The sequence below is a fragment of the Sorangium sp. So ce1335 genome, assembly GCF_051521615.1.
In the GTDB taxonomy this organism is placed as follows: domain Bacteria; phylum Myxococcota_A; class Polyangia; order Polyangiales; family Polyangiaceae; genus Sorangium.
In genome coordinates this window covers 575813-633483 of the sequence record NZ_CP150363.1, presented here as the reverse complement: position 1 = coordinate 633483, position 57671 = coordinate 575813, and the positions used below count along the sequence as shown (strand labels likewise).

The window sequence follows — 57671 nt, the reverse complement described above, 5'->3', positions numbered from 1 at the left end:
TTTCCACGGTCATGAGGGCTGCACCATCCCGCCGCAGCGGCGCGCGGCGACGTGCAATTACTACGTCTGCGACGACGCGTTCGCGCATGGCGGCGAGCCCGGCGGCGACCCTGAAGCGCTGGCGGGCCGCAGGGCCCAGGACGCGCTCGTGGACCTCTACGGGCGCTGGGACCTCGAGCTCGCCGCCCGCGTCCGTGAGGGCTGGCCTGACGGCCCTCCGTGGGATCAGGATTTCCTTGACTGGCTTGGTCGAGAATACGAGCGCCTCGCCTCCAGGGCGGCGTCGATCGCTCCGGCGCTCAAGGCGCGATAGCCCCGCTCAGGGTGCACGAGGCGCCGAAAAGGGCGGCGCGCAGCGGCCTACACTTTTCGAGCGTAATCGGATTCGCACCGCCGGCGCGACGCTGCGGGTGTGTTTTTTGTTGCGGAGCTGTTTGGATACACGCCGTGTTGGGACATACTCGCGCGCTCGATGACCTGGCTGCGTCCAGCGGGCAAATGCGTGCCCGCTCGGGTCGCGCCGAGGAAAGGAGACTCATGTCACGATGGTTGAAACTCTCGCTGATCGCCGTTGGCGCCAGCGCCCTCCTGGCGGCGTGCGGAGATGACGGCGATTCGTCGGCTGGATCCGGCAGCGCCAGCACCTCGTCCGCGAGCGGCACGGGGAGCGGCGGCGGCGATGCCTCCACGAGCACGTCGGCGTCGGGGACCGGCGGCGGCGACGGCGGCAACGGCGGCAACGGCGGCGGCGACGGCGGTGGCGCCTCCGCGCGCGCCGAGGCGGCTATCGAGGGGACGAGCTCGAGCGAGCTGTCCGGGACTGCCGTCTTCACGCAGAGCGGAGACGAGGTGACGCTCACCATCACGGTGTCCGGCTGCCCTGAAGGCGAGCACTCCGCTCATTTGCACGAGAACAAGAGCTGCGAGGACGACGCGAACGCCGCGGGCGGCCACTGGATCCCGAACGGAGAAGGGCTCGGCGGCTTCACCTGCGATGAGAGCGGCGCGGGCACGCAGACGGTCACGCGCGGCACCGACGTCTGGACCGTCGGCGACGGCGCCAGCACCGACGTGACGAAGTACTCGATCGTCATTCACGCCGCGGCCGATCCGGAAGCGGGTGGCCGCATCGGCTGCGGCCTCATCGAGCTGGAGTAGCCCTCCGCGACGCGACCTCCGCGCCCCTCGGAGCCTCCGCGGGGCGTGGACGCGCGCGCCGGCGCCGAGCCGCCGGAGCGGTCCCCGACCCGCGGTCGCGCGACGCCTCGCTGTCGGACGGCGACCCTAGCGGGACGCTCCGCCCGTCGCCGGCGTGATCTCCTGGCGCCGGAGCGTGACCGTGCGCTCGACGACGTCGGACGCGGCGAGCTGCAGGAACAGCGACTCGTCGAAGGATCCGGCGCGCGACACGACGACGACCTGCATCCCGACCGGGAGCTCGATGCTGAGCGGCGTCTTGCCGAGCTCCGTGCCGTTCCACGTCACCTTGGCGTCGGACGGCTCGCTCTTGATCGTGACCTTGGCCTTCAGGCCAGTGCTCTCCGGAGGGACCGGGGTCGTCTCCGTCGGCGCCGTCGTCGTCACCGGCTCCAACGCGTGCGCGGAGCCGTCCGGCTGCGCGCCACCCCGTTGCACCATCGCGACGACCCCCGCGGCCAGCAGCGCCGCCGCGCCGAGCGCCGTGAAGAGGTAGCCGCGCTGCCGCCAGGGCGAGGGCCGCCCCACCGTCGCGCCCAGGCTGTCGGGATCGGCCGCCGGCGGCTCGTGCTGGGGCTGGCCAGGGGAGCTGTGCTCGGTGAGGACCGGCAGCCCGCTCGCGGAGGGCCACATCGAGCGGTTCATCCCCATGACCATCGAGGCGCGGGGGAAGTCGCTGATCATCGAGGCGCGCTGGATGTCGCCGGTGACGTCGAGCGAGCTCAGGTACTCGAACTGCGCGGTGACCTGCTGGCGCACGAGCGCCCGGCTCTCCGCGAACATCTCGAGCACGTACGCGCCGAGCTGCTCCGTCCGGACGTCCTCACCCGAGACCAGGAGGTAGCCCTCCAGCGCGTCGCCCATCTCCTGCGCGGTGGCGTACCGCCGCGCCGGGTCGCGCTGGAGCGCCTTCGCCACGATCTCGTCGAGCGCCGGGTCGATGTCCGGCACCACGGTGGAGAGCCGGGGGATGTCCCGCGTGAGGAGCTGGTGCATCACGGCGACGTGATCGCCGTCGAACAGCCGGCGCATCGCCAGCAGCTCCCAGAGCACGATGCCGATCGCGAAGATGTCGGCCCGCCGGTCGACGTCCCCGCTCGCCATCGCCTGCTCGGGCGCGGCATACGCCATCTTGCCCTTGAAGGTGCCGTTCTCCGTGTGCGCCGCGTTGAGCGAGGCCTTCGCGACGCCGAAATCGACGATCTTCACGGCGCCGTCGTACGTGACGAAGATGTTGTGCGGCGAGACGTCGCGGTGGACGATGCCGAGGAGCTGCCCGTCGAAATCCGTGAGCTCGTGCGCGTAATGCAGGCCGCGGAGCGCCTCGGCGATGATCCTGATCCACGCCGTGCGCGTGAAGCTGGCGGCGCCATGACAGCCGCTCACGACCGCCCGCACGATGTCCTTCAGCGGCTGGCCTTCCAGGTACTCCATGACGATGAAGTACCCGCCGCTCTCGCCGCCGATCTCGTAGGTCTGGATGACGTTCGGGTGGTTGAGCCGAGCCGAGAGCTTGGCCTCGTCCAGGAACATCAAGACGTAGCGTGGGTCCTCCGCCATCCCGACGCGGAGGCACTTCACGACAACGAGCTTGTTGAACGACCCGGGCCCGCGCGAGACGGCGAGGAACACATCCGCCATCCCGCCGCGACCTAATTTTGCAACTAGGCGGTATCGACCAAGCAAGCTGTTACTCGCTTGCTTGTTCGTCGAGATGATTTGACCGCCTGCATTCACGACATCCCCCGCTATAAGAGCTTAACTACTCCGTTGACCTGAAGTTTGCAAAGACTTTTACGTTCGGAAACATGCGCGCACACCGGACGCGTGTGGCGCGCTGCACCATCGCCCTGCCGTCGCGGCGCGGCATCCTGGCGCGGCGCTTCATGGCCGCCAGGAGAGCCACCGCGTCGAAGAGAAAAATCGTAGGGCTGCTGACATCGTGGTCCGCGTCGAACCTCGTGGTAGGTGACCGAGCACAGATCGTATTCGGGACCACATATCCATCGAGTTCGGCAGCGTGATTGTACACCGGCGGCTCCGAGCACGGTGGCCGCAACGGGCCAGCGCTGGCCGAGCTCATGTCGGTGATGGCGCCTGTTGGTGATGGTGCCAACACGCTGCTGAACGGCGTCCCGTGGAGGTCAGCGCCAGGAGCGATGTCCGCCCTGCGCGGAGCCGCCGCCGGCGTGGCTCCGCGCAGGGCGGTCAGGGGACTACCAAGGGTCCTGCGTCCAGAACCTGCGCACGACCTCGAGCGTGGCGTCGAGCTGCTCGAAGTGGGGGAGCCCCCGCGTCGGCGCGACGCGCGCGATCTCGACGCGCGGGTTCTGCTGCGCGAGCTCGTCGAGGCGGTCGAAGTGCGCGTGCGGGTCGCGATCGTGCAGGACCAGCGTGGGGACGGGCAGACGCGCGTAGAGGCGCTGGAAGGCATCCTCGGTGAACAGGTCGCCGGCGATGAACGCGAGCGGGGCGCGGTGGGCGCCAGGCTCCTTCGATGTGTGGATGGCGTAGTCGACAAGGCCGGGATCCGGCTCGCCGACGAAGCTCTTCTTCAGGAACCAGCGGATGCTCGGCGGCGTGACGAGCGCGCGGAAGAGCGCCTCGGACAGGCGGGGTACGTGCGAGATAGCCCGGAGCAGGAATCCCGCGCCGGGCGCCTCGCGGCCGAGCCCCGTGGGGGACACGAGCACGAGGCTGTGGACGAGGCTCATCTCCTCGCAGGCGACGGCGGCGGCGAACTCCGAGGACAGGGACAGCGCGATGACGTCGGCGCCGCCCGGCTCGCGCACCACGTCCGTGAGGAACCGGCGCACGGCGGCGCGATAGAGCTCGCGGTCGTAATCGCGATCGTCGCGCTCCGAGAGGCCGAACCCCGGGAGATCGAGCGCATAGACGGGCCGCTCCGCGCGGAGCGCGTCGAACAGGGGAGCCACCTCCTTCGAGGAAGCGGCCGCGTCGATCGCGTGCAGGAGCACCACCGGGCGCCCGGCGGCGCGCGTGTCCACGTAATAGGCGAGGCGGCCCGCGCTCCACGTGTCCACGTGCCGGACCTCCGCGTCGAGCGCAGGGGCGAGGGGGGCGCGCTCCGCCTTGCGGAGCACGCGCGGCGCGAGCCGTCCAACGACCGCATCGAGGCTCATCGCGCGCGCCGCCATCACGTCTCCTCCGGCGAGAGCATGCCCTCGTCGTCCGCGCGCTCGATGTCCGCCATGCTGGCGGTCCTCGGCGCCGGTCGCTCGTCGACGCGGCCGCCGTCGGCCGGTCGGTCCTCGTCGGCCTCGCGGCGCCTGCCGCGCGCAGCTTGATCCGAGACCTCCTGCGCGGCGCGCACAAGCCTCTCCAGGCGCTCCTCCTCCAGGTGATGGCGCGCCCCGTCCAGACCTCCGTGCCGATCCTCGTAGGGGTGGTGCACGGGATGCGGCGGGCCCTGGGGCACCGTGCGATCAGGTCGAACCGTCATGCTCAGCTCCTTTCGCAGGAACCGAAGAGCACGGACCATGCCCCCGCAGATCGCGGCTCCAGAGACTCTCGTGCAGCGAATACCGGGCTGAACAGGCGCAAACGCGCCCCAGGCGTGACGTTTCGCCTCAGGGGACGTTCGTGGCGCGAGATGTGTACTTCACGCCCATCCGCCGTGTCGCGGACGAACGAACGTGAGGTCCCCGCGCCGCCCCGGGCGCCGGAGCTCAGCCGGCGACTTCGAGCTTGCGGCCAGAGGGCTTGTTGATGTCCGCGAAGAAGTCGTTGCCCTTGTCGTCCACAACGATGAAGGCGGGGAAGTCCTCGACCTCGATCTTCCAGACCGCCTCCATGCCGAGCTCGGGGTACTCGAGGACCTCGACCTTCTTGATGCAGTCCTTGGCGAGACGCGCGGCCGGGCCGCCGATCGAGCCGAGATAGAAGCCGCCGTGCTTCTTGCACGCCGCGGTGACCGCGGGGGAACGGTTGCCCTTGGCGAGCATGACGAAGCTGCCGCCGTTCGCCTGGAAGAGATCGACGTACGCGTCCATGCGGCCGGCCGTGGTCGGCCCGAACGAGCCGGAGGCGTAGCCCGCCGGCGTCTTCGCGGGGCCGGCGTAGTAGACCATGAACTCCTGCATGTAGCTCGGCATGCCGTCGCCGCGATCGAGGCGCTCCTTGATCTTGGCGTGCGCGATGTCGCGCGCGACGATCATCGGCCCGGTCAACGAGAGCCGCGTCCGGATCGGGTACTTCGAGAGCTCCGCCCGGATCTCGCGCATGGGGCGGCGGAGATCGAGCTTCACGACCTCGCCCCCGAGATCCGCCTCGGTGGGGTCGGGCAGGTACTTCGCGGGATCGGCCTCGAGCTGCTCGAGGAAGATGCCCTCGCGCGTGATCTTGCCGAGCGCCTGGCGGTCGGCGGAGCAGGAGACGGCGATGCCCACCGGGCAGGAGGCGCCGTGGCGCGGCAGGCGGATGACCCGCACGTCGTGGCAGAAGTACTTGCCCCCGAACTGGGCGCCGATCCCGGTGCGCTGCGCGAGCTCGAGGACCTTCTGCTCGAGGTCGCGGTCGCGGAAGCCGCGGCCGCGCGCGTTGCCCTCGGCCGGGAGCGTGTCGAGGTAGCGCGCCGAGGCGAGCTTCGCGACCTTGAGCGTGTGCTCGGCCGAGGTGCCGCCGACGACGATCGCGAGGTGGTACGGCGGGCACGCCGCCGTGCCGAGCGCGCGGATCTTCGCCTCGAGGAACGAGAGGAGGCTCTCCGGGTTCAGGAGCGCCTTGGTCTCCTGGTAAAGATAGCTCTTGTTCGCCGAGCCGCCGCCCTTCGCCATGAAGAGGAACTTGTAGGCGTCGCCGTCCGTCGCGAAGATCTCGATCTGCGCAGGGAGGTTGTCGTTCGTGTTGACCTCCTTGTACATGTCGAGCGGCGCGAGCTGCGAGTAGCGGAGGTTCTGCGCGCGGTAGGTGTCGAAGACGCCGCGCGCGATCGCGGCCTCGTCGCCGCCGCCGGTGAAGACGAGCTGGCCCTTCTTGCCCATGACGATGGCCGTGCCGGTGTCCTGGCACGACGGGAGCACGCCCCCCGCGGCGATGCTCGCGTTCTTGAGGAGCTCGAGGGCGACGAAGCGGTCGTTCGAGGAGGCCTCGGGATCGGCGAGGATGCGCGCGAGCTGCGCGAGGTGACCGGGCCGGAGGAGGTGCGCGATGTCGCGCATGGCCTCGCGCGCGAGCAGGGTGAGCCCCTCCGGCTCGACCTTGAGGAAGGTCGAGCCGGCGGCGTCGAAGGTGGAGACATGGTCGCGGCTGACGAGGCGGTAAGGCGTCTCGTCATGGCCGAGGGGCAGCATGTCCTGGTACTGAAAATCGGTCATCGTTCGGGTCTCCGGGGGCAGGAGGCAGCGGTCCCCCTTCTTTGCACGGCGGAGGCCCCGGGCTCAACACTTGCCCGGCGCCGTCCCGTCACGCGCTGAGCGCGCGCTCGATGCCGTCGAGGGTGGCTGAAATCGACCGCAGGAGCGGCTCGCGGGCGGTCCGCAGGAAGAAGTGCCCGCCGGGGAACACCTCGACCCGGAAGGGCCCGCGCGTGTGCTGGCCCCAGGCCTCGAGATCGGCGGCGGCCGCGCGCTCATCGTCCACGCCGCCGAAGGCCGAGATCGGGCAGTCGAGCGGGGCCCCGGCGACGAACGGCTCGGCCTCGTTGACCGCCAGGTCGGCGCGGAGGACGGGCATGAAGAGCGCGAGGAGCTCCGGATCGCTCAGGACCTCCTCGGGCGTGCCGCCGATGCGGCGGAGCCACGCCAGGAACTCGTCGTCCGGCAGGTCGTGGAGCGGCGCGGAGGCGGGCAGGTGGGGCGCGCGTCTGGCCGCGACGAACAGGTGGCGCGGGGACGGAGCGCCCCGGCGGCGCAGCTCGCGCGCGAGCTCGAAGCTCACCAGCGCGCCCATGCTGTGGCCGTAGAAGGCGAACGGCTTCGCGAGCCAGCCGTCGAGCGCGCTCGCGAGGGCCTGCACGAGCGGCGTGAGGCGCTCGATCGGCGGCTCGCCGAGCCGCGCCTCCCGGCCGGGGAGCTTGATCGCGCAGAGCTCCGTGTGCGCGGGGAGCTCGCGCCACCAGGCGCTGTAGATGGACGCGCCGCCGCCCGCGTACGGAAAGCAGAAGAGGCGGAGCCGGGAAGCGGGGTTCGGTCGGGGGCAGCCGACCCACGCGCTGGACGTCGAGGGCGTGGTCATTGGTGGCGCTCAGGGTAGCTCGCCGCGCCCGCTCGCTACCACTTGCTGCCGAGCGCCACGCGGATGGTCGCGACCTTGCCCTGATCGAGCCCGAAGCCGAGATCGTCGTCCAGCGCGACGAGCGCGCCGACGCGGGTGAACGAGCCCTTCACGAGCGGCTCCCAGTCGATGAACGGCTCGGCCGCGAGCTGGGCTGAGTTGCTGGACGAGAGGGGGAACGCCGCCTGGAGGCGCATGCCGATGCCGAAGCTACCGAACGGGCGAAACGCGATCTCGTTGCCCTGCTCGATCACGGACTTCGTCATGTCGCCGTCCCGGGTCGGGACGAAGAACTGAGCCGCGACGTCGTGCGTGAGGAACAGCATCTTGCCGAAATGGATCTCGGTCCCGACGCGCGCGCGGAAGGCCCAGTGCCCGAGCAGCACGCGCTGCGCGTCGAAGTAGGCCCGCGCGGGGAAGTTCGCCACCGACGCGACCTCGAGCCTCCGCCCGGGGTGCGGATGGAGCGGGATCGTCATGCCCATGCCGCCGAAGAGCGCCAGGTTGGGCAGCAGGTTGCCCGCGTAGTGGAGGCCGAACGTGGGATTGCCGAGGAAGAACCTGCTGTAGCGCGCGTCGCTCTCGAACTGCCTGCCGAACAGATCCGTGGACTGCGGGCCCACGACATCGCCGTAGGCGAACGGCATCTCCGCGTCGAGGTGGAGACCGGCGAAGAGCTTGTACTGCGCGGCGGCGGTGATGGCGATGCCGAGCCGCTCGGAGTCCGTGACCTCGACCTCGCCCGGATCGCCGCCGACCTCCGCGGCGTACGTCTGATACGACGAGCTGAGGACGTCGATCTCGAATCCGAACCGGCCTCCCTGGCTCTTCGCCCAGCGCTCCTTCGTCTTGTCCGTGATGGGCTGACGCGGCGCCGCCTCCTGCGCGAGCGCTGGCGCGGCCAAGGAGAGCATGAGGAACAGGGTACCAAGAGACGCTTTGGTCGTGCTCACCTGGTGTCTCCCATCTCGTTCTGGACTCGAGGGGTGCGCGGGCGATTGACCACCTTGTCGCACTGCCGCCGCCGCGCCGCCGCGCCGCACGGGCGAGGCCCCATGAACCGCGGCGCTCGCCCGGATCAATGCAGCCCGAGCGCGCTGGATGCAAGCTTTTTGACCGCTGAGGCCCTGCGACGCCCCGCGTCGGGACAGGGTCAGAAGGAGGAAAGCACTCGCCTGGAAGGAGCCAACGAGCTGGAGCGACGACGGCGTCCACGCGATCCTGACCGCGGGGGATGGCGCGCGCGCTCCGTCGCGGCGCTCCGGGCCTCCACCGGCGAGAGCGTGCCGGTCGCGATCCACGGGACACGGGAGCACGGGCACGCTCCGCGCCGCGCGAGGGGCGCGCTCCGCCGGGGCGCCGGGCGGCGCCGATGATGGGGCCACCGGGCTGCCCGCGCCCTCGGCCCGCAGGGCGCGGCGCCGAGCGGCTGGGTGCTTGAGGCCGCCGGCGCCAGCGGGCATGCCAGATGCCTTCGATGGGCACGGCCATGGAGCGATCCCTCCTGTGCCAGTCCGGGGAGCCGTGGATCGACGTGAGCGTGCCGATCCGTGACGGCACGTGCGCTGTCCTGGGGGATCGACGACGCTCCGGCGCGGATCGCCTCACGCTGGCGGCGATGGGGGACCGATCCGGAGTGAGCCGAGGAGGCTGGACATGGAGCACGTGAACATTCGTGATGTGCCGATCCCGGCGAGCCGGATCGGCCTCGGGACGTGGGCCATCGGCGGGTATCAATGGGGTGGCGCCGACGATGATGTGTCGGTTCGAACGATTCACGCGGCGCTCGACCACGGGATCAACCTGATCGACACCGCGCCTGCCTATGGGTTCGGGCACTCCGAAGAGGTCGTCGGCCGGGCGATCGCCGAGCGGGGCCAGCGCGACCGGGTCGTCCTCGCGACAAAGGTTGGCCTCGAGCGGCGCGGAGACGCGCTCTTCAGGAACGGGACGCGAGCGCAGATCCTGGAGGAGATCGAGCTCTCGCTCAGCCGGCTGCGCACCGACTACATCGACCTGTACCAGGTCCATTGGCCGGATCCACAAACACCCTACGAAGAGACGGCCGAGGCCCTCCTCGATCTACAGCGGGAGGGCAAGATCCGCGCGATCGGCGTCTCCAACTATCCGATCGACGCGATGCTGCGGTTCCGCGCCGTCGCGCCGATCGCCTCGGCCCAGCCGCCGCTGAACCTCTTCGAGAGGCAGGCGGAGGCCGACATCCTGCCCTGGTGCCGCGACAACGGGGTCGCAACGCTCACGTACGGCGCGCTCTGCCGCGGGCTCTTGAGCGGCGCGATCGACGAGAAGACCGAGTTCCTTGGTGACGACCTCAGGAGGGTCGACCCGAAGTTCCAGCCGCCGCGCTTCGCGCAGTACCTCGACGCGGTGAGGCGCCTCGAGCGGTTCGCGCGCGACCGCTACGGCCGGAGCGTGCTCGCGCTCGCGGTACGCTGGGTGCTCGATCAACCCGGCGTCTCGGTGGCTCTCTGGGGAGCCCGGCGGCCGGAGGAGCTCGCGCCGATGAGGGATGTCATGGGCTTTGGCCTCGACGACGAGGCCTGCGCCCATATCGACGCTGTGCTCGCCCAGACGGTGAACGACCCGGTGGGTCCCGAGTTCATGGCGCCGCCGGAGCGGCCCGCCGAGGAGGGGGAGCGCTCGGCAGCTTGACGGCGCGGAGGATCTGCCATCTGGCCCGGGGGTCGCGGGCCAGACCTCCCAGAGCGGGCTTGCCGCGATTGTACAGGCGACCCATGGAACGCATCGCGCGGCGGCGCGCGAGCCAATGCGCGCAGGAGGGGAACGCGTGAGATCGGTTGCTGCCTTCATGTCCGACGGGGTGGTGCGCCTCGTGGAGGAAGACGGACCGGATGCCCTGCCGCTGGCGCGCGGGCACGTGCTGCTTCGCCCACTCGAAGTCGGCGTGTGCGGAACGGACCGCGAGATCGCGGCGTTCGCTTATGGATCCGCGCCTCCAGGGAAGGATCGGCTCGTGCTTGGACACGAGGCTGTCGCGGAGGTCGCGCGGACCGGCGAGGGTGTGGAGCGCGTTCGTCCCGGAGATATCGTGGTGCCGATGGTGCGCCGGCCCTGCGACCGCGTCGAGTGCCCGGCCTGCCGCGCGGGGCGCCAGGACTTCTGCACGACGGGCGAGTTCATCGAGCGCGGGATCTGCAGGGCGGACGGCTTCATGACCGAGCTGGTCGTCGACGAGGAACGCTACCTCGTTCACCTCCCAGCGGCGGCCAGCGAGCTCGGCGCCCTCGTCGAGCCGCTGAGCATCACGGCCAAAGCGCTCGCCCAGCTCGACGCCATCCGGACGCGCCTGCCATGGGATCATGACGGGACGCGCGGCCTGGTCCTCGGCGCTGGGCCGATCGGCGTGCTCACGGCGATGGGCCTGGTCGCGAAGGGAGCTCGGACGGTCGTCTACTCGAGAGAGCCCGAAGACGACGACCGGGCGCAGCTCGTGCGCGGCATCGGCGCCGACTACGTTTCGAGCGGGTCCACGGACGTCCATGGGCTCGTGCGCCGCGCCGGGCGGTTCGACGTGATCATCGAAGCGGTCGGCGTGCCCGAGTTCGCGTTCCGGACCGTTCCTGCGCTGGCGCCCAACGGCGCGTTCATCGTCACGGGCGTCCCCGCGCCGAGGCCCGCGATCGACTTCGACGCAGCCGGCTTGATGCGCGATCTCGTCCTGCAGAATCAGGTGATCTTCGGGACCGTCAACGCCGGTCACGATTCCTACGAGGAAGCCGTTCGCATGCTCGAACGGTTCCTGATCCTCTTTCCCGACGCGGTGCGACGGGTGATCCAGCGGCGCGTCGCGCTCGACGAGGCGCCAGCCTTGCTGCGACAGCCAGGGGGCGGCGTGAAGACGGTGATCCACATCGCCGAGGCCGGAGCGGCGACGCGCGACCAGCGGATCCCGACGCCCGGGCGGGCCGCGGCGCGATCGGATCGCGGAGGGTGAGCGCGCGATGAGCCAGACGCGAAAGCTGCGGAGCCAGGCCTGGTGGGACGATGAGACCGCTCCGGACATGACGGCGCTGTACGTCGAGCGTTACCTGAACTTCGGGCTGACGCTGAAAGAGCTGCAGTCCGGCCGCCCCATCATCGGGATCGCCCAGACGGGGAGCGATCTCGTGCCATGCAATCGACACCTGGTGAGCCTGGCCGCGCGGATCAAGGAGGGCGTGCGCGACGCAGGCGGGATCCCGCTGGAATTTCCGGCTCACCCCCTCCAGGAGACGGGCAAGAGGCCCACCGCAGCCCTCGACAGGAACCTCGCGTACCTCGGGTTGGTGGAGGTGCTCTTCGGATATCCGCTCGACGGCGTGGTGCTCACGACGGGCTGCGACAAGACGACGCCGTCCTGCCTGATGGCGGCGGCGACGGTCGATCTGCCCGCGATCGTGCTCTCGGGCGGGCCGATGTTGAACGGGTATTACCAGGGAAGGCGCGCCGGCTCGGGGCTCGTGCTGTGGGAGGCGCGCAGGCTGCTGGCGGCCGGCGAGATCGGCTACGCGGAGTTCATGGACATGGTCGCCGCGGCCGCGCCCAGCGCAGGACACTGCAACAGCATGGGAACGGCGCTGTCGATGAACGTCCTCGCCGAGGCCCTCGGGATGTCGTTGCCCGGATGCGCCGCGATCCCGGCGCCGTACCGGGAGCGGGCGCAGATGGCGTACGCGACCGGACGCCGGATCGTGGAGATGGTCCACGAGGACCTGAGGCCGAGCGCGATCATGACCAAGGCGGCGTTCGAGAACGCCATCGCCGTCGCAGATGCGATCGGCGCGTCGACCAACTGTCCGATCCACGTGAACGCCATCGCGCGCCACATCGGGGTCGAATTGACCAACGACGATTGGCAGAGGGTGGGGAAAAGCGTGCCCTTGCTCGTCGACTGCCAGCCCGCCGGGCGCTTCCTGGGAGAGGACTTCCATCGCGCGGGAGGGGCGCCCGCCGTCATGAACGAGCTGCTCCGCGCCGGCCGCCTCCACGCGGATGCCCGCACGGTGTCCGGACGCACCGTGGGGGAGAACGTGGCGAACGCCGCCGCCACCGACCGCGACGTGATCCGACGGTACGAGGAGCCCCTGCGCCCCACGGCAGGCTTGCTCATCCTGAGCGGGAACCTCTTCGACTCGGCCGTCATGAAGACGAGCGTCATCGGAGAGGCCTTTCGCGACCGCTACCTGTCGGACCCCGAGCACCCCGACGCCTTCACGGCGCGGGCCGTCGTCTTCGAGGGGCCGGAGGATTACCACGCGCGCATCAACGACCCATCGCTCGAGATCGACGAGAGCTGTATCCTCGTCATGCGCAACACGGGGCCGGTCGGCTATCCGGGCTCCGCGGAGGTCGTGAACATGCAGCCGCCCGACGCGCTGATCCGGCGCGGGGTGATGTCGCTGCCGACGCTCGGCGACGGTCGCCAGAGCGGTACGTCGGACAGCCCCTCGATCCTGAACGCGTCGCCCGAGTCCGCGATGGGAGGGGGCCTCGCGCTGCTCCGGACCGGGGATCGCATCCAGGTCGACCTGCGCCGGCGCCGCGTGGACGTGCTGCTCTCCGACGAGGAGATCGAGCAGCGCCGCAAGTCCATCACGACGCCCCACCGCGAGAGCCAGACTCCATGGCAGGAGCTCTACCGGAGCTCGGTCGGTCCGCTGTCCACCGGCGCGTGCTTCGAGCCGGCGATCCGGTACCAGCGCCTCGTTCAGCTCCGCGGGCTGCCTCGCCACTCGCACTGAACGGATCGGGAAGCATGAGGTGAGAGCCATGAGCATGCACAAGGCGGGGCCGGTCGTCGTGCTGGACCGCGATTTCGGCGACATCGATATCGAGCGCTCCATCATGGAACCGGCCGGCCTGGAGGTGGTCGCCGCGCAATGCAAGACCGAAGAGGACGTCGTTGCCGTCGCGCGCGACGCCGCCGGCGTGCTCACGCAGTACGCAGAGGTCAAGGAGCGAGCCATCGCTGGGCTCCGGCGCTGCCGGGTGATCGCTCGGTACGGCACCGGCGTCGACACCGTCGACGTCGCGGCGGCGACGCGGCGTGGGATCCGCGTGACCAACGCGCCGAACGAGTGGTGCGCCGACGAGGTCGCCGACCACGCCGTGGCGCTCCTGCTCACGCTCGCCCGCAAGCTCCCCGCGTACGATCGCGCCACGCGCCGCGGCTCCTGGTCGTGGCAGGACGGCCGGCCCATCCACCGCATGCGGGGGGCGATCCTGGGCCTGCTGTCGTTCGGGGCGATCGCGCGGGGCATCGGCGCGCGGATGGCGAGCTTCGGCGTGCGCGTGACGGCGCACGACCCGTTCCTCGATCCGGACGAGATCCGCGCCGCCGGCGCTGCCCCCGTGTCCTTCGACGCGCTCCTGGAGCGCTCCGACTACGTCGTCGTCCAGGCGCCGCTCACGGCCGAGACGCGTGGTCTCATCGGGGAGCGCGAGCTCCGGCGCATGAAGCCGACAGCGATCCTCGTGAACACGGCCCGCGGGCCCATCATCGACGACCACGCCCTGTACCGGGCGCTCCGGGAGGGATGGATCGCAGGAGCCGGGCTCGACGACATCGCCGAGGAGCCGGCGAAGCGGCGCGGCTGGACGCCGGCGAGCCCGCTCTTCTCGCTCGATAATGTCGTCGTGACGCCTCACGCGGCCTACTACTCGGAAGAGTCGCTCGAGTTCGTCCGCCGGTTCGCGGCGAACGAGGTCGTTCGCGTCCTCTCCGGGCAAGAGCCGATGTCGCCCGTGAACCTGAAGGCCGCGTGAGGTCGCCTGCGCCGGCGCCGGCGGGCACGGCGGCGGTCAGGTTCGAACATGGGCGCCTGGCTCCGGACGCGCGCGGCCGAAGGCGTCGCTCCTGCCCCAGCGCCCAGGGATGTCGAGGAGCCGGATCTCCCCGAGCTCGGCAGGGACCGCCGGATCGACGACCAGGCGGTTACCCACCGGATCGAGCCCGAGCAAGGCGCGGAGAAAGAGCAGAGGAGCCCCGGCGGCCCACGCCTGCGGGCTGCACGCGGTAGGATACTCGACCGGAAACTTCGTGAGCTCTCGCGGATAACCGGCGAACGCCTCCGGCAAGCGGTGATGGAAAAAGGGAGCCGCGGCCAGGTTGCTCGTCGCCACACGCCCGGCCTCCACGCTGAAGCCATAGCGCCGGAGCCCCAGCGCGATCAGCGAATTTTCGTGCGGCCACACCGTCCCCACGTGATATCCGATGGGGTTGTACGCGCCTTCGTCGTCGGCCATCGTACGCACCCCCCAACCGCTGAACAGGCGGGGGCCGAGGAGGTGCTCGACCACGCGTTCGGCCCTGGATTCCTCGACGATGCCGCTCCAGAGCAGGTGGCCGATGTTCGAGGTCAGGGAATCGACCCTGCGCTTCTGGCCATCCAGGGCGAGCGCGAAGAACCCACGATCGTCGAGCCAGAAGTCCCGGTTGAAGCGACGCTTCAGCTCCTCCGCCTCTCGCTCCAGACGCGCCGCGAGCTCGGGGTCCCGCCAGAGCTCGCGCGCGAGCCGGGCGCTCCGCACCTTCGCGTCGTAGACATAGCCCTGGATCTCACAACACGCGATGGGCCGCGGCGCGAGCGATCCGTCATGGAACGCGATGGAGTCCCATGAGTCCTTCCAGCACTGGTTCTCCAGGCCCGTCTCGGGGTTGCGCGTGTCGTACTCGACGTACCCGTCGCCGTCCTGATCTCCCCACGCGTCGATCCACCGGAGGGCGGCGCGCGCGGCGTGCTCCATCGACAGGACGAGCTCCGCGTCGCCGGTCCAGCGCTCGTACTCGTCCAGCAGGATCAGGAAGAGCGGCGTCGAGTCGGCAGCGCCGAAATAGGGAGAGTGCGGCCGCTCTTCGAAGGCGGTCAGCTCGCCCCATCGGACCTCGTGGAGGATCTTCCCCGGCTCCTCGTCGCGGAAATCGTCCCGGCGGGTGCCCTGGCGGCGCGCGAGGTAGCGGACGGTGGAGCGCGCGAGCTCGGGGACGAACGGCAACGCTTGCAGGCTCGTGATGATGCTGTCGCGACCGAACGCCGCCATGAACCACGGCAGGCCAGCGGCCGGTATGGCGGCGTCCGGCATGAGCTTCGAGAAGAAGCGCAGCGCGGCCAGGTCGATGAGGCTCCGCTCGTACGTCCGCGCGAGGGGGTCGTTCGAGGTGATGAGCCGTGGCGCCCTGTCGAGCCAGCTCTCCAGGCTGGTGCCGATGTTCGGGCGCGCGTGGCTCTCGCCGTGGGCGTACTTCACCCGGCTGTGCCGCTCCTCCAGCCCGTCGATGGCCGCCAGGACGTCGAGGCAGGTGCTCCAGGTGCCGTGCGGCTCGATGTGCACCCGGAAGGCGAGGCCGCTCGGATCGATCCGCGCGGGCTGCGATGCCGAGATCCATGTCTCGCGCACGAAGCGCTCGCGCCGGTATCCGAGCACGAGTCGGTTGTCCTCGATGCGGTGATAGTGCTCGCCTTTCTTTCGAAGCATGTCCTTGACCTCGAACAGGTCAGCGAAATCGGCGGCGGCCCGGATGCGGACGTCGAGATCGACGGGGACCTTGTCGTGGTTCATGAGCAGGAGGTCCTCGTGGAACCCGTCGCCCGCGAACCGGGTCCGAACGACCGACAGGGTCGATTGGACGTACATCGCAGCAGGCCTCGGCACGAGGAAGAACTGGGCCTGGAAGTACTGCACGTCGTCCGTGGACAGCGCGGCCGGCACGACGCCGTCGATCGTCAAGATCCATTCGGAGAGAAAGCGCGTGTCGAGGTGAAAGAGGCCGAGCGGACGGTTGATCGAATGTTCGATGTTGCCGCGCAGGTCGCTGACGACGAACGTGCCGCCATCCAGGATGCTCACTTGCCGTTCCATGTTCCCCTCCGACGACGATCAGCCTGCGCGTCGCTCCGGGAGCTCGCTCGTCCCCCGGGGCGTCGCTTCGGGAGCCCGTCCGTCGCCCGGACAGAAGGCGCTCTGGAACAGCTGCGCGACGGCCAGGTCTCCGCGCACACCGACGCGGCCCTGCATGATCGCGGTGATCAGGTTCTGTTCGCCGTGGACGATGCGCGAGAAGTCGTCGAGCGAGCAGGAGAGCTCACAATCCTCGCTCGCGCCCTCGGGCGCGATCCTGAACGACCCATCATCGACCTCCACCACGACGCGCTCGCCGTCGGTGAGCGTCAGAGCACATACCTTCCGCGTGCCTCGCAGACGGGCGTCGTACCGCCCCACCACGAGGGCCTGGATGAGATCTCTTGCCTGCCGCATGATGAATCCGTGTATCCGGGTTGCCGGTCTCGCCGTCGCGGCCTCGGCAGAGCAAGGGGCGTGCCCATTGCTGTGATGTCACGGAGCGGTTTGGGCGCGCAGCGGCTCCTCGTGGTGGCGCGGTCAATCCCGGAGCCCGACTTCGCGGTCCGGGTGGCAGCGGCAGGTCGGGCGCCCGCCCGCTCCTCGAGCGCCCTCCGACCCCCACCGATTGCCCGGTTGGACCTGGAGCGTGCGAGCACGTCGGAGCTGGCGCCGCGCGTCGGATCAGGCTGTCCGGGCAGGCAGCTCTCGCCTCCGGGCTTGCGGACCGGGCATCGGCGCGCATGTACTGGCCATGCCAGCTCCGATCGAACACTATGCTCTCATCGGTGACACGACGACGGTCGGCCTGATCTCACGTAGCGGCTCGCTCGACTGGCTGTGCCTGCCGCGCGTCGACTCGGATGCGTGTTTCGCCAGGCTGCTCGGGCATGACGACCACGGTTACTGGACGCTCCGGCCAGCCACGAGGATACGAAGCGTGGAGCGGCGGTATCGGCCAGACACGCTGATCCTCGAGACCGAGTTCTCCTGTGACAGCGGACGGGCGCGGGTCATCGACTTCATGCCTCCGTGGGCCGCCGCGCACGATGCCGCCCGGATCGACGAGGGAGCCCAGGGGGTCGCCGCGCACGACGTCATCCGGATCGTCGAGGGGATCGAGGGCCAGGTCCCGATGCACTCCGATCTGAAGGCGCGGTTCGGCTATGGCCGCGTGATCCCCTGGATCAGGTGCGATGAATGCCGGGCCACGCTCACGTCCGGGCCGGCCGCGCTCGCGTTCAGCAGCCCTGCGCCGCTCGACCCCGACTGGAGCGCCGCGCGGCTGGAGGCGAGCTTCATCATCCGCGCGGGGCAGCGCCTGCCGTTCACCCTCACCTATTACCCGTCGCACGAGCACGCGCCCGACCACCCCGTCGACGCGGAGCGGGAGCTCGCGCGAACCGAGCGTCACTGGCGGGCGTGGGCGAGCCGCTGTCCCTACCAGGGCCGCTTTCGCGACGCCGTTGTGCGATCGCTCCTCACGCTGAAGGCGCTCACCTATGCGCCCACGGGCGGCATCGTGGCGGCGCCGACGACGTCGTTGCCGGAGGATCTCGGCGGCGTTCGCAACTGGGACTATCGCTACTGCTGGTTGCGGGACTCAACCCTGACGCTCGACGCGCTGATGCGCGGCGGGTACCTGGAGGAGGCCCAGGCGTGGCGCGACTGGCTCATGCGCGCCGTGGCCGGCGCTCCAGCGCAGCTGCAGATCATGTATGGCGTGGCCGGCGAGCATCGGCTCACCGAGGTCGAGCTGTCGTGGCTCCCTGGATACGAGGAGTCGAAGCCGGTGCGGATCGGCAATGGCGCATACGATCAGTTCCAGCTCGATGTCTACGGCGAGGTGCTCAACACGCTCTACGATGCCCACGTGCAGGGGCTGCCGGATCTGCCGCACACCTGGGACCCCATCGTGGAGATCGTCGACTTCGTCGAGAAGGCCTGGCAGCGGCCGGACGAGGGCATCTGGGAGGTCCGCGGGGCGAAGCAGCTCCACTTCACGCACTCGAAGCTGATGGCCTGGGTGGCCGTCGATCGCGCCGTGCGCATGATCGAGGAGTTCGGCGTAGGCGGACAGCATCGCCTGGGGAAGCGGGCCCAGCGCTGGCGCGCGTTGCGCGAGGAGATCCGCAGCGACCTGCTCACGCGCGGGTTCAACGCGCGCGTCGGCGCGTTCACGCAGTCGTACGGCTCGGACGCCCTCGACGCCAGCGTGCTCTTGATCCCGCACATGGGCTTCCTGGCCGCGGACGATCCGCGCATGCTGTCCACCGTCGCGGCGATCGAGGAGGGCCTCACCCGGGATGGTCTCGTCCTGCGCTACGCGACCGAGACGGGAGTGGACGGTCTGCCGGGCCACGAGGCGACGTTCCTCATCTGCAGCTTCTGGCTCGCCGACAACTACGCGATGGCCGGCCGCCTGGACGACGCGGAGGCGCTCCTCGGTAGGCTGGTATCGCTCTGCAATGACGTCGGCCTGCTCTCCGAGGAGTACAGCCCTGAGCTGGGTCGCCAGCTCGGCAACTTCCCGCAGGCGTTCTCTCACATCGGGCTCGTCAACACGGCTCACATCATCGACGCGAAGCGCGCCGGGAAGGAGGTGTCCCTCCCGTCGGCGGCGTAGGCTCCGGGCCCCCGCCCCGGCGCTCCGTCAACGCTGGCAACGCGGGCCGACCGTCGCGCCAGCGCGGCGGTCCGTCAACGCCTCCCGCCCGCCGCTCCCGCCCGCGCCTCCAGGCGTGCAGCGAGCGCCCGGCGCTCCTCCGACTCCGCGCCTCCGCGCGCGCGCAGCGCGAGCGCCAGCACGCGCGGGAGATCGAGCGCCGCGCCGCGGGCGCGCATCTCCTGATACGACCGCTCGTAATCGCGAGGCACCCGCAGCGACCAGTTGTGGTCGCCCATCGTCCCGGGAGCGTTGTAGATCTCCTTGAGCCCGAGCAGATCGGAGAAGAAGACCATCACGTTCGACGCCTGGCTCGCGAAGAGGTCCGCGAACTTGGCCTGCGCGAGCGCGCGCGGGTCGGACGCGAGCGCGCGCGCCATCGCCCCCTCCTCGGCCGGCGAGGGCGCGAGGCGCGAGGCCAGGTACGCCGCCTGCCGCTCCAGCGCGCCGCTCCGCTCCCACGCGTCGAGGAGCCTCCAGAGCGGCGGCGTGTCGTGGGTCCCCACCATGATCCAGTCGGAGGGCCCGGCGTTCTCGCTGCGATAGACGTCCTTCGGGTTGTCGAGATCGGCCTTCTGCGTGACCCGGAAGCGACCGAGCCCGTGCCGCTCGAGCACGGCCCGGAGCGGGAACGGGAGCGTGCTCAGCACCTCGCACACGATGTCGGTCGTCGCGCGCCCGCGCGCCTCGGCGCAGCTCGCGATCGTGTCGAAGATGACGCTGTAGCGCCCGACCTGCTCCGGCGTCAGCGCGGTGACCCAGTCGTCGGCATACCGGGGCACGGCGCGGTTGAGCTGCGCGGGAGAGACGATGGCGTAGCGGGCGAGCAGCGGGTGATCGGGCAGATCGGGCGACGAGAAGAGCCGCGCGCCGCCCTGGACCGCGCGGAGCGGATCGGGGGCGTCGGCGACATAGACCCAGGGGCAGACGAGGCCGTGCGGGTGGTCGAGGCGCACGCCGTCGAACTCGTCGAACATCTTGTCCATCCGCGCCCGCACGAGCGCGAGCGCGCCGGAGGAGGCGTCCGTGTACTGCGCCGGATCGAGGACAGGGTAATTCCACACCTGGCCCTCCGGGTTGGTCCGGCTCGGCGGCGCCCCCATGAGATAGCCCTTCAGGAAGACCGATTGATGTGCCCAGGCGTCCTGGGGCGAATAACCGATCTGCAGATCGCCATAGAGCTTGAGCCCGAGCGCGGCCGTCACGCCCCGGAGCGCCGCGTGCTGCTCGTGCGCGAGGAGCTGGCAGAAGGCGTAGAAGTCGACGTCGTCGCGATGCCTGTCGAGGAGCTCCCGCCGGCGATCCTCGCAGGCGACCACCTCGCCGGGGCCGGGCGCGAAGAGGCGGCGGTCGAGATCCGGCGCGCCGGTCCAGCCGTGGAACCAGCCGCTCCGGTGCTCCTCGCAGAGGGGAGCGTAGAGCGCGTCCCGCTCGATCCACGCCGCGTTCCGCTTCCTGAACGCGTCGAGGCGGGCGGCGAGGTCGTCGAGCTCGCCGCGCCTCCGCCGCTCGACGTACGACGCGAACGCCTCCCGGAGCGCGGCGCGCTGCGCGCGGTACGCGTAGCCGTGCTGCGCGCGCCCCTCGTGGCCGCCGGGCTTGCCGGCGACGATCTTCGCCACCGACCCGGGGCGAAGGAGCGCGCCCCAGGGGCCGTCCTCCGTCAGCCGGGCGAGCGCGATCGACAGCGTGCTCCGCGAGAAGATGGTGCCGTCGTAGGGAGATGCGTTGTCGGCCGAGGTCTCGCCCTGAGGGCCGAGCTGGATGCCGTTGAACCCGAGATCGCGCGCGAACCGGAGGAACCGGCGGCCCCCCTCGGTGTACGGGGAGCCGCGCCCGGTGTCCTCCGCGTCCTCGGACGGGAAGCTCGGATCGTGGATCGCGAGCACCAGGTTGCGGATGCCCAGGAGCTGCAATGCGGCCCTGACGAGCTCCCGCTCGTCCTCGCCCGCTCGAGCCTGGGCCGGCGCCACGTTGCCCTTGTCGGTCCCGACGTCGTTCATCGCGCTAGGTATAGCGATGAAGGGATCGGCCCGCCAAGACACGAAACAAGGGACAATTCTGCCTCAGTGAGGAGACTACGCAGCCGTACGGCGAGCCCCGATGGAGGCTGTCAGACGCCGAGGCGCGTGCCCGCCGTGACGCCCGAGGCGGCCCCCGCGGCGCCCGCCATCGGGAGCGTGAAGAAGAACGTGCTCCCCTCCCCCACCTTGCTCTCGACCCAGATGCGCCCGCCGTGGATCTCGACGAGCGCCTTCGCGATCGAGAGGCCGAGCCCCGTGCCCTTGTGGGCGGTCTCCTTCGCCTGCCAGTAGCGCTCGAAGATGCGCGTTCGCTGATCCTCCGGGATGCCCGGGCCGGTGTCGCGCACCGAGAGGAGCACCTCCCGGCCCCACGGCTCGGCGCGGAGCGCGACCTCGCCGCCCGCGGGCGTGAACTTGATCGCGTTGCCGACGATGTTCGCGATCACCTGAAGGACCCGCTCGCGATCGCAGAGCGCCCGCTCGACGCCGATGGCGACCCCCTGGTCGATGCGCAGCGATTTCTCGGCCGCCTCCTCCCGCAAGAGCTCGATGGCGTCGCTCAGCAGGACGGCGACGTCGTGCGGCGCCGGCTGGATCGAGATGTGGCCGCCGTCGAGCTTCGCCAGGTCGAGCAGATCGCGGATGAGGCGGTTCATGCGATCGGCCGACTTCTGGATGCGCTCGACAGGGCGCCGCATATCGGCCGCGTCGTCCGTGCCCGGCAGCTTCCGGCGCAGGATGCTCGTGTTCATGACGATGGTCGCGAGCGGGCTCTTGAGGTCGTGCGACACCACCGCCACGAGCTCTTCGCGGGCGCGGATCGCGCGCTGCGCGCTCTCGTAGAGCCGCGCGTTGTCGATCGCCAGGGCGGCCCGACGCCCGAGCTCCTCGGCGAGCGCCCGGTCCTCGGCGCCGTACAGCAGATCGTCGCGGCCGGAGGCGATCGTGAGCACGCCGAGCATCGTGCCGCGGGTGACGAGCGGCACGGAGATGTAGCGCCGGAGGCCGAGCTCCTTGAGGAGCGCCTCGCTGGCCGACACGGGCGGCTCGCTGTCGCGCGCGCCCGGCCCGCGCTCCGCGTCGGCGGGCGCGCCCGCGACCTCGCAGAGCACCGCCTCACCCGTCTCCAGCACGCGCGCCACGCCGGCCGGGAGGACCGAGTCCATCGGCGTCTGGCCCTGCAGGAGGCGCGCGAGCTCGCTCTTCTGCGGGTCGGCGTGGACGACGACGGCGCGCCGGAGCATCGCCTCGCGCTCCATCATGTCGACCATGCACCAGTCCGCGACGAACGGGACCGGCAGGCGCGCGACGCGCACGAGCGTCGCCTCGTAGTTCAGCGAGCTGGAGAGCAGCCGGCTCGCCTCCGAGAGGAACGCGGCGCGGCGCTGCGCCGCCTCCGCCGCCGCGCGCCCCGCCTCCGCGGCGGCGAGGTGCCGCGCCCGCTCGCGCTCGTTCTCGAGCATGCGGGCGTAGAGCAGCCGGTGGACGAGCGCCGTGCGGAACGTGCCCGCGAGCCGGCGCATCATGCCCCGGTACCGCGGCGCGAACGGGGGCTCGCCCTCGAAGCAAAGGATGAGGCTGGAGGCGCCGCTGTCGCCCTGCCCCTCCAGCGAGAAGTGCCATGTCACGAGCCCGGGCCGCGCGAGCTCGGGGTATGGCAGGCAGAGGCCCTCGCACGCCTCGCCCGGCGCGCCCGCCGCGGACGCCGGGGGCGGGGACCGCGGCGGGATGGGCAGCGCGCGCGAGCTCGCCGAGAGCCCCGCGGCGTCGAGGAGCCGAGGGGCGAGCGGCGTCGGCTCGACGAGCACGATGACCGCGACGCAGCTCAGCCGCTCGGCGAGCCGCTCCAGGAAGACGGCCATCGACTGGCGTGGATCGAACAGGTCGAGCGCTGCGACCGTGAGCTCCTGGAGGACGCTGAGGAGCGCCAGCCGTTCCTCCTGGATCTCGTGATCTTCATCGCTCGCCATAGGCAGGGCTCCAGCCGCTCCGGCGCTCAGGCCCCCAGCGCGAGCACGACAGCGGTCTTGTTGTGGAACTGCGGTACGCCCCGGCCCAGCGCGCCCACCTCGCCGAACGTCAGACAGCCCATCACCGGGACGCTCTGGCCGAGCTCGTTCTCGAAGGTGGTCAGCTCGTCGCGCACCGTGTCGCCGAGCATCATGCACCGCGAGATGCAGTCGAACACGAACGCGCCGGCGATCGGCCCGGCGACGGCGTCGCGCGCGGTGGTCGCCGCCTCGCGCGCGGCGCTGACGAGGCCGATCGGGTCGCCCTCCATGACGCGGATGAGGCACCCATCCGGGACCTCGCCGACGCAGTAGAGCCCGCCGGGCGTGACGACGCGCAGCGGGTCGCGGATGACGTGCTCGCCGTCGGCCTGCGGGATGCCGAGCGGGTGGGTCATCGCGAACCTCGCGAAGCCGTCGAGGTTCACCTGATCCCCCCGCGCGCGCGCGGTGCGCTGGTAGACCGAGAAGGCCCCCTCGTACTCGAGCTCCGCGACGACCGTCCCCTCGGCGCGCGTGACCATCGTCGGGGGGCCGTAGGGCCGGAAGCCGTGGCCGATGCCGGTGGCCATGCGGGCCGGCGAGTCGATCGCGACGACCACGACGCTGTCCGAGTAGGCGCGGCCGCCCGCGAACTGCGCGGTGCGCACGAAGCGGAGGTTGTCGCCCGCGCCGCCGCCGGCCCAGACGACGCCCGTCCCGCCGACCTCGACCGCGCCGCGCACGACGTCGGCCGCGTTGCCCGTGAGCGCGTCCGGCAGCACGATGAGCGCCCGGCTCCACCCCGGCGCGGGGGACGGCGGGAACCCTTCGAGAGCGCGCGCGGCGGCGAGCACGCCCGCGCGCCGTCCGTCCTGGCTCACCGGGTGCGCGACCCCGACGCCGACGCGCACGGCGTCCGAGACGACAAGCCCTACGACGAGCCCCTGCCGGAGGAGCCGGCTGCCCGCGAAGACCCCCGCCGTGCAGCACCCCGCCCACGGGACCCCGGGCAGCTCGCTCGTCACGGCCGCTGCGAGCGCGTCGGCGTCGTACTGGTCCGTCGACAGGACGAGCGCGAACGCGGGGCGCGCCGGTCCGGGCGGCGAGGCCGATCCGGGCGGCGAGGCCGATCCGGGCGACGAGGCCGATCCGGGCGGCCAGGCAACGCGCTCGGAGCGCGCCGACTCGCGGAGCGCCGCAGCCACGGACTCGGCCGCAGCCTTCGCTGGATCCGCCGTGGAGCTCGCCCCGATAAAGACCTGTGTCGTCATATCGTCTTCCCCCCTCACAATTCAGGCACTCGCGTTATACTGGAGATTCGCTCGCTCGTCACGGCGCGTGGGTCTCCCGGCCTGTCGTCCGTGCAGGGCGATTCTTCCCATCCATCGACTCGCGGTTTTCCCGGCGACGCGCGGGGGCGAAGGGCCGGACGGAGCCGCGGCGGGGCCTGCGGACCTGCGACGAGGAGACCTGCGGGGGAGAGAGCGACGCCCGGGGACCGCGGGGGCAGAATCGTTATCCTTCAACAAGACAACGTGCGCTGCAAGGCCGTGAGGCGCGCCGGAGACGCCACGAGTCGCTCGGTGAGAGGCCATATCGGTAGCGCGCCGCACGCCGGACGACGCAGCGCACCACGCGAGGACGCGAGATGACGTGGGCTCGCGGGAGCCCTCATGCCCAAGGCGGAATCACACCAGGTCGCCGTGGCAGCCGGCCGAGGTGCTGTTGAGCCGGCGACGAACGACGCGAGAGCAGGACTCCGCCGCCAACGGGGCGTTCAGAGAGGATCAGGGATCCGCCCACAGCAACGTGTACGTGTGCGGGTGCCAGAACCCATCGCGCTCCGTCCCGGCGGCAGCGCCGACGGCGACGAGCACGAACCCCCGACCGTTCGCGATACCGGCCGCCTCCACGTCGCTGTTCGCCAGGACCTCGCGCATCGGCACCGAGGCCAGCCGGCTGCCGTCGACGGGATCGTAGGTGTGGACCTCGATGTCCTCGGGCGCGCCGAGATCGCCCCGCCCGAGCCCGGTGAACGGCGGGGAGGGCGAGATCGCCCCGTACGAGAGGTCCTGCGCGAGGATCACCCCGCTCACCGACGAGCGCCCGGGCGTGAGGTGGACGTCGACCACCGGCGTCGCCGCGCTCGCGTGCGCGACCTGGAGCGAGATCCTGTCGAAGCTCGCCCGGCGTGACATGGCGGCCGCCACGAGGCCGGCGGTCGGCGTGTCGACCGCGTAGGCGTCGCCGCAGGCCTGCTTCTCCAGGGCGTGCGTGTGCCCCTCGCCGCCGAGGCAGCCGGTCGCGACGAGGAGCAGGCTCTTCTCCTCGGCGAACACCGGCGCCGGCACGACGGGGAGCCCCACGGCCACGACCGGGGGCGCGGCCTCGGCGGCGAGGGCGAGGATCTCGGCGCAGTCGCGCCCCTCGATCGCGCCGAGATCGCCGGCGATCACGTGGGGGCGCACGCTCGCCCCCCCGGCGATCGCCGCGTCGAGCGGCTCGACGACCTGGGCCCGGGCGAACGCGAGGCCTTCGCGGGCGCTCGGCCAGGGATCGACGCCGGCGCCGGTGCCGTCGGGGTGGGCGAGGAAGCAGAAGCGGACCGCGTCGCGGTCGGCGACGCCGTTCACCACCGTGAGCTTCGTCGGCCCCGGCGGCTCGACGACGTCGCCGCCGCCCGCGCCCGAGGTCGCCGCGCTGCTCGAGGTCGCCCCAGGGCCGCCGCCGGCGCCGGACGTGCTCGCCGCGGCGGGGGGATCCCTGCTGAGGAGGTCGTGGTCCTGCGTGCAGCCGGCGCCGCCGAGCGCGGCGAGCAGGATCCCGGGGAGGCAGGCCCAGCCGATCGGGCGAACGCGGTGCAGCACGCTGCGAGCTTACCGTGCTAGGCGGGGTCGATGCGGGTCCATCTCACCGCGACAGCCGCCGCCGCCGTCCGCCGCGGCCACCCGTGGGTGTACCGAGACGGTATCGCAGGCGGCGGCGAGGGCGCCGCGCGGCGCGGGGAGCGCCGGCGCGGAGAGAGCGCGCCCCGCGCCGGCGGCGCGGCGGCCTCGGGCGACGTCGTCGAGCTGTCGGCCGAGGGCGCGCCGTTCCTCGGGCGGGGGCTCTGGGACGCGGAGTCGGCGATCGCCGTCCGCGTCTTCCAGCGCACGCAGGCGCCGAAGCTCGACGAGCGCGCCATCGCCGAGCGGCTCGAGCGGGCCTTCGCGCTGCGCGACGGCTGGTTCGCCGGCCGCGACACGACGGCCTACCGCCTGTGCAACGGCGAGGGCGACCGGGTGCCGTCGCTCGTCATCGATCGGTACGACCGCGCCGCGGTGGTCCGCCTCGACGGCGACATGCTCGCGCCGTGGCTCGACCGCCTGCTCCCGCACCTCGCCCGCGCGCTGGGCGCCCGCGGCGTGCGCTCGATCGGGCTGCGGGCGCGCGCGCCGCTGGCGAGCGGGGACGCGGAGGGCAAGAAGCTCGCGCACCTGCACGGGCCGCCGCTGCCGGATCGGCTGTTCGTGAGGGAGAGCGGGGTCGCGATGGAGGTCGATCTCGCGCGTGGGCAGAAGACGGGGGCGTTCCTCGACCAGCGCGACAACCGCGCCCGCGTGCGCGCGCTCGCGGCCGGGCGCCGGCGCGTCCTGAACCTGTTCAGCTACGCGGGGGGGTTCTCGGTGGCCGCGGCGCTCGGGGGCGCGGGCCGGGTCACCTCGGTGGACTCGGCGTCGGCCGCGCACGCGTCGGCGCAGCGCACCTTCCGGGAAAACGGCGTCGACCCGGCGGCGCACGAGTTCGTGACGGCGGACGCGTTCGACTTCCTCGAGAAGGCGCACGCGCGCGGCGACAGGTACGACCTCATCATCTCGGATCCGCCGAGCTTCGCGCCGAGCGAGCGCGCCAAGCCGCGCGCGCTCGGCGCCTACCGGCGGCTGCACACGGCGGTCGCGCGCGTGCTCGATCGCGGCGGTGTGCTGTGCGCGGCGTCGTGCTCGAGCCACATCACGGCGGAGGACTTCCTGGCCACGCTGGACGACGCGACCCTGGAGCGGGACGACCTTCGGATCCGGGCGATCCACGGGCAGCCGGAGGACCACCCGACGCTGCCGGCGTGGTGGGAGGGGCGGTACCTGAAGTTCGTCGTCCTGGAGTGAGGGGCGAGGGCGCGAGAGGAGCGCGCCAGGGCGCCGGGCCGGCGTTGCGCGCGGCGGCCGCGGGGCCGTGGTGAGGTGTCAGGCGTCGCCGTCGGGGTCCACGCCCAGCTCCCGCAGGCGCGCGGCGAGCCGCTGCGCGCGGGTCTCCGCGTCCTCGGCGCGCTTGCGCTCGCTCTCGGCGCGCTCTGCTCCGGTGGGCAGGACGGTGCCGTCCTCCCGGCGCCATCGCAGCCACGGACCGCCCATCCCCTCGAACGCGCCGTCCCATTCGACCAGACCGAGCCCGAGGGGCTCGAACCAGGGCTGGATCGGCACATCCACCTCACCGCGCGCGCCGCCCCAGCAGGAACGCCGCCAGCGCCTCCGCCTTGGGCGCCAGGGTCTTCACCTCGATGAGCTCGTCCTTCGTGTGGAAGCCGCTGCCCCGCGGGCCCAGGCCGTCGATCGACGGGATCCCGATGTCCGCCGTCGAGCTCGCGTCGGACCCGCCGCCGATGAGCGGCGCCTCGGCGTCGCCGAGCCCCGCGGCCCGCGCGCACGCCGCGTACTCCCGGCAGAGCGCCGCGCTCGCCTCGGTCCGCACGAGCGGCGACCGCGAGAGCTCGCCGTCGACGCGCACGGCGGTGCCGGGCACCTCGACTTCCGCCTCGTGCGCCGCCGCGGCGAGCGCCGCCAGGATCGCCTCGCCGTCCGCGCGGCGCACGAAGCGGAAGTCGACGCCCGCCTCGGCCGCGTCGGGCACCGTGTTCCTCCCGTGCCCGCCGCTCACCATGCCGACGTTGACCGTCACCCCGCGCGTGTGGTCGGTGAGCCGCTGCGCCCAGTCGATGAAGCGCGCGAGCGCCCAGATCGCGTTCGCGCCGTGCTGGTACGCGTTGCCGGCGTGCGCCGCCTTGCCCGTGGCCCTCACCACCGCTTTCCCTCCGCCCCTGCGCGCGGTGATGATCCTGTCCCCCTCGCGCCCCGCCTCGAACACGAGCGCGCACGCCGCGCCGGCGAGCTCGCGCTGGAGCAGCGGGCGCCCCTCGGGCGACCCGACCTCCTCGTCCGACACGATCGCGAACCGCACCGGGATCTCCGGCAGCGCGCCGATCGTCGCCAGCGCCCTGAGCGCCTCGATCGCGACGACGATCCCGCCCTTCATGTCGAGCACGCCGGGCCCGCGCGCGAGCTCCCCGTCCAGGCGGAAGCCCTCGAAGGTCCCCGGAGGGAACACCGTGTCGAGGTGCCCGACGAGGGCGACGTGCCCCGCCGGCGACGCCTTCGCCGCCTCGCTCTCCGCTACCCAGTGCGCCGCGTAGCGCGCGCTCGCGATCCGCCGCACGCACAGGCCGGGGATCGTCGAGAGCTCGTTGGCGATGACCTCGCCCACCGCGTCGCCGCCGCGCGGGTTGTCCGTGAACGAGTTGAGGTTCACGAGCCGCTCGAGGAGCGCGAGCATCGTCTCCGTGCGGCCGGAGAGCGCCTGTTGGATGGCCTCAATCACCGCGCCAGCATGCCACGGAACCCTGGGCGCCGCCGCGCCCCGCCGCGCCCCGGCCCCCCGGGCGCCCCCGCGGCGGCCGACCTGCGATCAGCGCACCGCGCCCGCACGGGCGCGGCCGGCGACCTCTGCCCTGGTCGCTGCAGAAGTGGTACGTGTCCGCTCATGCAAGGTTCCAGTTCAGCGCGGAGGCGCCCGTGACAGCGTCGGCAGGACCGCTCGTTATCAAGCTCGGCGGCGAGGTCGTGGGCAGCCCCGCCCTCGCCGTCCTCGCCAGCGACCTCGCGGCGCTCAGCCGCGCGGGCGCGCGCGCGATCGTCGTCCACGGCGGCGGCGCGCAGGCGACCCGGCTCCAGGAGCGGCTGGGCATCCCCGTCCGGCAGGTGGCGGGCCAGCGCGTCACCGACGCGGACACGCTCGACGTCATGAAGATGGTCGTCGCCGGCAAGCTCAACGTCGACCTCTGCGCCGCGCTCCTCGCCGCGGGCGCGCGGCCGGTCGGGCTGCACGGCGCGAGCGGGCCAGCGCTCTCGGCCGTCAAGCGGCCGCCGAAGGTCCACCCGAGCGTCGGGCCCGATCCGGTGGACCTCGGCCTCGTCGGCGACATCACCGACGTCGACCGCGGGCTCCTCGATCTGCTCGGCAGCGGCGGCTACCTGCCCGTGCTCGCGTGCCTCGGCGCGGGCGCGGACGGGCAGGTCTACAACATCAACGCCGACACGGTCGCGAACCGCGTCGCCATCGAGCTCGGCGCCGCCGGGCTCTTCCTCGTGAGCGACGTGCCGGGCGTGCTGCGCGACGTCTCCGATCCCGCCTCGCGCATCCCGAGCCTCACGGTCGCCGAGGGGCGCGCCCTCATCGCGAGCGGCGCCGTCACGCGCGGGATGATCCCGAAGCTCGAGGAGTCGTTCGCCGCGCTCGCCGAGGGGGTGCGCCGCATCCACATCCTGGGCCGCCTGCGCCCGGGCGACCTCGCGCGCGAGGCGAGCGCGCCGGGATCCGTCGGGACGGTGCTCGTCCCCTGAGCCGCGCCCTGAGCCGCGCGGCCGGCTCGCCCGGACCGGCCGCGCGCCGTATGCTCCCCGCGTGGCCGTATGCTCCCCGCCTCCTCGATGATGGATGCCTTCCGGGCAGCGCTGTCGTTCGTTCAGGCGAACCCCGAGAAGATCGCGATCGGGGCCGCGGTGGCCCTCGTCAGCTTCGTCGGTGGCATGGCGCTCGTCGCGTTCGTGCTCGTACGGCTGCCCGAGGACTACCTGGAGAAGCAGGACGAGGAGCCCTTTCTGCCGGGTCGCCCGGCCTGGATGCGCGTCTCGGCGCGCATCGGGAAGAACTTGCTCGGCGTCCTCGCCGTGGCGCTCGGGGTCATGCTCTCGCTGCCCGGCGTGCCGGGGCCGGGCGCGCTGGTGATCCTGATCGGGGTGATGCTGCTCGACATCCCGGGCAAGCGGCGCATGGAGCGGCGGCTCCTCGGGACGCCGAAGATGCGCTCCTTCGCCGATCGTGTGCGCGCCCGCTTCGGCCGCCCGCCGCTGCGCGTTCAGGCAGACTCGCGCCGCTCGTCGCCCGGCCGAGGTTGAGCGCCCGCCTCGTTCGGTGAGCGCTCGACCGCCTCGCCCGACGAGCGCTCGCCCGCCTCGTTCGGTGAGCGCTCGACCGCCTCGCCGGCCTCGTTCGGTGAGCGCTCGACCGCCTCGCCCGACGAGCGCTCGCCCGACGAGCGCGGGGCGCCCGCCGGCCCGGCAGCCGAGCTCTTCGGCGACGCCTTGCTGCGGAGCCGGAGGTGCCACGCGAAGAGCGCCGCGGCGAGCGTCAGCGCGAGCCCGGCCGAGACCCACTCGCGCGGCGCGAGCAGGATGCAGCCCGCCACGAAGGCGCAGGTCGCGAGCGTGAGGCGCTCTTGCGCGTCGGGCATCCGGGGCACCTCGTGTCCTCGTTACCCGCCCGCGCCGCGCGCATCAAGCGCCCCGCGCGGCCCCCGCGCCGGCCGGCGCCCGCCGTCGCGCCCCTGGTCGCCTCGTGCGGCGCCAGCGCGGTTGCGGTAGGTAGGTCCGACAGCGGCGAGCGCTCGGCTCGCGCAGGATCGATCTCGACGCCTTATGAACGCAAACGACGATCGCGACGAGGGCGAGCGCGAGGACGCGCTCCGGAATGAGGACCCCGGCGAGGGCCGCGGCGCGGGCGGGAAGCCCGCCGCGGCGAAGGGCGCGGGAGCGCGCGAGGACGCGGGAGCGCGCGACGGCGCGCCCGCGGACGACGGCGCCGCAGAGGAGGAGGACGACGCCGCCGCCGAGGAGGACGACGGCGCGGAGGACGAAGGCGAGGCGCCCGCCCCGCCGCCGCGCGCGCCCTCGATGTGGGACATCCTCCGGGACAGCTTCTTCACGTTCGATCGCCGGACGCTCGGCTTCACGCGCATCCTGCTCGGCTTCTTCCTGATCGGCGACCTGTTCCGCCGGTCGTGGGCGTGGAGCGACATGTTCGCGGACATCGGCGTCCTGCCGAACCACGTGAACCTCTGGCGCCCGCAGGGCAGCGGCAACTTCTCGATCGTCAACGCCTTCTCCACGCCGGGCGAGCTGTGGGTCCTCTGGGTCGTGATCTTCGCGACCTACGTCTGCCTGCTCATCGGCTGGAAGACGAAGCTCATGCAGGTGCTCTCGCTCGTGTTCGTCACGAGCATGAACGGGCGCGTCCTGCTCATCGAGAACGGCGGCTACGTCGTCCACAACCTGCTCCTGCTCTGGACGTGCTTCCTGCCGATGGGCGATCGCTTCTCGGTCGACGCGCTCCTCGCCTCGATGAAGCGGAGCCGCGAGCGGACCGCCGCCGATCTGAACGATCGGAGCACGCTCGACGACCCGCTCAAGCCGGACGCCCACGTGACCGTGCTCGGGCCCGTCCTGCTGATCCAGATCTCGGCGATCTACTTCTTCAACGTCGTGCACAAGACCGGCCCCGCCTGGAAGAACGGGACCGCGATCCACTACGTGCTCTACGTCGACCGGATGGTGACGCCCATCGTGGCGGACATCCGCGACTACGCGCCGAACTTCGTCATCCTGTTCATGACCAGGATGGTGATCGCCTTCGAGGCCGCCATCCCTGTGAGCCTCCTGTCGCCGCTCGGCCGGGCGTGGGCGCGCCGGTTCGCGATGGTGATGATGAACGTGCTCCACGTCGGGTTCGGCACGACGTTCGTGCTCGGCCCGTTCGCGTGGGCGCTCTGCGTGATGTCGACGCTCCTCTTCGGGCGCGAGGACTGGGAGATCGCCGCGCGGACGATGCGGCGCGCGCACCGGGCCCGGGTCGTGCTCTTCGACCCGCGCTCGCCGGGCGCCGTCCTCGCCTGCCGCGTGCTGAAGCGGCTGGACCGGTTCGGGCTGCTCACCTTCGAGGCGTCGACCTCCGCGGCGCACGGGCTGTCGGTGCGGCGCCCCGACGGCGCGCTCGTCGAGGGCGCCGGCGCGCTCGCGGACATCGTCACGGCGATCCCGCTCGGCCCCGCCGTGGCGTGGGCGCTCCGCCTGCCGCTCGTGCGCGACGCGGTGACGGCGGCGATGGCGGCGGCGCACCGCCGCAGCCTGGGCCGGGCGCTCGGCGCGCGGATCCCGGAGCGCTCGGAGGTCGCGCCCCCTCCGGCGCCGCTCCGGCTGTGGGGGCGGACGGCGCTCGGCGCGCTGCGCGAGGTCGGCGTCGTCGTGATGTTCGTCGGCGCGGTCAACCAGGCGGCGGTCGAGCTCTGGGTCATCAAGAACCGCTGGAAGGTGCCGCACCCCGAGGAGACGCGGGTCCTCGCGCAGAAGCTCCGGTTCCTCCAGGGCTGGTTCATGTTCTCGCCCAACCCGGTGATGGACGACGGGACGATCGTCGTCGACGCCGTGACGGTCGACGGCCGCCACATCGATCCGTTCACGGGCGAGCCGCCGAACTTCGACCTCCTCCACGCGAAGAGCTTCGCGTACAGCCAGATCTGGTGCGACTACTTCGCGCGCATCAAGCTGCCGGCCAACACGGCGTACCGGGACGCGATGAAGGAGTACATGTACCGCTACCCCGAGCGGACGGGCCGGCCCGAGGACGCGATCGTCTCCGGGGAGGTGTACTGGGTGAAGGACTGGAACCCGAAGTGGGGGCGCACGGAGAGCTACGGGGAGGAGCGCGAGAAGCTCTTCACCTTCTACAACCCGAAGGCGCAGGCGCAGGCGCAGGCCGAGCCGCCGCAGGCGCCGCAAACCCCCGCGAACTGATACGTCGGTAGTCGCCGAGGGCGCGCCTGGTGGCGCGTCGGGCGAGAGGGCTTCCCGGGCTGCCCGGCCCGAGGAGAGGCCGTGCGTTGCGCGGCGGCCCGAGGAGCGGCCGCGCGTTGCGCGGCGCGGGGACCCCGCCAGACTCGCCTTGGCCCTCGCTCCTCCGGCAAGCCAGAGGAGCGAGGGCGACCGGGCTCAGACATCGGCCACCCCGCGCCGCGCAACGCGCGGCCCTTCCTCGCGCCTACCGCGGAACCTCGGACGAGCTCGGCCAGGGGGAACCTGGTGGGCGGCGAGGCGCTGGCGCCGCACGGACCAGAGCTGGCGCGATGGCGCGACAGACAAAAGATCCGCGAAATGCGCGAAACGGACGGGGGGCGGACGGAAAACGAGATCAGCGCTTGACAGGCGCGCCCCGGCGAGTACAGTCCGCGCTCTCGAAAGCGAGGGCCTGTAGCTCAGTTGGGAGAGCGCTAGAATCGCACTCTAGAGGTCGCAGGTTCGATCCCTGTCAGGTCCACCCTCGAAGTCGTCAATACCTCTTTCTTAATTCGTCTTCTTTTCATCTTCAGGTTATTGCTTCGCGATGGCGAGCGTGAGCTCGCCTCGAAGCATACCTGGAACAGCGTTCGAGCCCGGCGTTGAGCTCACGCGGAGCGTGTTGCTCCTCCAGCGGCACGTCTCGCGACCGCCGCGCGGAGAGGCGTGCTGCACGCCGCGTCGCGCGGTGACCGGGTGCGGATATCATGCCGCGCCGTAGCCGGTCGGGGGAAGCCTTGTGCGCGGCGCGCAGCGCCGGTCCCGGGGTTCGCGGCGCGCAGCGCCGGCCCGGGAGGAGCGCGGGCACGGAAGACGGCCAACCGACGTGCCCGCCCCCTGCCCGCGCGTCCCCGCTCAGTCGTCGATCGGCTCGAAGTCGGCCTTCGTCGCGCCGCAATCGGGGCAAACCCAGGTGTCGGGCAGGTGCTCGAACAGCGTCCCCGGCGAGATGCCGGTGTCGGGGTCACCGAGCGCCGGGTCATAGATGAATCCGCAGACCACGCACCGATATTTCTTCATCCGTCGTTCTCCTCAGGGCCTGGCGAGCCGCGGACGACGCTACCACAAGGGCGGACGCCGCCGCGGGCGAACCAGCCCGGCCCGCCGCGCTCATCGCCCATCGGCCGCGGCCGCGCTCACCGGCGCGCCGTGAGCGCGGCCGCGGCCGGAAGCGGCCGGAAGCGCGCGCCCCGGGGCCGCGAGCGCCGCGGCGCGCGCCTCAGGGCGGCGCCGGCGCGCCGCGCACCGCGAGCTGCTTCTTGCGCAGCGCGCGCGCGATCGGCCCGTAGGCCAGCCGGAGGAGCCAGCGGGGGCAGACGACGCCGAGGTGCACGACGAACCACGCGACGAGCCCGGGCACGACGAGCGCGCGACCCCGGTCCACCGCGCGGACGAGAGAGCGCGCGCAGCGCTCCGGGGAGATCGACAGGAACGCGGGCGGCTCGAGGCCCGTGAAGTTGCCGGCCACCTCGTTGAACTCCGTCTGCACCGGGCCCGGACAGACCTGCGTCACCCGCACACCGGTGCCGGCAAGGTCGAGGCGGAGGGCTTCGGTAAAGCTGGTGACGAAGTGCTTCGTGCCGATGTACGCGGCCATCCCCGGCCCGAACGTGAGCCCGAAGCCGGAGCTCACGTTCGCGATCGCGCCGCGCCCGCGCGACACCATCGGGCCGACGAGCCGGTGCGTGAGGTACGCGAGGCTCGTCACGTTCAGCGCGATCATCTGCTCGGTGCGCGGCCACTCGGAGAGGTCGAACACGCCGACGTCGCCGAAGCCGGCGTTGTTGACGAGGACGTCGACCTGCCCGACCTCGGCGGCGACGGCGCGGAGCATCGCGTCGACCGCCGCCCGATCGGTGACGTCGCAGCCGAAGACCCGCACCGTGAGCTCCGGCCGCGCCGCGGCGAGCTCGGCGCGCAGCGCCTCCAGGCGATCCGTGCGGCGCGCCACCAGCACGAGCGCCCGGGCCCGGCGGGCGACCTCGTGCGCCAGCGCGCGGCCGATGCCGGATGACGCGCCCGTGATGAGGACGACCCCGCTGTCGATGGGCGACTCCACGGCCGCAAGGGTTGCCCAGCCGCCCCCGGGCGCGCAAGGGGCCCCCTCGCCGCGCGGCCGCGACTGCCCCGGCCATCCCCGCGGGCGCGCCCCGCGCCTCGCTGCGCGGGGCGCACGAAACCAGGGCGAAGCGGGAGAACGCACCCCGGCGGTCAATGGGCGCTCAGGGGGCATCTCGGCCTCCATCGCGCTACCTTCGAGACCAGCAGTCGCAACCCCTCGGTAACACGCAGCCCCCGGCCAGGCCCCCCGCGCCAGACGCGGCGCAGCGCGCGTCCTGGCCGACGGACGCGGCGGCGGTCGGCAGCCTTGCGGCGTCGCGGCCGCGGCGCGCGTTGACGTTCAGGGCGGCTACTTCTACCGTGGACCGCGTCCTCACGAGCCAGGAGACATCATGCGTTGGCCCTCATCTCTCATCAGCTTGCTCCTCGTCGCCGCCGGGCTGGGCGCGTGCGAACGGGAGGCGGATTACCAGTATCAGCCTCCCGCGCCCTCGACCACGGGCAAGCCCGCCGCGCCGGGGGCGGGCGAGACGAAGCCGCTCGTCTTCAATCCGGACGACGTCAAGTCCTTCAAGGTCCTGCCCGCAAAGTTCGAGTACGACAAGAACCCGATCACCGATGAGAAGGTGACCCTGGGCCGGATGCTGTGGTACGAGACGCGACTCTCGAAGAACCACGATATCTCCTGCAACTCCTGTCATGACCTCACGACGTACGGGGTCGACAACAAGCAGTTTTCGACCGGTCACAAGGGCCAGCTCGGCGGCCGCAACTCGCCCTCCGCGTACAACGCGGGCCACCACATCGCCCAGTTCTGGGACGGCCGCGCGGCCACGCTCGAGGACCAGGCCAAGGGGCCTATCCTGAACCCGGTCGAGATGGCCATGCCGGACGAGAAGCGGGTCATCACGACGCTCAAGTCGATCCCCGAGTACGTGAACCGCTTCAAGGCCGCGTTCCCCGAGGACAAGGAGCCGATCACCTACGACAACATGGCGAAGGCGATCGGCGCGTTCGAGCGCGGCCTCGTCACGCCGTCGCGCTTCGACAAGTACCTCGACGGCGACGACAAGGCCCTCACCGCCGAGGAGAAGGTCGGGTTCCACAAGTTCATCTCGCTCGGCTGCCCGACCTGCCACACGGGCGTCGCCGTCGGCGGCTCGACGTTCCAGAAGCTCGGCCTCGTGAAGGAGTTCACCGGCCTCAAGGACTTCGGGCGCTTCGACCACACGAAGGATGAGAAGGACAAGTTCTTCTTCCGCGTCCCGAGCCTCAGGAACGTCGAGAAGACCTTCCCCTACTTCCACGACGGCTCGATCACGACGCTCGACGAGACGGTGACCAAGATGGCGTGGCACCAGCTCGGCGTGGAGGCCAAGCCCGACGAGGTGAAGGCGGTCGTCTCCTTCCTGAAGGCGCTCACCGGCGAGCTCCCGACCGAGTACATCAAGAAGCCCGAGCTGCCCGCGAGCACGCCGGCCACGCCCAAGGCCGATCCGAGCTGAGCCGAGCGGCTCGCGCCGAGAGGGCGGATCGGGTCCGCTCCGCCCTCTCGGGTGAGCTCGACGCGAGCCCGCGGCGTGGCCGCGGGCGCGTCACGCGCCGACGGCGCGGACGCCGGCTCGTCGCGTTCGAGAGGCGGACGCCGAGGCCATCGCAACGGCGTATTCGAAGGTGCGGTGTCCTCGTGATACGGCGATTCGCCGGGGCTCACCTCGACGAGGCCCAGGCGTCGAGCTGGACGTCGTGCAGGGTTGTCCCTGCGACATGCCGGGCGAGCTCGCCGGACGACGTGCAGGTCCAGCAGGAGATCGCCGCCGGGCTCCCGCCCCTCGACCCCTGTGCTGGGGAGGAACGTCGATCGCGGAACGCGCGCCGGGGCCGCAAGGCTCTGCTGGCAGATACGGGGGCAGCGTCTGGGTCAGCGCTGGGCTGTCGTATGTGCGGAGGTGAGGACGGGATTCGAACCCGCGTATAACGGTTTTGCAAACCGTTGCCTAACCACTTGGCTACCTCACCGACTGTCCGAAGCGGCGCGTGGTCATGCCTCATCCCGGCGCCGGTGTCAATGCCTTCGGCAGAGCGTTTTCACTTTGCGCTTCACTTTGTGCAGCCGAGCCACCTCAGCGGGATCGCTCCACCGCGCCGTCGCGCGCCTTGCGTCCTCCGAGCCGGCGGACGGGGTGCGCACCGCGCGCGCTGGGGCGGGCCGATGTCCGCCGTGGTGGTTGATGGCTGTCTCTCTCGCGAGCCGGCGGAGGGTGGAGGGGGTGCGCACCGCGCGCGCTGGGGACGGGCCGATGTCTGAGCATCTCGCCGCCGCTTCTCCTCGCGCAGCGAGGGGAAGCGGCGGCCTTGCGAGTCCGGCGGGGCCCCGGCGCGCGCGGTGCGCACCCCCTCCACCCTCCGCCGGCCCCTGCGTCTCGGATCACCCTCGCTCCGGCAGCGTCCTCGCCCCGGGCCTGCTCTCTCTTACCGCTAGCGCCCGCCGCGCGTCCCTGGCACCCGCCGCCGCGTCCTCCGCGTCCCCCGTGCCCCCAGCATGCGCCCGAGGTAGCTCGCCGTGTACGTCGCCAGCCGCGTCGCCTGGAGCAGCCCGCGCGGCACGATCCCCCGCCCTGTGCGGAACGGATCGAAGCGGAGCGCGTTCTGGTCGATGTCCACCGGCTCGTACAGCTCGAGGTCGGCCACCGCCATCCACCGCGCCCGCTTCCCCCGCCGCACCTCGAGCCGCAGCAGCGCCAGCCCCGACGCCGCAGCGCGCTCCAGCCTCTCCAGGCGATTGCCCTCCACCGTCAACGCGCGCAGCGGCACCAGGCGGAACTCCGCACGACCGAAATCGGCCACATCGAACGGCAACTGCGCGTAATAGTCGTTGTCCATGAAATCGCGCGTCTTCGTCGTGAAGAAGGCGATCGGAATCAACGAGAACCGGCGCGCGCTCAGGAAAATGAGGTCCTGATCCCCCTCGCTCGCCGCCGGCGTCACCTCCTCGCTCGCGCGGAAGCGCACCGCGATCCCCAGCACATCCGGGCGGCCTTCCCTCCTGCCGCCGCGCCACCGCCATAGCGCGCTCGACAGCCGCACGAGCGCCGGCCCCGCGAGCCGCTGCGCCAGCGCGCCGACCTCGCCCTCCACCGCCAGCGCCTTCACCCCCGCGCAGTAGACAACGCCGTCGGCATGGAACAGCCTCGCTCTCCGGAGAAGACTGCCTTGCCAGACAATGGGAGACAGGGCCCCCCCGATCGCACGCCCAATCGCTTCAAAGAACCGCATGACGCCCCCCCTCCATCCAACCTGGAGCGCCGGGGACCCATCGCAAGCCGGGCGCAGCGCGACACCGCTCTCCTCGCCGCTCGCGCTCACCGCGCCGAGATCCGCTGTTCTCCGCGCCGCCTCCGCCCTCCCACGCAGGGGCGATTCCAGCAAAGCAGAGCGCCCCGCGCGCTCCCGCGCGGCTCCGGTCCTCCAGCCGCCCTCGCCTCTCCAGGCGCGCCGCGCGACCGCGCGCGGCGACGAGCGCGCCCGGCGCGCGCTACGGCGCGCCGGCCTTCGCGGCCGGGTCGAGCTCCGGGGCCGTCTCCCGCTGCGCCCGGTGCTCGATGAGGCGCTTCACCACGAGCGTGAGCAGCGCGAGCAGGACGAGCAGCGAGGCGACCGCGAACGCCGCCGAGAAGTGGAACTCGTTGTAGAGCACCTCGACGTGCAGCGGCATCGTGTTCGTCTGCCCCCGGATATGCCCCGAGACGACCGACACCGCGCCGAACTCGCCCATCGCCCGCGCGTTGCAGAGCACAACGCCGTAGAGGAGACCCCACTTCGCGTTGGGGAGCGTGATGCGGAAGAACATGCTCCACCCGCTCGCGCCGAGCGACAGCGCCGCGTGCTCCTCGTCCGCCCCCTGGCTCTCCAGGAACGGGATGAGCTCGCGCGCGACGAAGGGGAACGTCACGAACGTCGTCGCCAGGATGATGCCGGGGCGATCGAAGATCACCCGGATGTCGTGATCCTGGAGCCAGGGGCCGATCACCCCGTGCGCCCCGAAGAGCAGGACGAAGATCATGCCGGAGATCACCGGCGAGACAGCGAACGGCAGATCGATGAGCGTGACCAGCAAGCTCTTGCCGGTGAACTCGAACCGCGCGATCGCCCACGCCGCGGCCACGCCGAAGACGAGGTTGAGCGGCACCGCGATGAGCGCCGTCGTGAGCGTCAGCTCGATGGCCGCCACGGCGTCCGGCGCGGTGATCGCCCGCCAGTACCCGGCGAGGCCGTCCTTCAGCGCCTCGATGAACACCGCCACGACCGGCAGGAAGAGGAAGAACCCGAGGAACGCGAGCGCCGCCGCCGTGAGCGCCCACCGCACGAGCGGCGGCTCGGAGGTCGCGCCGCGCACCGCGCCGCGCGACCTCACCCGCAGCTTGCCCGCCGCGCCCGCCATTACGACGCGACCCCGGGCGCGCCGGCGCCCTCGGAGCCGGCGGCCGCCGGCCGCGGCGCCTCGACAGGGCTCCGCGACGACACGCGCGCGCCGCTCCAGGCCTGGAGCCGGTTGATCAGGAAGAGAAGCACGAAGGAGCAGAGCAGCATCACCAGCGCGAGCGCCGTCGCACCTGCGTAGTCGTACTGCTCGAGCTTGGTCATGATGACGAGCGGCGTGATCTCCGTCTTGAGCGGCATGTTCCCGGAGATGAACACGACCGACCCGTACTCGCCGAACGCCCGCGCGAACGACATCGCGAAGCCGGTGAGGATCGACGGCCAGAGCGACGGCAGGAGGACGCGACGGAAGATCTCGAATCGACCCGCGCCGAGCGACGCCGCGGCCTCTTCCTGATCGATCTCGAGCTCCTCCATCACCGGCTGGACCGTGCGCACGACGAACGGGAGCCCGACGAAGGTGAGCGCGATGACGACGCCAAGGCGGCTGAACGCGCTCTGGATGCCGAGCGGGTAGAGGAACTGGCCCACCCACCCTTGCTGCGCGTAAATGGCCGTGAGCGCGATGCCGCCCACCGCCGTGGGGAGCGCGAAGGGCAGGTCGACGAGCGCGTCGACGATCGATTTGCCCGGAAACGTGTAGCGCACGAGCACCCACGCCACGAGGACGCCGAAGACCGCGTTGATGCCCGCCGCGATGAGCGACGCGGCAAAGCTCATCTTCAGGGAAGCGAGCGCGCGCGGCGACGTCACCACCGCCCAGATCTCACCCGGGTGGAGCGTCGCCGTCTTGAGGAAGATCATCGATAGCGGGACGAGCACGAGCAGCGACAGGTACGTTACCGTGATACCCATCGCGAGCCCGAAGCCGGGCAGAACGCTCTGTCGCCGCCACAGGAGAGCCACGAAATTCTTACTTGCCGGCCTGGTAGATCTGGTCGAAGACGCCGCCGTCGGAGAAGTGCGTCTTCTGGGCTTTCTGCCATCCGCCGAACACCTCGTCAATCGAGAAGAGCGCGACCTTCTGGAAGACACCCTCCGACTCGGCCGCCGCGAGCACCGCCGGATGACGCGGGCGGTAGAAGTGCTTCACCGCGATGCGCTGCCCCTCCTCCGTGTAGAGGAACTCGAGATACGCCTCCGCCGCCGCCCTCGTCCCGCGCTTGTCGACCACCTTGTCGACGACCGCGACCGGCGGCTCGGCGAGGATGCTGATCGAGGGGACGACCACCTCGAACTTGTCCTTGCCCGCCTGCTTCACCGCGAGGAGCGCCTCGTTCTCCCAGGCGATCAGCACGTCGCCGATGCCGCGCTCGACGAACGTCGTGGTCGAGCCGCGCGCGCCGGTGTCGAGGACGGGCACGTTCTTGAACAGGCGGCCAACGAACTCCTTCGCCTTCGCCTCGTCGCCGCCCGAGCGCTTCAGCTCGTAGCCCCACGCCGCCAGGTAGTTCCACCGCGCCCCGCCCGAGGTCTTCGGGTTCGGCGTGATGACCCCGACGCCCTCCTTCACGAGATCGTCCCAGTCCTTGATGCCCTTCGGGTTGCCCTTGCGCACAAGGAAGACGATGGTCGACGTGTAAGGAGCGCTGTTGTCCTTGAGGCGCGACTGCCACCCCTCCTTGACGCGGCCGCTCGGCACGAGCGCGTCGACGTCGTAGGCGAGCGCCAGCGTGACAACGTCGGCCTCGAGCCCGTCGATCACCGAGCGGGCCTGCTTGCCCGAGCCGCCGTGCGACTGCTTGATGGTGACGCCCTTGCCGCTCTGCTCCTTCCAGCGCTTCGCGAAGGCGGCGTTCACCTCCTCGTAGAGCTCGCGCGTCGGGTCATACGAGACGTTCAGGAGCTGCACCTCCCCCGACTTGCTCGCGTCGCCCTTCGAGCAAGCCGCCAGCGAGAGCACGCAGCAGAGCACCATCATCCAGCATCGCATCGCTCGTCCTCACTCCCTCATCCCGTGGCCAGGTATCGCGCTTCCCGCTGCGCGAGCGCATCGAGCAGCTGCTGGAAGCGCGCCGCGCCGCAGCGGCGCGCCATGAAGGCCGCGCGGCCGAGCTTGTGGCAGAGCTTCTTCGCGAGCAGCACGCCGCCGTGGCTGTTCACGTCCGTCAGCACGATCACCAGGTCCGCGCGCTCGATGGCCGCCCGCAGCTCGGCCGCCCCGCGCCCCCCGGTGTTGCCCGTGTGAAACTCCAGGTGATGGCCCGCCTGCAACGCCATCCGCTCGAGCTGGGCCTGATTGCGATCCAACCCCCCGATCCAGGTGATCCGCATCGCGCCGTCTCCTTGCTACGTCCAGCAGCGCATCGCCGCTATAACGGACATATTCCACGCTAAAACGGAGGACGCAAGGAAGATCTGTCAGTATAACGGAGAACATGTCTTGGATACCGGAGGGACACGGGGCGGCTGGGATCCGGAAACAGACCAGGCAGACCAGGCAGAGCGGGCAGCGCAAGGCAGAGCGAGCGGGCGACGTAAGGACAGGCGGAGCGCTGGCCGGGCCGGCGACGCGGGCGGAGCCGCCAGGGGGCCCTCGCGGGGCTACCCGCGCGAGCCGTAGGTCATGACGAGGTACATGATGGCCTCGGTCCCGCCCAGGTTGCGGTAGCTGTGCGGGCTGTCGGCCTCGAAGAGGATGGCGTCGCCGGTCTCGAGGACGCGCCGCTCGCCGGACACGGTGATCTCCACCGAGCCCTCGGTGACGATCAGGTTCTCCGAGGTGCCGGGGGCGTGCGCGTCGGCGTGCTCCACGGAGCGCGGCGCGAGGCGGAGCTCGTAGAACTCGACGTTGCGCGGCCGGTCCATCGGGAAGAGCGCGCGGGAAGAGAACTCGCCGTTCTTCGAGCGGAGGATGCGCGCGTGCGCGGCGTGCATGACCGTCGTCACCGGGGACGCGGCCTGGCTCATCAGGGCCGAGAACGGGACCCCGAGGGCGCGCGCGATCTTCCAGAGGACGTTGATCGTCGGCGTGCTCTGGCCCAGCTCGATCTGCCCGAGCATCGCCCGGCTCACCCCGGACGCCTTCGCCAGGCGCTCGAGCGACAGGCCGCGCTCGGCGCGGAACCGCTTCAGGTTCGAGGCGACGACCGGCGTCAGGTCCGAGGGCTCGTCGAACGCCACATCGTCCACACCCGGCTCGCTCGCCGGGGGCGCCGGCGGCGGCTCGGCGGCCAGGGATCGGGCAGTTTGCTGGGCCTTGCGTGCCTTCACTGGAGGCGTATCCGCCATGGTGGAGGGCGCGCGTCAAGCGAGCGAGGGCGGGAGGCGCTCTGGCGCCGCCAGAAGGCGCTCAGACACCGCCGGAGACGGCGTCCGCCACCGCGGCCCTGGAGGAAGAGCGGGGCGCCGGCGGCGCGACGGCGGGCGCCGCGGCCGGGAGCGCGCTCCGCGCTGTGTGGCCGGTGATGAGCCGGGCGCCGCGCTTGAAGGTGATGTACTGCCACATCCACGCGAACATGACGGCGAAGCGGTTCTTGAACCCGATGAGGAAGAGCACGTGGACGCCGAGCCAGGCGAGCCACGCGAGCATGCCCGACATCTGGAGGCGCCCGACCTTCGCGATGGCGCGCGAGCGGCCGATCGTCGCCATCGTGCCCTTGTCGCGGTAGGCGAACTGCCCGCGCGCGCGGCCCTCCAGGTCGCCGAGGATGCAGCGCGCGACGAAGCGCCCCTCTTGGATGGCGGCGGGGCTGAGGCCGGGCACGTCGACGCCGTTGCGGTCGCGGAGCATGGCCATGTCGCCGATGGCGAAGGCGTTCGGGTGCCCTGGCAGCGAGCAGTCCGGCGCGACCTTCACGCGGCCGATGCGATCGAGCTCGACCCCGAGCGCGCTCGCGAGCGGGGTGCCGCGGACACCGGCGGCCCAGATGACGGTCGCGGCGGGGAGGCGCTCGCCGTCCTCGAACTCGACGCCCTGCGCGTCGATGGTCCGGAAGCGGCGGCCCTTGATGACCTCCACGCCGAGCGACGCGAGCTGCTCCTCGGCGCTCGCCGAGAGGCGCTCGGGGAAGGCCTGGAGGATGCGCGGGCCGATCTCGACGAGCAGCACCCGCGAGAGCGAGGGGTCGAGGGCGCGGAAGTCGCGCGCGAGGATGTAGCGCGCGAGCTCGGCGAAGGCGCCGGCCATCTCGACGCCCGTGGCGCCGCCGCCGATGACGACGAACGTGAGCAGCCGCCGGCGCGCGGCCGGGTCCTCCTCGCGCTCGGCCGCCTCGAAGGCGAGCAGCATGCGCTCGCGGATGGTGAGCGCCTCGTCGAGGTTCTTGAGCGCGGGCGCGAACCGGGCCCACTCGTCGTGGCCAAAGTAGTTGTTCGCCGCGCCGACGGCGAGGATCAGGTAATCGTACTCGAGCGTGTCGTCGTCGACGGTGATGCGCTGGCCGGCGAGATCCACGCGCGTCACCTCGCCGAGCAGGACGCGCGCGTTGCGCTGGCGCGACAGGACCGATCGGATCGGAACGGCGATGTCGGCCGGCGAGAGGCTCGCGGTCGCCACCTGGTAGAGCAGCGGCTGGAACAGGTGGTGATTCGTCCTGTCGACGAGCGTGACCCGGACGGGCGCGCCGCGGAGCGCCTTCGCCGCGTTCAGGCCGCCGAACCCTCCGCCGACGATCACGACGTGGGGCTCTTTCGCGGGGATGGCCATGGTGCCTCCTGGCGAGGACGCTTCCTCGCGTGGCACACCGATGGTAGGGGTCGCGGATCAGCGCGGCAAGCGGGCGCGACGACGCGGCAAGCGGGCGCGACGACGCGGCAAGCGGGCGCGACGACGCGGCAAGCTGCCGCGATCTCCCCTCACGCGGCCGTCTTCACCTCGCTCGTCGCTTCGGGCTCCGCCTCGGCCCGCAGCACCTCGGCGAGCAGCTTCCGGCCGCGATGAAGGCGGCTCATGACGGTGCCGACCGGGACGCCGAGCTGCGTCGCCGCGTCCTTGTAGGACATCTCCTCGAGGTCCACGAGCACCACGGTGTCGCGGAAGCTCGGCGGGAGCGCGGCGAGCGCGCGGCGCACGCCCGGCGACAGGGCGTGCATCTCCACGCGGCGCTCGGGCGCGGTCCACGCGCAAGGGTCGGTCGCGAGCACGTCGAGGGCGTTGCGCTCGCGGCGGCTGCGCCGGCAACGGGTGATGAACACGCTGAACAGGATCTGATGCACCCACGCCCGCAGGTTGGTCCCAGGCGCGTAGCTCCCCGCGAACCGGATCGCGCGCTCCACCGTGTCCTGCACGAGGTCCTCCGCCGTCGCGGGCGATCGGGAGAGCCGGAGCGCGCGGCCGAAGAGCTCCGGTGTCATTTCGACAAGGCCGCGGAGGAGCTCGTCGATCGCCGCCCGCTGTCCGCCGCCCGGCGCCGTCCCGGCCGCGCCGAGGGACGGCCCGGGCCCGAGCGCGCGCCTCACGCCGGGCGGCAGCGGCGCTGGATTCGTGGACCGGGCGGGGACGTGGGCGGCGGGGACGAGCATGGGCGGGACCTCCTTCACCTCGGCACTGGCAAGGCAGGTGCCACCGGGAGGACCGCGCGATGACCGCGAAAGACGCCGGATGGCGCGGGCGGAGACACGCGGGCGCGTGTCAAAACGACAGCAGGTCGCCAGGGAACGTCAGAGTGGCGAACCGGCGCGCGACACGCCCCGGCCGGGTGGTCGCGACCGCGGAGGCGCGGCGCAGGCGTTCAGCGGCGCGTCAGAGCGTCTCGAGGTAGGCGACGAGATCGTCGATCTGGGCCGGCGTGAGCGTCGACGTGACGCCGTGCTTGTCGCCGCCGCCGCACGGCCCGAAGCGGTCGCGGAGGGTCGCGGCGCAGCCGTCGTGCATGTACGGCGCGCGCGCGGCGAGCCCGCGCAGCGAGGGCACCTGGAAGGCCTTGCCCGTCCCCACGTCGGCCGTCCGGTTGTCCGTGATCTTCTCGCCGGAATGGCACGAGGCGCAGGCGACGGTCTGGTCGTTGAAGAGCGCCTCGCCGCGCCGGACGGCGTCCTCGTCCGCCGGCTCCGACAGGGGCACGGGCTTGATCGTGTCGAGCCACGACGCGAACGCCGCCACGCGCTCGTCGCTCTGCCGCCGGCCGCCCATCCGCCGCTCGAACACCTCGCCCATGATCGTGCCGACGTCGGTCATGTCGCCGTCCCAGTGCAGCGGCGCCGTCGCGGTGATGCCGCCCGCGAGCGACTGCGTCCGCCGCGCGCCGATCGGGCTGAAGGACCACACCCGCCCGTCGTCGAGCCCCTCCGGGTGGCACGACGCGCACGCGAGGGACATCTGCCCGGCGCCGTCGCCATGAAACAGCGCGTGGCTCGTGTCGATCCGGCTCTCGCCGGGGAGCGAGAACGTCGCGATGGGCGCGCCGGTCAGGGCCGAGAGCCGCACGACGCTCGGCGGCTGCCGCAGCTGCACGAGCAGGTTGCTCGCCTCGTCGTAGCCGAGCGCGATGGGCTCCCCGGACACATGGATGCGGCGCTGAGCGCCGGAGGGCTCGCAGTCGAGCGCATTCGCCTCCTCGAGCAGATCGAGCGGCGTCTCGACCACCGCGCGGCTGCCCGCCATCAAGATCGCCCCGCGGAACCCGTCCGGCGATATCGCCATGTCGACCGGGAGCACGCCGAACCGGAAGCCGCCCACGCGGGCCGCGGGCGGCGCCGGGTCTGCCTCGCTGCTCAGCGGGCGCATCACGGTCACCGCCGGCTGGATCACGCTCGAGCTGCAGTCGAACCCCGAGTAGCTGTTCTGCGGCGCGTCCGCGATGTCGATGGGATCGACGAGGCCGCGCTGGTGCACCATCGCCACGCCGCCCCCGGGCAGCGCGATCATCCTCCACGCCACCGCCGCCTCGAACACGCGCTTGCTCGTGGGCTGGACGTACGTCGGCGGCTTCACGCGCTCGACCACCGCGCCGTCCTGCGCCACGACGAGGAGCTCGGGCGACCGGAACCGGCTCACGAGGAGCGCGTCGCCCTCGACGACGACGTCGCGCAGGTCGCGGTCGAGGCGCAGCGCGCGCACGGGCGGGGCCTCGAGATCGGAGGAGAGCGTGACGAGCTCTCCGCCCGCGCACGCCACGTGGAGCAGGTCCGCCCCCGCGTCGTAGGCGAGCCCGCGCGGCGCGGGGCAGACGGGCCTGCGGTGCATCTCGCGGGTCGCGAGATCGATCGTGACCACGGCGCCCCCGCGGCGGAGCGCCACGTGCGCGGTGCCCGGCGCCCCCTCGATCACGCGCCCGGGCTCGTCGCCCGCTTGCAAGGCGAGGTCCGGCACGACCTCGCCGGTGACGAGATCGACGATCGATACCCTGTCGCGGTCCGGATCCGCGGCGACGGCGAGCTTCTTGTCGGCGGTCACGAGGAGCGTACCGCCGCTGATGGGGGGCGGCGGCACCGGGGACACCTCGGGGGGCAGGTCCTCGATGGCCCCGCCTCCGCCCGCCCCCAGGAAGCCTCCGGTCGAGAAGTCCCCCGACGAGAAGCCCCCCGACGACCCGGAGCTGCCAGGCTGGCCATCGTAAGGAAACCACTCCTCGCCTTCATCACATCCCCCGATGGCCGCGGCGGCGAGCGCGGCGAGCCACGTTGCGACGTGCGCTTTCTTCATAGGCCTCCTGCGTCCGGCGCCGCCTCGAGATCGCGGCCCGAGCGTGCTTCGGTTTCCGGACAGCACCGCTGGAGCCCGGCTCCGTGAGCGTGCCATCATCCCGCCATGAACAAGATCGCTGTTCTCGGTTCGGGGATTGTCGGGCAGACGCTGGCAGACGGGTTTCTCAAGCACGGTTACAGCGTGATGCGCGCCACGCGCGACCCCTCGAAGCTCGCGAGCTGGATCTCGGACGCAGGGCCGAACGCGGCGGTGGGGACGTTCGCGGAGGCAGCGCAGTTCGGCGAGCTCGTGGTGCTCGCCGTGAAGGGGACCGCGGCGGAGCAGGCGGTCGATCTCGCGGGCCCCGAGGCGCTCGCGGGCAAGACGGTCATCGACGCCACGAACCCGATCGCGGACGAGCCGCCCGTCCACGGCGTGCTCAAGTTCTTCACGGGGCCGAACGAGTCGCTGATGGAGCGGCTCTCGCGGCGCGCCCCCGAAGCGAATTTCGTGAAGGCGTTCTCGTGCGTCGGCAGCGTGTGGATGGTCGACCCGGACTTCGGCGATGTCCGTCCGACCATGTTCATCTGTGGCGACAGCGCCGCCGCGAAGAAGCAGGTGGAGCGCATCCTCGACGCCTTCGGGTGGGAGACCGAGGACATGGGGAGCGTGGAGGCTGCGCGCGCGATCGAGCCGCTCTGCATGCTCTGGTGCATCCCCGGGCTGCTGAACAACCGGTGGACGCACGCGTTCAAGCTCCTGAAGAGGTAGCCGGGCGGACAGCCGCGCAGGGCGCGCGGCGCCTCCACGCGCCGCGCGCACCGTTCAAAATTACATGGACAACGGATCGCTGCCGGCGGCGAGCGAGGCGATCAGGCCGGGGACCAGCTCGGCGATCTCGCTCGCGAGCAGCCCCCTGTCGCTGCCCGTCCGGGCGCGCCACACGTCGCCGGCGAGCGCGTGGATCAGCACCCCCGCGCACGCGGCGGCGGAGGGATCCATCGAGCAGAGCAGGGCCGCGATCATCCCGGAGAGGACGTCGCCCGAGCCGGCGGTGGCGAGCGCCGGGTTGCCCGCCATGCAGATGAACATGCGCCCGTCCGGGAGGGCGATCACCGTGCGCGCGCCCTTGAGCAGGACGATCGCCCGGGTCAGCGCCACGGCCTCGCGCACGGCGCCGAAGCGGTCCTCCTCGACGGCGCGCGCGCTGCGGCCCAGCAGGCGGCCGAGCTCGCCGGAGTGCGGGGTCAGGACGAGGCATCCGCGCGCCGTCGCGAGCGCCTCGGGGCGGCCGGCGAAGTGCGTGAGGGCGTCGGCGTCGACGACCTTCAGGCCGTCCCAGCCCAGCACGACGTGGTCCACGGCGGCGCGCGCCCTGTCGTCGAGGCCGAAGCCGGGGCCGATCGCGACCGCCCGCCGCCCGGCGAGGGCGCCGTCGAGCGACGCCTCGATGCGGGCCGGGTCGATCGCGGTCGTCATCAGCTCGACGACGCGCGACTCCATCGCCGGGGCGGCGTCGGCCCAGGTGCAGATCGTCACGAGGCCCGCGCCCGTGCGCATCGCGGCGCGCGCGGTGAGCAGCGCGGCGCCGAGCTTGCCGGACGAGCCGGCGATCACGAGCACGTTGCCCGCCTGGTGCTTGTAGACGCTCGCCTCGCGCGGGCGGAGGTGCGCGCCGACCGTCTCCTTGCGGATGACCTCCGCCACGTGGCCGACCTGGGCGAGGATCGGCCGGTCCGGGACCCCGAGGTCGACGACGTGGACGTTGCCCGCGAGCCGCGTGCCCTCGGGGGTGAGCAGGCCGATCTTGAGGTGGCCGAACGTGACGGTCTCGTCGGCCTGCACCGCGGCGCCGAGCGGCGCGCCGCTGTCGGCGTCGAGGCCCGAGGGCACGTCGAGCGCGATGCAGAGGCAGGTCGCCGTGTTGAGGACGCCGATGACGTCGGCGAGGTGACCCTCGATCGGGCGGTCGAGGCCGGTGCCGAAGAGGGCGTCGACGACGAGGTCGGCCTCGGCGAGCGCGGCCTCGAGCGGGGCGAGCGGCGCGCCCGGGGGGAGCTCGGTCAGCGCGCCGCCGAGGTCGACGTACGCGTCGTGGTTGATGCGGCTGTCGCCGGTGACCTTCTCGGACGGGGCCGCGAGGAAGACCTGGACCTCGGCGCCGCGGGCGAGGAGGTGGCGCGCCACGACGAAGCCGTCGCCGCCGTTGTTGCCGGCGCCGCAGACGACGACGACGCGGGCGAGGAGCGGGTACGTCGCGGGCTGCCCTGGGCTCGGGACGTGCCGCACCGGGAACGCGCGGATGCGCGCGGCGCGGGCGTCCTCGACGTCGCGGCGGCCGTTCGGCGGCGGCGGGACGCTCCCGGCGCGACGGCCGCCGCCGGAGGGCAGCGTGGCGGGCCAGAGCGCCCGCTGCGGCGCGTGGCCGGGCGCGGCCGGGTGCGCGGCGTGGGCGGGGAGCCCGGCGGCGCCGGGCCGTCCGGCGGAGCGCGCCTCGATGATCGCCGAGATGACGTCGGCGGCGCCGCGGCCCGCGTTCTCCATGAGGACCACGCCGGGGACGTGGCACTGGTGGATCGCATGCTTGTCGTAGGCGCGCATCTGCGCGCGCGAGAGGACCGGAATCACGATCGCTCTTTCCCTTCGTCGTCCAGGTGGGATCGGCGTTCGCCGTCCCCTTCATCGTCCATCGGGGATCGGCGTTCGCCGTCCCCTTCATCGTCCATCGGGGATCGGCGTTCGCCCTCCCCTTCATCGTCCATCGGGGATCGGCGTTCGCCGTCCCCTTCATCGTCCATCGGGGATCGGCGTTCGCCCTCCCCTTCATCGTCCATCGGGGATCGGCGTTCGCCGTCCCCTTCCAGAATCACCACTGCAGCCGCCACGCCGGCGTCGTGCGTGATCGACAGGTGCACCCGCTGGACGCCCATGCGGTCCGCCAGCGCGCGCGCCGGGCCGTGGAACGCCATCGTCGGGGGCGTCCGCGGCGCGCCGCGCACCTCCAGGTGGTGCCAGCCGACGCCGGGCGCCCCGGAGAGCGCCTTCACCGCGGCCTCCTTGGCGGCGAAGCGGCCAGCGAGCGCGGTCGCCCGGTCCACGCGGTGCGCGAGCGAGCGGCGCTCGGGCTCGGACAAAATCCGCTCCCAGAACGGCTCCCCCCACCGCGCGAGCGCCTCCTCCATGCGCCCGATGCCGCAGACGTCGATGCCGATGCCGAGGATCACGCGCCCACCTCGAGCGGCCCGGGGCCGAGGCCCGCGGGCGGCGGCGCGAGGACGACCGCGCAGGCGGCGCTCGACGCGGCGCGATCGACGGAGCAGACGCGCGGGGGGAAGACCATGCCGGCGACTTTACCCCAATCGCCGGCAACGCCCCGCGAAACGCGCCTGCGCGGCACCCCGCAGCGCGGAGGCGACCCCCGCAGGCGCGCTCGCGAGGAAGGAGGCGCGCCGCCAGCGCGAAGCCGCCGGCCGTGCGAGACCGCCGGCCGCCCGCGGGAGGCGCGCGGCCGCGGCGCACCCCGGACACCGCGCGCGGGCGTCGCCGCCGAGCGCCGTTCGCGGCTAGAACAACGATCACGTTGATCGAGCGAGAAATGAACCGCCAAGGCGCCAAGGACGCCAAGACGGAGAGAAGATCTTGGCGCCTTGGCGGTTCGATCCTGTCTCCTTCTTGGCGTCCTTGGCGCCTTGGCGGTTCGAAGCTTTGCTCGTTTCAGGCGGGTTCAACCGGTTTGTTGCTCTAGCATCCCCGCGGCGCGCCCATGCAGACAGCCCTCGATCTGACGGTCATGCTCCCGCAGAGCGCCTACGACTACGGCGAGCGCTCGTCAGGAGAGGCCCACGGCGTGGTGCTGACAAAGCCCCACGTCGTGAACCTCATCCTCGATCTCGCGGGCTACACGGCGGACCGGGACCTCGCGTCGCTGTCGCTGCTCGAGCCGGCCTGCGGCCACGGGGCGTTCCTCGTCCCGGCCGCCGAGCGGCTGATCGCGTCGGCGCGCCGCCACGGCCGCGACCTGCGAGACATCGAGCCCGCGATCCGCTCCTACGACGTCGCGCGCGATCATGTCGACCGCGCGCGCCTCGCGGTCGCCGGCGCCCTCGCGCGGCTCGGGCTGCCGCTCGACGAGGCGCGGCGCCTGCCGGAGGCCTGGATCGCCCACGGCGACTTCCTCCTCACCGGCCAGGGGCGCCGCTTCGACGCGGTGGTGGGCAACCCGCCCTACATCCGGATCGAGCAGCTCTCGCCGGAGCTCCAGGAGGAATACAGGCAGCGCTACAGCTCGCTCTACGACCGCGCCGATCTCTACGTGGCGTTCATCGAGCGCGGCCTGGATCTCCTCGCGCCGGGCGGCGTCCTCTCCTTCATCTGCGCCGACAGGTGGACCCTGAACCGCTACGGCGCGCCGCTCCGCCGGATGCTCTCGAGGTGGTTCCGGGTGCAGTGCTACATCGACCTGCACGGGGCCTCTCCCTTCGAGTCCGAGGTCGTCGCGTATCCGTCGATATTCGCCGTGTCGCGCGGCAAGACGGGGAGCGTGCCTGTCGCGACGCTGAGCACCGCGTCTCCCGAGGAGTGCGAGGCCGCGTCCTCGGCGCTTCGGCGCGCGGAGGGGGGCGCGCCGGAGCGATGCCCCGGCGTCACCGTGGCGCAATATCCCTCCTGGTTCGACGGGGACGACCCCTGGGTGCTCAGCTCGCCGGAGCACCTCGAGGCCCTGCGCTCCCTCGAGGCGCGGTTCGCGCCGATCGAGGAGGTGGGCGGGACGCGCGTCGGCATCGGCGTCGCCACCGGGAGCGACAGGATCTACATCGTCCGCGGGGACGTCGACATCGAGCGCGATCGCCTCGTGCCGCTCGTCATGCGAGACGACATCGAGGACGGCCGCATCCGCGACGCCGGGCGGTTCGTCATCAACACCTTCGGAGACGACGGCAAGGTCGTCCGCCTGGAGGCGTACCCGAAGCTCACCGCGTACCTGCGCGCCCACGAGGCCGAGATCAGGAAGCGCTACGTCGCCCAGAAGAACACCGCGAGCTGGTTCCGCACCATCGATCGCGTCCACCCCGAGCTGGCCTCGGCCCGGAAGCTGCTCATCCCCGACATCGCAGGATCCAACGAGGTGGTCTACGACGAGGGCAGGTTTCACCCGCACCACAACCTCTATTTCATCACCTCGGAAGGCTGGGATCTCGAGGCGCTCGGCGGGCTGCTCAGCTCCAGGGTCGCCCTCTTCTTCGTGTGGTCCTACGCGGTCAAGATGCGCGGGGGCTACCTGCGCTTCCAGGCGCAGTACCTGCGGCGGATCCGCCTGCCCCCGCCGTCGAGCGTCGCGGAAGACGTGATGTGCGATCTCCGCGGCGCGTTCCGGCGGCGCGACTTCGAGGGGATCGACGAGCTCGCGCTCCGCGCCTACGACATCGACGCGCTCCCGCGGTTCAGCTTCGTCGACACCAGGAGATAGCACGCTCCATCGCCGTGGCGCGGCGTGATACGGTCGCGCTCCCACAGGCGTTCGCGAGCGAGGGACGAGCGGATGACGGCGGAGAGGATCGAGTGCGCGAGCCGTATCGAGGGCGTCGTCGTGTACGCGCGCGGGGCGATCGTCACCCGCCGCGTCGAGCTCGCGGCGGCGCTCCCCCGCGGGGCGACCGAGATCGCGGTGCCGGGGATCACCCCGCTCGCCGAGCCGGGCAGCTTCCGCGCGCTCGTCGCCGCCGCGGGCGAGGAGGCGGGGGCCGCGGGCGCAACGCGCGCCCCGCGCGAGGTCGTCGGCGTGCGCGCGCGGCTCGTCGTGCCGCCGGCGCCCGTCTCGAGGAGCGCTCTCTCGGCGCAGCTCCGGGAGCTCGAGCTCGCGCTGGAGCGCCTGTCGGCCGAGCACGATCACGTCCGCCGCTGGCGCGACCGGCTCGCCGACGTCGTGCTCGATCCGGAGCTCGCGCGGCGCTTCCGGCCGGGCGACCCGGCGGCCCGCGTCCGGGACGCGCTCGCCGTGAGCGGGCTCCTCTCGGACGAGCTCGCCGCGCTCGACGCCCGCGCCGCCGCCCTCGAGGCGGAGCTCGAGCGCGCCCGGAGGGAGCTCCACGCCGCGCAGCTCGACGCCGCGCAGGCGCCGAGCGGCGAGGTCGAGGAGCGCGACCCGGCGCGCCTCGACGTCGTCGTGCGGCTCGCGCCCGCGCGCGACGGCGCGGACGGGGAAGCGAACGGGCAAGCACGCGGGCAAGCAGACGGGCGACCGACGCTCCGGCTCGAGTACGCGGTCCCCGCCGCGCGCTGGTGGCCCGCGTACGCGGCGCGGTTCTCGCGCGGCGCGACCGAGGTCGCCCTGCAGCTCGACGCGTTCGTGGCGCAGGCCTCCGGCGAGGACTGGAAGGACGTGCGCCTCGCGCTCTCCACCGCCGAGCTCGTGCAGGACACGCGGCTGCCGGAGCTCGCGTCGCTGCGGCTCAGCCGCGCGCAGCGCCCCCCGCGCCGCGGCTACCGCCCCGCGCCCGAGGGGCTCGACGCCATGTTCGAGGGGTTCGACCGCTTCGTCGCCGCCCTCCCCGCGCCCGCCGCGCGGACGAAGGGCGCGCCGCCGGAGCTCCCGCCGCCCGCGCGCGAGCAGGGCGAGGCCGAGCGCGCGCTGGGACCGGCCGGGCTCGCGGGCGACGCCCGCATGGCCGGCGAGGAGCTGCTCGAGATGGCGCGGAGGGCGCCGTCGACCGACGCGCCCCCGCCGCCGACCACCGCCCGCCCGCCGGCGGCGGCGCCCGGCGCGGCCTTCGCGCCGCCACCGCCACCCCCGATGATGGCCGCGCCGGTACAGATGGCCGCGCCGATGCCGATGCCGATGCCCGCGCCGGCGCGCAGCAAGGCGCGCGGGCTGTCGCTGTCGCTGCCGTCGTTCGGCGGGGGCTACGGGGCCCCGCCGCCGGCGTCGCCCCAGGCGAGCGCGCCCCCGGCCCCGAGGGGCGCCTTCGCAGGGTCCGCCGAGCTCGCGGCCGGCCTGCTCGACGACGCGCTCGCCGACGCCGAGGCGCCCGAGGGCGGCGGCGCGGCCCCGGCGCCGCTCGAGCCGGCGCTCGTCGAGGAATGGCTCGACTTCGACGCGCTCCACCTGCCCGGCGCGGGCCCGCAGCGCGGCCGGCTCACGCGCGAGGGGTCCCGGGCCTCGCGGCGCCTCGCGCGGCGGGCGGAGACGGACGTCATGGACCTCCCCGCCCCGCCCCGCGCGGTGGACCCGCGCGCGTCGCGCGGGCAGTTCGACCACCTCTACGTCGGCGAGGGCGCCGCCGACGTGCCGTCGAACGGCAGGCTCCACCGCGTCGCCCTGAGCGCCGCGCGCGCCTCCGCGACGCCCCGGTTCGTGACCGTGCCGCGCGAGGCCGCCGAGGTCTACCGCGAGGCGCGCGTCGAGAACCCGTTCGACGCCCCGCTCCTCGACGGGCCGGTCGAGATCTTCGTCGACGGCGCCCTCGCCGCGCAGTCCGCGCTCGGGCACGTCGACCGGGGCGGCGTCCTGCGCGCCGGCCTCGGCGTCGAGGAGCGGCTCCGCGTCGCGAGGAACGCGCGCGTGGACGAGGCGAGCGCCGGCCTGCTCGGCGGCTCGCTCGCCGTCGAGCACGCGGTCACCATCGAGCTCTCCTCGTCGCTCGGGGTGGGCGTCGAGGTCGAGGTCCTCGACCGCATCCCGGTGACCGACGACAAGGACGTCGAGATCAAGCTGCTCTCGTCGCAGCCGAAGGCCGAGCCGTACACGCAGGAGGAGCTCGGCGAGCCCGTGCGCGGCGGGCTGCGCTGGCGCGTGCCGCTCGCGCCCGGCGGCAAGGCCTCCGTGGCCTTCACCTACCGGGTCGTGTTCTCGTCGAAGAGCGAGGTCGTCGGCGGTAACCGACGGGAATAACTGGGGAAACGAGCGAGCCATGGCAAGCGATGCGAACGGTTCGGGCCAGGCTGAACGGGGCGCCGGCGAGGGGGGCGCGGGCGCAGCGAGCGCCGCGGGCGGGAGCGCCGGCGCGGGCCTCGCCGCCGAGCGCGCGCCCCACCCGAGCGCGGCGCGCGCGGTGACGCTGTTCGAGGATCGCGCCGAGGTCGTGCGCACGGCGCGCGTCGAGGTCGCGGCCGGGGCGCAGTGGGTCGCGATCGGCGGCGTGTCGGTGTTCGTCGACGAGCGCACCGTGCAGGCGCGCGTCGCGCCGGCGGGGGGCCCGGGCGGCGCGGTCCGGGTGACGGCGGCGCGCGTGCGGTGGCGGGCGCACCGGGAGGCGGCGCTCGGGCGGGAGGCGATCGACGCGCTGGAGCGCGAGCGGCGCGAGGCGTCCCGGCGGGCCGCGGCGGCCGAGCTCGCGCGCGACCGGGCGGCGCGCCGCGAGGCGCACCTCGACCAGCTCCTCGCGACGTGGGCGCAGGCGATGAGCGAGGTCCCGAAGGACGCGGGCGAGCCCGCGCGGCTCGCGTCGTGGCGCGCCGGCGTCGAGGCGCTGCGCGCGGCGCTCGACGAGGCGCTCGCCGCGTCGGCCGAGGCGCGCGCGGCGCGGGCCCGCGCGCTGGACGACGCCCGGCGCGCCGCGGCGCGGCTGCGCGAGGGGTCGCGCGAGCAGCCGCGCTACGAGGCGGTCATCGAGGTGGAGATCCACGCCGCCGCGCCGCAGCCCGTCGAGCTCGAGCTGACGTACCGCGTCGCGTGCGCGGTCTGGCGCCCCGAGCACCTGGCGCGGCTCTCCGCCGACGCAGCGGGCGCAGCGGGGGCAACCAGCGCCGCGGGCGCGGCGCAGGGGGCGGGCGGCTCGGTCGAGCTCACCACCTGGGCGACGGCGTGGCAGGCGACGGGCGAGGCCTGGGAGAACGTCGCCGCGCGCTTCTCGACGGCGCGGCCGGCGCGGAGCGCCGAGGCGCCGCTCCTCGCCGACGATGTCCTCCGGCTGCGGCGCAAGACGGACCTCGAGCGCCGCCGCGTCGTCGTCGAGGCGCGCGACCAGGCGATCGCCGCGGCCGGGCTCGACCGCGGGGCGCGCGCCGTCGACGAGATGCCCGGCGTCGACGACGGGGGCGAGCCGCTCGTCTTCGAGGCCGCCGAGCCGGTCACCCTGCCCTCCGACGGCCGCCCCCTCCGCGTGGAGATCGCGCGGCGCTCGCTCCCGGCCGAGCTCGCGCTCGTGCTGTACCCCGAGGCCCACCCCGCGGCGCACCTGCGCGCGACAGCGACGCTCGACGCCGGCAGCGCCGGCAAGGGCGGCGCCGGGAGACCGCGCCCGCTGCTCGCCGGCCCGGTGCAGATCGCGCGCGGCGGCAGCCTCGTCGGACGCGCCCGGATCGACTTCGTCGGCGCCGGCGAGCCGTTCGAGATCGGCTTCGGGATGGATGACGCTGTGCGCGTGCGGCGCACCGTGGACGAGGAGCAGGACACCTCGGCGATCACCGGCAGCCGCAAGATCCGCCGGTGCGTGAAGCTCTCGCTTTCCAATCTCTCCAGCATTGCCAGGCGGGTGCTCGTCACCGAGCGCATTCCCGTCAGCGAGGTGGCCGAGGTGGAGGTCGCGCTCGTCGAGGCCGTCGGATGGACGCTGGACGAGAAGGACGGGTTTCTCCGCAGCCGCGTCGAGCTGCCCCCGAAAGGGCTGAAGACGATGTCATTCAGCTACGAGCTCCGCGCGGGTGCGAGCGTCGTATTGCCATTCTGAAACGCGCCGCCACTGCAGCGTCCGCCCGCGGGCCGCCGTTGACAAAGCGCCGTAAGCTTCTGTAACTGGTGGATTCTCCAGCAGCTTCATTCGCGTGGAAGGAGGGTTGCCATGAGGCAGCAGATCGATGGGGCCGTGGTGCTCACCGCGGCCGAGCAAGACGTCATGGAGTATTTGCCCAACCGAGGCGTCTTCTTCGCCCAGCTGCTGGGAAGGCACCGCGGGGACGGCTTCGGCTTCTACAAGGGCAAGATGGAGCCCGGCTGTGAGATCTCGCGCGAGCTCCACACCGACACGACGGAGACCATCTACATCCTGGCCGGCAAGGCGCTCGGCATCATCGGCGACCGCGAGGTGCCCCTCGGCCCCGGCCAGATGATGCACGTCGAGAAGAACGTGCACCACGGGCTGCGCAACGCGGGCGCCGGGCCGCTCGAGTTCCTCGTCATCGGCCACCCCGATTTCTGATCGCGCGGTCCGCTCCTTGAGGTGCACTGCAGCGCTGCGGCTGGCCTCCGGCGCGATCGCCGCGGCGGCGCTGCTCGGCGCGCCGGCGGCGCGGGCCGACGATCCCGCGGCGCGCGCCGGCGGCGCCGCGGCGGCGCCCCCCGGCCCGGCGCCGCCCGGGCGCGAGGCCGCGCGGCCCGAGCTCGAGTGGGACCCGAGCTGGCCGCGCTTCCGCGCGAGCGAGTACGTGGCCACGGGGCTCTTCGCCGCGACCGCCTTCGCGACGCTGGCCATCCCGCCGGTGGAGGGCCGGTGGAGGGCCGTGAGCGGCTTCGACGGCGCCGCGCGCGACGCCCTGCGGATCCGCAGCGACCGCCAGCGCGAGATGGCGCGGGACGCGAGCGATCTCCTGCTCACGCTGATGACGAACCAGCTCGCGGTGGACGCCCTGCTCGTGGCCTGGTGGGGGCACGGGCGCGGCAGCGTCGCGTGGGAGATCGCGATGATCGACATCGAGGCGCTCGCGCTGAACGCGGCCGTCAACGGCCTCGTCGCGGGGCTCACGAGCCGCGAGCGCCCCTACCGCGCCGCGTGCGTCGGGCCCGAG

Annotated in this window: 46 protein-coding genes and 2 tRNA genes (2 of these 48 running past the window's edge); 19 read left to right on the top strand and 29 right to left on the bottom strand. The window is 72.4% G+C overall.

The window, feature by feature from the left end; all coding sequences use genetic code 11:
• Together WMF24_RS02265 and WMF24_RS02260 are read left to right on the top strand one after the other, a co-directional pair.
• Positions 1 to 313: the 3' portion of a hypothetical protein gene (locus WMF24_RS02265; RefSeq protein WP_437734691.1), read on the top strand. Its footprint begins 263 nt before the window's first position; 313 of the gene's 576 nt are visible here — the last part of the coding sequence; its start codon lies off the left edge, out of view; it ends in the stop codon at positions 311 to 313.
• A 224-nt stretch (positions 314 to 537) separates the two neighbouring features.
• Positions 538 to 1158 (top strand): superoxide dismutase family protein, encoded by a 621-nt coding sequence (locus tag WMF24_RS02260; protein WP_437734690.1) that lies wholly within the window; start codon positions 538 to 540, stop codon positions 1156 to 1158.
• A 126-nt stretch (positions 1159 to 1284) separates the two neighbouring features.
• Here the strand turns inward: WMF24_RS02260 and WMF24_RS02255 are convergent, their stop codons facing one another.
• From WMF24_RS02255 to WMF24_RS02230, 6 genes are all read right to left on the bottom strand, one after another.
• Positions 1285 to 2838 carry a protein kinase domain-containing protein gene (locus tag WMF24_RS02255; RefSeq protein WP_437734689.1) on the bottom strand — a complete coding sequence of 518 codons (1554 nt, stop codon included), beginning with the start codon at positions 2836 to 2838 and terminating at the stop codon, positions 1285 to 1287.
• 575 nt (positions 2839 to 3413) lie between these two features.
• On the bottom strand, positions 3414 to 4355 hold the full coding sequence (locus tag WMF24_RS02250) for an alpha/beta fold hydrolase (protein WP_437734688.1): 942 nt from the start codon (positions 4353 to 4355) through the stop codon (positions 3414 to 3416).
• Positions 4355 to 4660 carry a hypothetical protein gene (locus WMF24_RS02245; RefSeq protein ID WP_437734687.1) on the bottom strand — a complete coding sequence of 102 codons (306 nt, stop codon included), beginning with the start codon at positions 4658 to 4660 and terminating at the stop codon, positions 4355 to 4357. The genes WMF24_RS02250 and WMF24_RS02245 overlap by 1 nt, the downstream gene beginning before the upstream one ends.
• A gap of 226 nt (positions 4661 to 4886) precedes the next feature.
• Positions 4887 to 6533, bottom strand: a complete 1647-nt coding sequence (locus tag WMF24_RS02240; protein ID WP_437734686.1) for a fumarate hydratase — start codon at positions 6531 to 6533, stop codon at positions 4887 to 4889.
• 88 nt (positions 6534 to 6621) lie between these two features.
• Positions 6622 to 7392: a thioesterase II family protein gene (locus WMF24_RS02235; RefSeq protein WP_437734685.1), complete on the bottom strand. Its 771-nt coding sequence runs from the start codon at positions 7390 to 7392 to the stop codon at positions 6622 to 6624.
• Between the two features lie 35 nt (positions 7393 to 7427).
• Positions 7428 to 8384, bottom strand: a complete 957-nt coding sequence (locus WMF24_RS02230; protein WP_437734684.1) for a hypothetical protein — start codon at positions 8382 to 8384, stop codon at positions 7428 to 7430.
• A 703-nt stretch (positions 8385 to 9087) separates the two neighbouring features.
• Between WMF24_RS02230 and WMF24_RS02225 the strand changes: the two genes are divergently transcribed.
• The 4 genes from WMF24_RS02225 to WMF24_RS02210 all read left to right on the top strand — a co-directional run bounded on the left by WMF24_RS02225 (position 9088) and on the right by WMF24_RS02210 (position 14217).
• Complete coding sequence (locus WMF24_RS02225; protein WP_437734683.1) at positions 9088 to 10104, top strand: aldo/keto reductase; 1017 nt, start codon at positions 9088 to 9090, stop codon at positions 10102 to 10104.
• Positions 10105 to 10240: 136 nt separating this feature from the next.
• Positions 10241 to 11407: a glucose 1-dehydrogenase gene (locus WMF24_RS02220; RefSeq protein WP_437734682.1), complete on the top strand. Its 1167-nt coding sequence runs from the start codon at positions 10241 to 10243 to the stop codon at positions 11405 to 11407.
• A 7-nt stretch (positions 11408 to 11414) separates the two neighbouring features.
• Complete coding sequence (locus WMF24_RS02215; protein WP_437734681.1) at positions 11415 to 13193, top strand: IlvD/Edd family dehydratase; 1779 nt, start codon at positions 11415 to 11417, stop codon at positions 13191 to 13193.
• Positions 13194 to 13221: 28 nt separating this feature from the next.
• A complete protein-coding gene (locus tag WMF24_RS02210) occupies positions 13222 to 14217 on the top strand; it encodes a C-terminal binding protein (RefSeq protein WP_437734680.1) in 996 nt (331 codons plus the stop codon).
• 36 nt (positions 14218 to 14253) lie between these two features.
• On the opposite strand, the gene WMF24_RS02205 is transcribed toward WMF24_RS02210, so the two are convergent.
• Both WMF24_RS02205 and WMF24_RS02200 read right to left on the bottom strand, forming a co-directional pair.
• Entirely contained in the window at positions 14254 to 16311 is a 2058-nt protein-coding gene (locus WMF24_RS02205; RefSeq protein WP_437734679.1) for an amylo-alpha-1,6-glucosidase, read from the bottom strand.
• Positions 16312 to 16329: 18 nt separating this feature from the next.
• The gene (locus WMF24_RS02200; RefSeq protein ID WP_437734678.1) at positions 16330 to 16707 is read right to left on the bottom strand and encodes an SCP2 sterol-binding domain-containing protein; all 378 of its coding nucleotides are present in this window, start codon (positions 16705 to 16707) and stop codon (positions 16330 to 16332) included.
• Between the two features lie 337 nt (positions 16708 to 17044).
• Here WMF24_RS02200 and WMF24_RS02195 point away from each other — a divergent pair, with 337 nt between their 5' ends.
• Complete coding sequence (locus WMF24_RS02195; protein ID WP_437734677.1) at positions 17045 to 18916, top strand: glycoside hydrolase family 15 protein; 1872 nt, start codon at positions 17045 to 17047, stop codon at positions 18914 to 18916.
• 74 nt (positions 18917 to 18990) lie between these two features.
• Here WMF24_RS02195 and WMF24_RS02190 read toward each other — a convergent pair whose 3' ends face one another.
• The 4 genes from WMF24_RS02190 to WMF24_RS02175 form a co-directional block, all read right to left on the bottom strand.
• On the bottom strand, positions 18991 to 20958 hold the full coding sequence (locus tag WMF24_RS02190; RefSeq protein WP_437734676.1) for a 4-alpha-glucanotransferase: 1968 nt from the start codon (positions 20956 to 20958) through the stop codon (positions 18991 to 18993).
• A 110-nt stretch (positions 20959 to 21068) separates the two neighbouring features.
• Entirely contained in the window at positions 21069 to 22949 is a 1881-nt protein-coding gene (locus tag WMF24_RS02185; protein WP_437734675.1) for an ATP-binding protein, read from the bottom strand.
• 26 nt (positions 22950 to 22975) lie between these two features.
• Entirely contained in the window at positions 22976 to 24241 is a 1266-nt protein-coding gene (locus WMF24_RS02180; RefSeq protein WP_437734674.1) for an FIST signal transduction protein, read from the bottom strand.
• Positions 24242 to 24757: 516 nt separating this feature from the next.
• Positions 24758 to 25837 (bottom strand): hypothetical protein, encoded by a 1080-nt coding sequence (locus WMF24_RS02175; protein WP_437734673.1) that lies wholly within the window; start codon positions 25835 to 25837, stop codon positions 24758 to 24760.
• Between the two features lie 30 nt (positions 25838 to 25867).
• Here WMF24_RS02175 and WMF24_RS02170 point away from each other — a divergent pair, with 30 nt between their 5' ends.
• Positions 25868 to 27112 (top strand): class I SAM-dependent rRNA methyltransferase, encoded by a 1245-nt coding sequence (locus tag WMF24_RS02170; protein WP_437734672.1) that lies wholly within the window; start codon positions 25868 to 25870, stop codon positions 27110 to 27112.
• Between the two features lie 78 nt (positions 27113 to 27190).
• Here WMF24_RS02170 and WMF24_RS02165 read toward each other — a convergent pair whose 3' ends face one another.
• Positions 27191 to 27427 carry a hypothetical protein gene (locus WMF24_RS02165; RefSeq protein WP_437734671.1) on the bottom strand — a complete coding sequence of 79 codons (237 nt, stop codon included), beginning with the start codon at positions 27425 to 27427 and terminating at the stop codon, positions 27191 to 27193.
• Between the two features lie 7 nt (positions 27428 to 27434).
• Positions 27435 to 28598 carry a M20/M25/M40 family metallo-hydrolase gene (locus WMF24_RS02160; protein ID WP_437734670.1) on the bottom strand — a complete coding sequence of 388 codons (1164 nt, stop codon included), beginning with the start codon at positions 28596 to 28598 and terminating at the stop codon, positions 27435 to 27437.
• Between the two features lie 194 nt (positions 28599 to 28792).
• Between WMF24_RS02160 and argB the strand changes: the two genes are divergently transcribed.
• Entirely contained in the window at positions 28793 to 29620 is an 828-nt protein-coding gene (gene argB / locus WMF24_RS02155; protein ID WP_437738749.1) for an acetylglutamate kinase, read from the top strand.
• A gap of 87 nt (positions 29621 to 29707) precedes the next feature.
• Positions 29708 to 30175: a hypothetical protein gene (locus WMF24_RS02150; RefSeq protein WP_437734669.1), complete on the top strand. Its 468-nt coding sequence runs from the start codon at positions 29708 to 29710 to the stop codon at positions 30173 to 30175.
• Here WMF24_RS02150 and WMF24_RS02145 read toward each other — a convergent pair.
• Positions 30136 to 30510 (bottom strand): hypothetical protein, encoded by a 375-nt coding sequence (locus tag WMF24_RS02145; protein WP_437734668.1) that lies wholly within the window; start codon positions 30508 to 30510, stop codon positions 30136 to 30138. The two genes, WMF24_RS02150 and WMF24_RS02145, sit on opposite strands and share 40 nt — an antisense overlap.
• A 184-nt stretch (positions 30511 to 30694) precedes the next feature.
• Between WMF24_RS02145 and WMF24_RS02140 the strand changes: the two genes are divergently transcribed.
• A complete protein-coding gene (locus WMF24_RS02140) occupies positions 30695 to 32845 on the top strand; it encodes a hypothetical protein (protein ID WP_437734667.1) in 2151 nt (716 codons plus the stop codon).
• A 447-nt stretch (positions 32846 to 33292) separates the two neighbouring features.
• Positions 33293 to 33365, top strand: a tRNA-Ala gene (locus WMF24_RS02135).
• Positions 33366 to 33739: 374 nt separating this feature from the next.
• Here the strand turns inward: WMF24_RS02135 and rd are convergent.
• On the bottom strand, positions 33740 to 33904 hold the full coding sequence (gene rd / locus WMF24_RS02130; RefSeq protein WP_437734666.1) for a rubredoxin: 165 nt from the start codon (positions 33902 to 33904) through the stop codon (positions 33740 to 33742).
• Positions 33905 to 34103: 199 nt separating this feature from the next.
• Positions 34104 to 34943 (bottom strand): SDR family NAD(P)-dependent oxidoreductase, encoded by an 840-nt coding sequence (locus tag WMF24_RS02125; protein WP_437734665.1) that lies wholly within the window; start codon positions 34941 to 34943, stop codon positions 34104 to 34106.
• A gap of 394 nt (positions 34944 to 35337) precedes the next feature.
• Here WMF24_RS02125 and WMF24_RS02120 point away from each other — a divergent pair, with 394 nt between their 5' ends.
• Positions 35338 to 36450: a cytochrome-c peroxidase gene (locus WMF24_RS02120; protein WP_437734664.1), complete on the top strand. Its 1113-nt coding sequence runs from the start codon at positions 35338 to 35340 to the stop codon at positions 36448 to 36450.
• A gap of 442 nt (positions 36451 to 36892) precedes the next feature.
• Here WMF24_RS02120 and WMF24_RS02115 read toward each other — a convergent pair.
• The 10 genes from WMF24_RS02115 to WMF24_RS02070 form a co-directional block, all read right to left on the bottom strand.
• Positions 36893 to 36964: transfer RNA gene (locus WMF24_RS02115), tRNA-Cys, on the bottom strand.
• A 459-nt stretch (positions 36965 to 37423) separates the two neighbouring features.
• Positions 37424 to 38098 (bottom strand): hypothetical protein, encoded by a 675-nt coding sequence (locus WMF24_RS02110; protein WP_437734663.1) that lies wholly within the window; start codon positions 38096 to 38098, stop codon positions 37424 to 37426.
• A 382-nt stretch (positions 38099 to 38480) separates the two neighbouring features.
• Entirely contained in the window at positions 38481 to 39386 is a 906-nt protein-coding gene (gene cysW / locus WMF24_RS02105) for a sulfate ABC transporter permease subunit CysW (RefSeq protein WP_437734662.1), read from the bottom strand.
• Positions 39386 to 40291 (bottom strand): sulfate ABC transporter permease subunit CysT, encoded by a 906-nt coding sequence (cysT, locus tag WMF24_RS02100; RefSeq protein ID WP_437734661.1) that lies wholly within the window; start codon positions 40289 to 40291, stop codon positions 39386 to 39388. The genes cysW and cysT overlap by 1 nt, the downstream gene beginning before the upstream one ends.
• 7 nt (positions 40292 to 40298) lie before the next feature.
• On the bottom strand, positions 40299 to 41303 hold the full coding sequence (locus WMF24_RS02095; protein WP_437738748.1) for a sulfate ABC transporter substrate-binding protein: 1005 nt from the start codon (positions 41301 to 41303) through the stop codon (positions 40299 to 40301).
• 32 nt (positions 41304 to 41335) lie between these two features.
• Positions 41336 to 41659, bottom strand: a complete 324-nt coding sequence (locus tag WMF24_RS02090; protein WP_437734660.1) for a DUF2325 domain-containing protein — start codon at positions 41657 to 41659, stop codon at positions 41336 to 41338.
• Between the two features lie 270 nt (positions 41660 to 41929).
• Positions 41930 to 42616, bottom strand: a complete 687-nt coding sequence (locus WMF24_RS02085) for a helix-turn-helix domain-containing protein (protein ID WP_437734659.1) — start codon at positions 42614 to 42616, stop codon at positions 41930 to 41932.
• Positions 42617 to 42677: 61 nt separating this feature from the next.
• The gene (locus tag WMF24_RS02080; protein ID WP_437734658.1) at positions 42678 to 44033 is read right to left on the bottom strand and encodes an NAD(P)/FAD-dependent oxidoreductase; all 1356 of its coding nucleotides are present in this window, start codon (positions 44031 to 44033) and stop codon (positions 42678 to 42680) included.
• A gap of 149 nt (positions 44034 to 44182) precedes the next feature.
• On the bottom strand, positions 44183 to 44848 hold the full coding sequence (locus WMF24_RS02075; protein WP_437734657.1) for an RNA polymerase sigma factor: 666 nt from the start codon (positions 44846 to 44848) through the stop codon (positions 44183 to 44185).
• A gap of 220 nt (positions 44849 to 45068) precedes the next feature.
• Positions 45069 to 46970 carry a c-type cytochrome gene (locus WMF24_RS02070; RefSeq protein ID WP_437734656.1) on the bottom strand — a complete coding sequence of 634 codons (1902 nt, stop codon included), beginning with the start codon at positions 46968 to 46970 and terminating at the stop codon, positions 45069 to 45071.
• A 105-nt stretch (positions 46971 to 47075) separates the two neighbouring features.
• Between WMF24_RS02070 and WMF24_RS02065 the strand changes: the two genes are divergently transcribed.
• Complete coding sequence (locus WMF24_RS02065) at positions 47076 to 47723, top strand: NADPH-dependent F420 reductase (RefSeq protein ID WP_437734655.1); 648 nt, start codon at positions 47076 to 47078, stop codon at positions 47721 to 47723.
• Between the two features lie 60 nt (positions 47724 to 47783).
• Here WMF24_RS02065 and WMF24_RS02060 read toward each other — a convergent pair whose 3' ends face one another.
• On the bottom strand, positions 47784 to 49580 hold the full coding sequence (locus tag WMF24_RS02060; RefSeq protein WP_437734654.1) for an NAD(P)H-hydrate dehydratase: 1797 nt from the start codon (positions 49578 to 49580) through the stop codon (positions 47784 to 47786).
• Positions 49577 to 50176, bottom strand: coding sequence for a holo-ACP synthase (gene acpS, locus WMF24_RS02055; protein WP_437734653.1), 600 nt, complete (start codon positions 50174 to 50176; stop codon positions 49577 to 49579). The genes WMF24_RS02060 and acpS overlap by 4 nt, the downstream gene beginning before the upstream one ends.
• A gap of 539 nt (positions 50177 to 50715) precedes the next feature.
• Between acpS and WMF24_RS02050 the strand changes: the two genes are divergently transcribed.
• The 5 genes from WMF24_RS02050 to WMF24_RS02030 all read left to right on the top strand — a co-directional run.
• The gene (locus WMF24_RS02050) at positions 50716 to 52419 is read left to right on the top strand and encodes an Eco57I restriction-modification methylase domain-containing protein (protein ID WP_437734652.1); all 1704 of its coding nucleotides are present in this window, start codon (positions 50716 to 50718) and stop codon (positions 52417 to 52419) included.
• 72 nt (positions 52420 to 52491) lie between these two features.
• Positions 52492 to 54840: a DUF4139 domain-containing protein gene (locus WMF24_RS02045; protein ID WP_437734651.1), complete on the top strand. Its 2349-nt coding sequence runs from the start codon at positions 52492 to 52494 to the stop codon at positions 54838 to 54840.
• 19 nt (positions 54841 to 54859) lie between these two features.
• Positions 54860 to 56617, top strand: coding sequence for a DUF4139 domain-containing protein (locus WMF24_RS02040; RefSeq protein WP_437734650.1), 1758 nt, complete (start codon positions 54860 to 54862; stop codon positions 56615 to 56617).
• Positions 56618 to 56728: 111 nt separating this feature from the next.
• Entirely contained in the window at positions 56729 to 57085 is a 357-nt protein-coding gene (locus tag WMF24_RS02035; RefSeq protein ID WP_437734649.1) for a cupin domain-containing protein, read from the top strand.
• Between the two features lie 16 nt (positions 57086 to 57101).
• Positions 57102 to 57671, top strand: partial view of a phosphatase PAP2 family protein gene (locus WMF24_RS02030; protein ID WP_437734648.1) — the 5' portion only. The gene runs 387 nt beyond the window's last position; only the first 570 of its 957 coding nucleotides appear in the window; it begins with the start codon at positions 57102 to 57104; the stop codon falls past the right edge of the window.

What these genes read in the sequence shown, in the direction of transcription:
- WMF24_RS02185 (WP_437734675.1), bottom strand. Translation starts at nt 22,949, where the DNA reads ATGGCGAGCGATGAAGATCACGAGATCCAGGAGGAACGGCTGGCGCTC.
- WMF24_RS02215 (WP_437734681.1), top strand. Translation starts at nt 11,415, where the DNA reads ATGAGCCAGACGCGAAAGCTGCGGAGCCAGGCCTGGTGGGACGATGAG.
- WMF24_RS02145 (WP_437734668.1), bottom strand. Translation starts at nt 30,510, where the DNA reads ATGCCCGACGCGCAAGAGCGCCTCACGCTCGCGACCTGCGCCTTCGTG.
- WMF24_RS02210 (WP_437734680.1), top strand. Translation starts at nt 13,222, where the DNA reads ATGAGCATGCACAAGGCGGGGCCGGTCGTCGTGCTGGACCGCGATTTC.
- WMF24_RS02245 (WP_437734687.1), bottom strand. Translation starts at nt 4,660, where the DNA reads ATGACGGTTCGACCTGATCGCACGGTGCCCCAGGGCCCGCCGCATCCC.
- WMF24_RS02140 (WP_437734667.1), top strand. Translation starts at nt 30,695, where the DNA reads ATGAACGCAAACGACGATCGCGACGAGGGCGAGCGCGAGGACGCGCTC.
- WMF24_RS02180 (WP_437734674.1), bottom strand. Translation starts at nt 24,241, where the DNA reads ATGACGACACAGGTCTTTATCGGGGCGAGCTCCACGGCGGATCCAGCG.
- WMF24_RS02235 (WP_437734685.1), bottom strand. Translation starts at nt 7,392, where the DNA reads ATGACCACGCCCTCGACGTCCAGCGCGTGGGTCGGCTGCCCCCGACCG.
- WMF24_RS02090 (WP_437734660.1), bottom strand. Translation starts at nt 41,659, where the DNA reads ATGCGGATCACCTGGATCGGGGGGTTGGATCGCAATCAGGCCCAGCTC.
- WMF24_RS02050 (WP_437734652.1), top strand. Translation starts at nt 50,716, where the DNA reads ATGCAGACAGCCCTCGATCTGACGGTCATGCTCCCGCAGAGCGCCTAC.
- WMF24_RS02120 (WP_437734664.1), top strand. Translation starts at nt 35,338, where the DNA reads ATGCGTTGGCCCTCATCTCTCATCAGCTTGCTCCTCGTCGCCGCCGGG.
- WMF24_RS02200 (WP_437734678.1), bottom strand. Translation starts at nt 16,707, where the DNA reads ATGCGGCAGGCAAGAGATCTCATCCAGGCCCTCGTGGTGGGGCGGTAC.
- WMF24_RS02045 (WP_437734651.1), top strand. Translation starts at nt 52,492, where the DNA reads ATGACGGCGGAGAGGATCGAGTGCGCGAGCCGTATCGAGGGCGTCGTC.
- WMF24_RS02260 (WP_437734690.1), top strand. Translation starts at nt 538, where the DNA reads ATGTCACGATGGTTGAAACTCTCGCTGATCGCCGTTGGCGCCAGCGCC.
- WMF24_RS02085 (WP_437734659.1), bottom strand. Translation starts at nt 42,616, where the DNA reads ATGGCGGATACGCCTCCAGTGAAGGCACGCAAGGCCCAGCAAACTGCC.
- WMF24_RS02240 (WP_437734686.1), bottom strand. Translation starts at nt 6,533, where the DNA reads ATGACCGATTTTCAGTACCAGGACATGCTGCCCCTCGGCCATGACGAG.
- WMF24_RS02195 (WP_437734677.1), top strand. Translation starts at nt 17,045, where the DNA reads ATGCCAGCTCCGATCGAACACTATGCTCTCATCGGTGACACGACGACG.
- WMF24_RS02075 (WP_437734657.1), bottom strand. Translation starts at nt 44,848, where the DNA reads ATGCTCGTCCCCGCCGCCCACGTCCCCGCCCGGTCCACGAATCCAGCG.
- WMF24_RS02065 (WP_437734655.1), top strand. Translation starts at nt 47,076, where the DNA reads ATGAACAAGATCGCTGTTCTCGGTTCGGGGATTGTCGGGCAGACGCTG.
- cysW (WP_437734662.1), bottom strand. Translation starts at nt 39,386, where the DNA reads ATGGCGGGCGCGGCGGGCAAGCTGCGGGTGAGGTCGCGCGGCGCGGTG.
- rd (WP_437734666.1), bottom strand. Translation starts at nt 33,904, where the DNA reads ATGAAGAAATATCGGTGCGTGGTCTGCGGATTCATCTATGACCCGGCG.
- WMF24_RS02255 (WP_437734689.1), bottom strand. Translation starts at nt 2,838, where the DNA reads ATGGCGGATGTGTTCCTCGCCGTCTCGCGCGGGCCCGGGTCGTTCAAC.
- WMF24_RS02250 (WP_437734688.1), bottom strand. Translation starts at nt 4,355, where the DNA reads ATGGCGGCGCGCGCGATGAGCCTCGATGCGGTCGTTGGACGGCTCGCG.
- WMF24_RS02095 (WP_437738748.1), bottom strand. Translation starts at nt 41,303, where the DNA reads ATGGTGCTCTGCTGCGTGCTCTCGCTGGCGGCTTGCTCGAAGGGCGAC.
- WMF24_RS02170 (WP_437734672.1), top strand. Translation starts at nt 25,868, where the DNA reads ATGCGGGTCCATCTCACCGCGACAGCCGCCGCCGCCGTCCGCCGCGGC.
- WMF24_RS02205 (WP_437734679.1), bottom strand. Translation starts at nt 16,311, where the DNA reads ATGGAACGGCAAGTGAGCATCCTGGATGGCGGCACGTTCGTCGTCAGC.
- WMF24_RS02035 (WP_437734649.1), top strand. Translation starts at nt 56,729, where the DNA reads ATGAGGCAGCAGATCGATGGGGCCGTGGTGCTCACCGCGGCCGAGCAA.
- WMF24_RS02070 (WP_437734656.1), bottom strand. Translation starts at nt 46,970, where the DNA reads ATGAAGAAAGCGCACGTCGCAACGTGGCTCGCCGCGCTCGCCGCCGCG.
- WMF24_RS02150 (WP_437734669.1), top strand. Translation starts at nt 29,708, where the DNA reads ATGATGGATGCCTTCCGGGCAGCGCTGTCGTTCGTTCAGGCGAACCCC.
- WMF24_RS02040 (WP_437734650.1), top strand. Translation starts at nt 54,860, where the DNA reads ATGGCAAGCGATGCGAACGGTTCGGGCCAGGCTGAACGGGGCGCCGGC.
- WMF24_RS02190 (WP_437734676.1), bottom strand. Translation starts at nt 20,958, where the DNA reads ATGAACGACGTCGGGACCGACAAGGGCAACGTGGCGCCGGCCCAGGCT.
- WMF24_RS02225 (WP_437734683.1), top strand. Translation starts at nt 9,088, where the DNA reads ATGGAGCACGTGAACATTCGTGATGTGCCGATCCCGGCGAGCCGGATC.
- WMF24_RS02080 (WP_437734658.1), bottom strand. Translation starts at nt 44,033, where the DNA reads ATGGCCATCCCCGCGAAAGAGCCCCACGTCGTGATCGTCGGCGGAGGG.